Source organism: Bacillus sp. SD088, from assembly GCF_017355205.1.
Lineage (GTDB): Bacteria > Bacillota > Bacilli > Bacillales > Bacillaceae_C > Lederbergia.
In genome coordinates this window covers 1-57,671 of sequence record NZ_JADIJK010000019.1, presented here as the reverse complement: position 1 = coordinate 57,671, position 57,671 = coordinate 1, and the positions used below count along the sequence as shown (strand labels likewise).

Below are 57,671 nucleotides of genomic sequence, written 5' to 3'. Positions count from 1 at the left end.
TTTCATCCAATCATTAAAAGCAACTTTTTTTCTTGTTCCTTACAAATTTCTTAAGTTTATGTACAAAAAAAAGGTTGTTCCTTATGGACGCCTCACCCGAAAATTTCTAATACGTTATTCGCTTAAAAAACACATGTGAATATTGTTTTTTCATACGGTTTGCTTCTTAGTCGAACCTCCCCATTCATCGCTTCAGTTAATTGCTTAAGCCAAGACCACTTCCTTGTCACGCCATGAGCCGCAAAAAAATTATCAAGTTGCTTGATACAAGAACACGCCACCACTATTCTTTTGCCTTATGTTTCAGGTTCTCTACCGATGAATATACCTTGGATAATAACGCTTCACTTATCTGTCCTAATGCTTTAAGCCAAACTGCGGCTTCGATCTTCTTTTCAAAGCTCTCCTAAATCCTCTCCCCCATCCTCATTTATTATGAACTTTTTCGTTAATTTTGTTCATTTATTTCACTTCACTGCTTCTTATCAGTTATTATTCTATTCTAATCAAGTTAGATTTGTGAAAAGCAGGCATTAATACAACAAAACTGTTATTTTCTCGTTCTTATCCATCGTTGCCAGTATTACTTCTGATATGTCCACATGATAGGTTGAGTTGATTTTGTTTCTGAACCACTGTTCATTTTTACCCATCCTTTTTAATTCGTTGATATCAATTGTACCCTCTTTAATGATTGTTCTAGGCAGAGAAAACTTGTCACTCTTAATTTGCAAGTCCGTTTTTGTAACTGTTTGATAATTCTGTTCAAGGAAAAATGAAATGGTACCATCAGGTTCCCATAGAGCAAGGGCAACTTTTTGAATATCGTCAATTTTGTCTTTTCTTGTTTCGGATAATAAATCATCAAGGGAAATCCTAGCCTTACCTAAATTTTTATAAATGATTTTTCCATTTTCTATTAGTGGAAAGGGAGGAGGATCAATCACTTTTCGAAGTTTATTCAATTTTAAATTGATAAATATACTCATTGCATATAAAACAACAAGTACAATCATTGTAATCATTGATCCTTTCATGCCTAATTTTTCATCAGATAAAGGATGAGCAATGATGTTTCCAATTATCAACGCAATAACAAAGTCCAGTAACCTTAGCTGAGAAATGGATCTCTGCCCCATTACTTTACCAATGATAAGCATAAAAAAATATGCAATTACAGCTCTTAAAATCCATTGTATAGTAGTTAAAGATTCCTGGCTGTGAAAAAAGTCCATTTGTTTTCTCTCCGTATCCCGTAATAATCATAATTTTAATTTAATATGTCCGCTTCAGCTATTTTTCATGCAAATGAGGAATTAGTGATACGTTTCCGTAAGTGGGAGGAATGGGAACAGGAAAACTCATCTGAACTTTAATAATAACAAAACGCCCTTTAACAGAATAACTGTATGGCTACTCAAGAGTTCCCGGCTACCCAAAAATATCTATTAAATTCTAAAAAAACTGTGTTCACAGTATTTATATCCTCCCATAATTTTCAGAAGACATTGAAGCGATTCATTTTCTTTTCTCTGCCTTTAATTACTTTAATCGTTCATTTAATAAATAATACTACAGTAAAGTTATCAAAAACCATGATGTTAGTATAGTTGTTGGCTGTCTGAGAGGAATTATCTTAAATAGAAATAATACTGTGTTTACCCGTAAATTGTTCATCTCTAATTAAATTTCATACAGTATTTTCGGAGTGCGAAAATTTTAATTATCGCACTCTGTTTTTTTATACGTTATTAAACAGAGCTGGACTTACGGATGGCGATAGTCACAAAAGCCATGATTCAATAACCTCTCGGTGTTGTAAGTGAGAAATTAGGCTTTAGTTACACATGAAGAGCACCCTATCGTTTAACAATTTTCTTCTTGATCCTCAATTACAATAAATCCTTATTTTGTTTTTCCCACTATACTTCTGAACCAATCTCCTTCAATATTTCATGAAACCAATTTACATTAACTTTATGGTGTGAAAGGGAAATTTCTAACATACGAGCAAAACTCTTCATGAGAGTTGATCTATTTGCTAAAGCTTCCTCTATGAGAGAAATTTTTTTCTCTGTTTGTTTAATCTGAACAAGAATTATTTCCCTCATCTTTTCTTTGTCTATTAGCCCAGTGGCTATCCCTCCATATTTGCCTAGCTTATAACATGTTATTACTTACTAAACAACGTGCTATTCGGCGCAGGGGAGACTTTCAGAGTGTTACCTCCTCATTCGACTCCTCGATATAACCCTTCAGTTTTTTAGAAGCCTAATACTGCTTGACCTTTACCGATTTGTGTAACCACATTTCATTTGAGACGGGAACATTTCGCACCCATTTTCGCGCCCGTTCGTATTACGGAACATCTTTTATGAGTGTATCATCCATAGAAAATATACTCCTTCTAACATACAATATAACAAGTTTTTGTGGAGGAGGGATAATGTTGGAGAACCGATCGAAAGCTCTTATTGGTTCTTGGATACAAGCAATTGGTACAACAATTTCAGCTGTTGGCAATACCCACTCCAAGTTTGCAGGTGACGTCAAAACACTGACAAATCAACGTTTATCGCACCTTCAAGTTATTTTGGCGGGGATTCTGGCGGAACTTATTTTTTTACTGCTTGATTACCATTAAATGATATACCTGATTTTTCTGCTGTTCGTATATTAATGTTACCTGTCATCTCTTCCGCAATCAGTTCATCTACTCCAGACCACATATGAGAATAGTGCTTTAACGTAATTTCTGGACTGGAATGTCCCATACGCTTTGACAAAATCAAAACAGAAACGTTAAATTCATTAATGAGATAAGATGCATGCGAATGTCGAAGCCCTTTAGCTTGAATACGATGAACATCTGCAAGTTTTGCATAACGTTGAATAATTCTAGCAAGCGTCGATTTAATCATTGGCGTTCCATCATAACTAAAAACGAAATCGTCAATCCCTATTTTTGATTGTCGCTGTTTCCATTCTTGCAACACTTGTATCGTATCCTCATCCAAAGAGATGATCCGTTTACCATCCTCTGTTTTTGTATAATCTTTTCGTTTCCAATTGCTTTTATTTATTAAATACAGTGAGTGATGAACGCGAAGCCGTTTGTTTTTAAAATCTATATCATCCCACCACAAGGCCGTTCCTTCACTAACCCGTATCCCCGTCATGAAATACGTCCACAACATCACAAAACATAAATGTTCATAAAAGTCATCCAGACAAATAACTGAGATAACTTTTTCAAATTCTTTCTTTGTCCAATATGGGACAACCGCTTTTCCTTTAGGGATAGCCTTCACCTTTTTAGACACGTTCACTTCTAGATATTGCATATCAACTGCCATATCCAGACTTTTACGAAACATACCAAATACCAAACTTGCATATGCTTGGGAATATCCAGCTCCTTTATCAGAAAGTAACCAGGTTCGATAACGTTGGACATCTTCTACTGCTAAAGAACGAAGCTCAATGTTTGAAAAACGATCTCTCATACTTTCTAACGTTCGTTTGCGAACGTAAAAAGTACTTTCTTCCACCTCGGTTTCATAAGCTGGAATGTACACAGTGTCCATGAATTGACCATATGTCATGTGATAATTTCCATAACCATTTGCCTGATGGTATTCATTTTTCACCCGTACCAATTCTTTATAAGCTTGTAAAGCAGAAGTAAACTTTTTTCCTTGTTGATTTGTACGTCCCTTTTTACGAAGTCGCTTTCCAGTAATGCGATCCGTTCCTAACTCCGTTTCATAAAAGTATTGTTCATTGTTATCAATATAGACCCCTGCATATTTGGTTTTAGCCATGACTGTCTTCCTCCAATTCTAGTTCACACCCTAGAATCGATTCGACTGTCATTTTTGGTACACGCCCTAAGCGTTTATTATTATAAAATGGATACCCTTTTTGTACCATGATTTGTTTGGCTTGTCTAATAATTCGTATCGAAGTATATTTAGGATACCCAAGCTGAATTAAATCATCTTTTGTAATCAGTTCCTTCATTAATATATACCTCCTTTTTCATCAACAGAGGAATACATACTAGAAACAACGGTTCACTAATCTACTTAAAAATCAGACGGCTGTTGGTAACAGCTCCACGGGAATTTCACCCCTGCAAGTATTTCTTCCAGTCCCATTCATTGCCTGCGACGCTTTGAACGCTCGAACAACGACGATAGGAGAGTATCATTATATCTATTGATGTATCTTCGCCAGTCATTCACCACAATGACATTAGATAGCTTTTTTATCGCTCGTTTCTATAGAAAGTCATGGCGCAAATATCAGGTGGCTCAACATCAATAGAACGTATCTGATTTTTTGATATATAACATAGTGTTATTCGCCATGCTGTTTTGTCAAAGTACAATAATCTATAGTGAAAGGGGATTATGATTCATGGTGGAATTATACCTTGAAAGCCAAAACAGATTGCATTAGCTTGGATCGTAAACGAGATTGCATATCTCCATCTATACCCCAGTAAGTATTATCCTGTTCATCTCGCAGCTTTCTCATGGATAAACTGGTAATATAACTGTCATAGTGTTTCACTACAAGCCTTAACGCTTCGGCTTCGCCCGCGTTTGCAGCGATAATTATCGGATACGGCAACAAACCACGTTCATCATTTTGAATGCTTATATTATTCATCCCATTCATTTGCATGTTCCTCCAAAAATCGTTTTAACCGTTTTAAAGCACTGGTTCGTCGATAATGCACAGTTCGACGAGGTACATTCAGTTGTTGACTAATTTCCTCATCAGATAGATGAAGAAAATAGTATAAGAGGACAAGATTACGCTTCTCTTCTGATAATGAGTGCATGGCTTCTGCTAGTAATTTTGTCGTAATTTTCTTATCTACAATTTGAAAACCTTCTTTATTACCCTCACCATAATTATCTACAGAATAAAGTTGATTCGCCTCATAAGGCGTTAAATCAGAGAACGTTTTCTCTTTCGACCGTTGACGCTTTCGTTCTTTGTAGATATCAATGGCGGCATTCTTTAATACACGTTTGCAGAACGCATTAAATGCACAGCGTATTTGCCATTCGGTACGATTAGGTGCTATCATGCATGTCATCTCCCTTCACAATACTGCAAAGGTGGGCGATGATTTCCCCTTTCATAACCTTCAACGGTGAACATTTAAAATTGGCAAAGATTTTAGTGGTTAAAAAAAATAAACCCAACTGAAAATGAACAGTTGGGTTGGATAAATTAAAAATATATTTAAACCATGTTTACTCTTGCAAAATATGGTCTTATTTATTTCTCTTGGATGGCACTTAAAGCATCACTATTATGTTTGAATGCGTCTGTTTAATCTACTAAAGTCTTCTACTATGTGATCTCAATTGGAAGTTTTGCTTATTTCACCTGTTTTGAAGAAGATAGTCAGTAGATAAACTGTCATGCCAAACCAACAATTACTACTCTTTTTTATTCATTAGGAAGCTCATTTCATTTTCTTTAGTACCACATTTGCTAATGTTTCAATAAATTCTGGACGAGCGTTTGGCATTTCCGGACGATAGTAGCTTGCTCCAATCTCATCACAGACTACTTTACATTCATAATCATTATCATATAAAACTTCAAGGTGATCTGCCACAAAGCCGACAGGTGTATAAACAAATGCTTTGTATCCTTCTTTATTATATAATTCGCGAGTTAGATCCTGAACATCCGGTCCAAGCCAAGGGTCTGGAGTGTTTCCCTCACTTTGCCAGCCTACTTCATAATTTTTTACATCTGCAGCTTCTGCTATTAATTGTGCTGTTTCCTCTAATTGCTGTTTATATGGATCTCCATGTTGCAGAATTTTTTCTGGCAGACTATGAGCAGATACGATTAATACAGTATTATTTTTTTCTTCTGCTGACATTTCCGCAAAGGTATTTTGCACGCCTTTTGCCCAGAAATCAATAAATCCTGGTTCTGTATACCAATCTTGAACAGACTCCATTTTTATACCGTATTTTTCAGCTGTACTATTTGCACGTTCATTATACAATTTCACGCTAAATGTAGAGTAGTGTGGCGCTAAAACGATAGAAACTGCTGCTTCTATACCATCTTTCGCCATTTCTTCTACGGCATCCTCAATAAATGGAGCAATATGTTTTAAACCGATGTAAGCTTTAAATTCATATTCATCTTGTAATTCATTCAATTTATTTTCTAATGCATGCGTTTGTTCTTTGGTTATTTTTGCCAAAGGTGAGATGCCGCCAATTGCTTCATACCGATCTTTTAAATCCTGTAGCGCATCTGGCTCCGGCCTTCTGCCATGACGAATATGCGTGTAATAAGGTTCAATATCTTCTTCCTTATACGGCGTACCGTATGCCATTACTAATAATCCTAGTTTCTTCTTTTTCATTTCCAATACACCTCGTTACGTTTTGTTGTTCAAAAGTTAGAAAATAAGTCTGCTTTTCAAGGAAAGACATAATTTTCTAATATGATTATCTTTATCTAGTGTAGTAGCCTAATTAGTGTATCTTGCTTTCATGGTGATTCTGGGAAGATATTATGAGCCACTTAATCCATTGAAATTCATCAAAGAACGATAAGCTAAAAACTAATGATTTTGGCAGCAATCAATACAACCAAGACTAAAGCAATAATAAATTGAGTCCAATAACTTTTTGTAGAAGGACCGTTCTCCTTTCTTACAACTGATTTAGAAAGAATTAGTTCCATCATCCATATAAGCCATAGTGCTAAAATACCTTTGATAACATACAACCATGGGAAGTTGAGCGTAATTAACATTCCAAGCCCAGAAATAATCATAATTACATAAAACAGACGTAATATCATTTGCGTTATTTTTTTACTCTTAGGTTTTCCCATTTTCAATAAGATAAATGAAATGATAAAAAGCAAGATAGTGATTTCCCACAAGCCTGAATGTGATTGAAATAACATATTATACATCTTTATCATCCTCCTCAATAATTTTATAGCTATCCGCTATTAGTTTTTACTGTATATACACCCTGTTTTGATAACCATCATGTTATCACCTAAAATGATAATGATAATCATTATCATTAAAAAAGAGTACACTTAATCTAAGTTTCTTTTTTAATGGTTATTTTAGTTCATGAACTTAGCCATAATAACACTAAAAAATCTTTCTTGGTATGTTAGCCGATATCGAATAGAGACAAGCACTAATGAATAAACAAACATTTTTATAGTTCTGTCCATCATTCAAATCTTTTTTATACATAAATATTTTAATAGTTAAGTTACCGCACTGGATTAATTATGTTGAAAAAAGCCATATTAGTAGGATTGACTCAAATGATACGCTTGCTTCTCCTAATGTTATTGTCATAAAGCAAAGAATGATTTAGGTAGCTTTATGCATTAAGTCTATTTTTAAGGGATTCATCATCTACTCGCATTTTCTGTCTTTTTGTCACTGATTTCTCCAAAGCAAGCACTACCATTGCCAATATCACCGTAATGGCCGCTAGAATGAAAGCATTGCTGTATGAAGGATGAGCAGACTCGTTTAACATATTCCATTGTCCACTATTGAGTTCAAGAAAACGGCTAAACAATGCCGAGCCAATTGCTGCACCTAAAAAAATCATAAAGGTGAATAATCCTGTACCCGTACCAGCTTCATTGGGCTGTAAAATTTCTGATATGCGATTGGTAAGAGCCGATTGATTCGCAGTAAAGCCTAAGCATACAACAATTAACAGTACAGATATCCAAATTGGAGAGCCTCCAACAAATGTGGAAAGAGCCAGAAAAACAATGGTCATACAGATAAAGCTTAATTGATTCATAAACCGATTTCCCCGTTTAGCAATTAATAATCCAATCTGCGAACCTAAAATGATTGTCATCACCCCTCCTGGAAACAAAACAAGACCAATCAAACTAGTTGACAATCCATTTACCTCTGCAAGCATTAAAGGAAGAATGAAAATCCCTGCCATATAAGCAATGGAGTTTAACAAACCCATGAAAAGAACGAGACTAAATGGGACATTTTTCAATATGGCAATTTTAATAAATGGCTCGTTTACACGTTGAGCTTGCCAGACGAACAGAACAAAAAAGACTACAGCAAGGATAAATAGCCAAGCTGTCACATTAATTCCCATCAACAGAGACGTAATCGCTAGCATGAATAAAATGGCTCCCACCTGATCAAAACGCCTGCCTGTCTTGACTTCCTCTTTCGGTGCATATTTAAGATAAAATGGAAGCGTAATTAAACTTAAAAACGATATCAAAAATAAACTGCCCCACCCGAAAGAATCTGTTAAAAATCCACCCAGCATCGGACCAATTGCACTTCCAAGCGACACCATAGCAAACACCATGCCAAGCGCATAACCGCGTTTTTCTTCTGGATAATATCGTGCGGCAGCTACTAGGCTTAACGTAGGAAGAGTCCCCCCTCCTATCCCCTGAAGGATTCGGGCCGCAATGATGAATGAATAGTTCGGGCTCATGAACCCAATCAAAGAACCCGTCATAAAAATAGCTATTCCGATAACAAACAAGTGACGAATCGGATATCTATCAGACATTTTTCCAATAACAACTGCTGCAATACCGTTGAACAAACTGAAAATAGCTGTAATCCAGCTTACTTCAGAAGGCGTTAAAGCAAATACCTTTCTGAATTCCGGAATCGCAACATTCATCATGGTTACGTTCATTGCATTAAACAAAACCATATAACACATGGAAAAAAGTAATAACTTTTGTTTTTTTGTCATTTTTATTCCCTCTTATCTAACTTAAAAAATAATCCTCAGTTTCTGAAAATACAATATTAATCTACCTTTCAAATAGTAGAAACAATTACTTAGGGATTAAAGACATATATATTTTATGAATTTTTATCATCCCTATTTTTTTGTTCAATATAAAATCCCCATTCGTTTTACAATATGACCATATTTTCCCTCAAGGTAATTATTATGCGTTAAGGCAACATAATGATATAGCCATCTAATTTTTAAATGAGGGAAGTCCCGCTACACATGATATTGTAACGGGATTTATTAAAAGTATTATCCAATGGAACCTTCCATTTCGAAGCTGATCAATCTATTCATTTCTACTGCATATTCCATTGGAAGTTCCTTTGTAAATGGTTCAATAAAGCCCATAACAATCATTTCTGTTGCTTCTACTTCTGTTAAACCGCGGCTCATTAGATAGAAAAGCTGTTCCTCAGATACTTTCGAAACTTTTGCTTCGTGTTCTAAGGAAATATTGTCGTTTAGAATTTCATTGTATGGGATCGTATCCGAAGTAGATTCGTTATCCATTATTAGTGTATCGCACTCAATATTGGAACGAGCCCCCTCCGCTTTACGTCCAAAGTGTACTAAACCACGGTAAGATACTTTCCCACCTTGTTTAGAAATAGATTTAGAAACAATAGTAGAAGACGTATTTGGAGCCAAGTGATGCATTTTCGCACCAGCGTCTTGTAATTGTCCTTTTCCTGCTAAAGCGATAGAAAGTGTATTTCCTCGTGCACCTTCTCCTTTTAGAAGGATTGATGGATATTTCATCGTCAGCTTAGAACCAATGTTTCCATCAATCCATTCCATTGTTGCATTCGCATCACAAACAGCACGTTTTGTAACAAGGTTATACACATTGTTCGCCCAGTTTTGAATTGTAGTATAACGGCAGTAGCCACTTTTTTTAACAATTATTTCTACAACAGCACTGTGAAGAGAGTTTGTTGTATAAACTGGTGCTGTACAGCCCTCTACATAGTGTACAGATGCTTCTTCATCAACAATGATAAGCGTACGTTCAAACTGTCCCATATTTTCGGAGTTAATACGGAAGTATGCTTGTAATGGTGTTGTTGCTTTTACGCCTTTTGGTACATAAATAAATGAACCGCCAGACCATACCGCAGAATTTAATGCAGCGAATTTATTATCAGAATAAGGAACAATCGTTCCAAAGTATTCTTTAAATAGTTCTTCGTTTTCTTTCAGTGCAGTGTCTGTATCTTTAAATACAATACCAAGCTCTTGAAGATCTTCTTTTAAGCTGTGGTAAACAACCTCTGATTCATACTGTGCAGATACACCAGCAAGATATTTTTGTTCAGCCTCTGGTATACCCAGCTTATCAAAAGTCTGCTTAATCTCTGCAGGCACTTCCTCCCAGCTTCTTCCTTGCTTTTCAGTGGGTTTGACATAATAAACAATTTCATCAAAGTCTAAACCTGAAAGATCTCCGCCCCATTGCGGCATTGGACGCTTGTAGAAATGCTCTAATGCCTTCAGACGGTAGTCAAGCATCCACTGCGGCTCTTCCTTCATTTTCGAAATTTCCTTAACAATATTTGGCGTTAATCCTTTTTCTGTACGGAAAATAGATACGTCTTTATCATGAAATCCATATTTATACTCTTCTATTTCCGGCATATTTTTTGCCATTGTTAATAACCTCCCTCGGACAGAATAAAAGCTTCTGTCTTATTTGTTGTGTACACCCTTTTCCATAGCTTTCCGAGCGAGTGTCACATATTTGATCCACCAGGAAATTTGGAAACTACCTATATCTCCCAGCTTCTCTTAATCTGCTTTTGCGGAATTGCAGAGGAATGTAAATAAACTAAGGGATGTCCATTTACTTCTTGGTGAAAAGTTGGAAATTGTTCTTTAATGGCTTTTATATCCATTAATAAACTTTCCTTTCAATCACTTGTGTTAATTGTTTACGTACAGACTCAATTGGAAGTTGAGCCACCACTGGAGCTAAGAAACCATGAATTACTAAACGTTCTGCTTCTTCACGTTCTAGCCCTCTGCTCATAAGATAGTACATTTGCAATGGATCCACACGGCCTACAGAAGCAGCGTGACCTGCTGTTACATCATCTTCATCAATCAGAAGAATTGGATTGGCATCTCCACGGGATTTTTCACTTAACATCAATACACGGGACTCTTGCTCAGAATTTGCTTTTGTTGCACCATGTTCAATTTTACCAATAGCATTAAAAATGGTTGATGCAGAACCCTTCATGACGCCACGTTGCAGGATATATCCTTCTGTTGCTTTACCGAACTGGCGAATGCTGGACGTAAAGTTTTGTGTCTGCTTACCTCGTCCAACAGATACTGCTTTTGCGTCCGAAGCAGCATTTTCCCCCGTCAGGTAGGTAATGTTTTCTGAAACCGTATTTCCGTCATTCATTTGTCCAAGCGCCCAATCAATTCTTGCATCATGCTTGGCAACACCACGGCGATTCACATAAGTAGTTGTACCTGCTGCAAAGTTATCTACTGCACCATAAGCAACTTGTGCATTATCATGAGCAAATACTTCTGTTACAAGATTAGCAACAGTTTCTTCCGTATCATTATAAGAAATATAGTTTTCTACATAAGTGACCGAGCTGCCTTCTTCTGCTACAACAAGCACATGATTTAATAGTGCACTGTCGGTATCTTCCTGCCAGAAGACTGCTTGAAGCGGTTCTTTAATCTGTACGTTTCTAGGTACATAAACAAATATGCCGCCATTCATCAGTGCTCCATGCAGTGCTGTTAAACGGTTCTGATCAACAGCAACAGCATCATTCATATAATATTTTTCTACAAGATCACTGTGCTCGTTCATTGCTGTAAAAATATCTGTGAAAATAACACCTTTATTCTGAAGCTCCTGTGATAGACTGTTATATGCAGCTGTTTGATTTCGCTGAATATACAGATTCTCCATACTGGCATCATCATGAAAATATGCTCTTAACTCTTCAGGCAGTTCATCAATAGAAGTAATTTTTACTGCTTCTTTATTGGAATGCTGGAAATCTGTAAAATTCCAGTTTGAAATCTTTGTTTTATCTGGTTTTGGCATTTCTAATGAATCAGCCATTTCCAAAGCTTTTGAACGAAGCGTAGCCATCCAGCCGGGTTCATTGCGATCTTTGGAAAATGCTTGAATATATTCTTGATTGAATGGAAGCTTTGTTTCTACAGACATGATTACCCCTCCTTACATTACGCGTTTTGTTCTGCAGTTTCTTCGTCTTCGATTCCTAATTCTTCTTTGATCCACTCATAACCTTCTGCTTCAAGACGCTTTGCAAGTTCTGGTCCACCGGATTTCACAACACGTCCTTGCATCATTACGTGTACAAAATCAGGCGTAATATAGTTTAATAGACGTTGGTAGTGAGTAATAATCAAGCATCCTAAATTCTCCGAACGCATTTGGTTGATTCCTTTTGATACAACTTTTAAAGCATCAATATCAAGTCCTGAATCAATTTCATCCAGAATTGCGATATCTGGCTGTAATTGTAATAATTGTAAGATTTCATTACGTTTTTTCTCACCGCCAGAGAAACCCTCATTCAGATAACGTGTTGCCATATTTTTATCAATATCAAGGTATTCTAAATCCCGATCTAATTTTTTGATGAAATTCATCAAAGGGATTTCATCGCCTTCTTCACGTTTTGCATTAATTGCAGAACGTAAGAAGTCAGAAGTAGTTACACCGCTGATTTCACTTGGGTACTGCATTGCTAAAAACAGTCCGGCACGAGCACGCTCATCTACTTCCATTTCTAATACATCTTCCCCATCAAGTGTGATAGTTCCCTCTGTCACCTCATAATTGGGATGTCCCATGATTGCAGAAGCCAATGTAGATTTACCTGTACCATTTGGTCCCATGATGGCATGGAACTCCCCACTTTTAACCGTTAGATTCACTCCTTTTAGTATCTCTTTGTCTTCAATGGATACATGAAGATTCTTAATTTCTAATACTGTACTTGACATAAATCATACCTCCAAAACTTTATTTTAAATAAATTGAATAAGATATTTATTCTCATTTCAATCTAAAGATTGAGTGATCAGGTGATTCTCCATGAAGAAGCCTTGGCTCGCTCCCGCCAAAAAGCGGCGTAATCTCCATTGAGCTTGAGTAACTCATCATGACTACCTATCTCCTTCACAGTTCCTTCGCGCAGAAACACGATCTGGTCGGCACCTTGAATCGTGGATAACCGATGGGCGACCATAAGCACCGTTTTGTCAGTGGTCACTTCAGCTAATCCTTCCAGAAATGCTGCTTCATTCTCTGGATCAATTGCGCTCGTCGCCTCATCCAGCAAAATAACTGGTGCATTCTTCAAAATTGCACGTGCTATCGAAATCCGCTGTCGTTCACCTCCAGACAAGCTGTGTCCACCTTCTCCAACGTTGGTATCCCAGCCTTCGGGAAGCCTGCGGATAATCTCCTCAACCTGCGCGATTCGAGATGCCCGTAGCACCTGTTCGTCTGTTGCTTGTTCGTTGCCGATGCGGATATTTTCCCATATGGTATCATCGAACAAATAAACGTCTTGAAACACGAGAGATATATGCTGCATCAGATCTTCTGTAGCAAGCTCTCGGATATCACTATCGGCGAAAACGATACGCCCGGAATCAACGTCGTAAAAGCGTGCAATCAACTTAATCAGCGTGCTCTTGCCAGAGCCAGAAGGACCTACAATCGCAACCGTGGTCTTAGACGGAACCGAAAACGATACATTCTGAATAACGGGAGAATGGCTATCATAGCCGAAACTGACCCCCTCTAACCGCACTTCGTGTTGCGAACTAGGACGTGCTGGTTTATCAGGAACGGGCAAAGGCTTCGCATTTAAAATATCAGCTATCTTGCGCAGTGAGGATCGGGCCATTCGAATGCCGCCTCCCAAATCTGCCACTGTTGAAACAGAAGAGGTAAACTGTGCGACTACGGCAATAAGTGCGATCGCGGTCGCAGGCGAAATCTGAGCACCGAGAGCCAGTGGCACAATCGCTATCACGACAAGTAGCAACACAAGTTGCACCGCGATACGGAAGATGATCGAGCCTGGAATTGTTGACTTCAAATGTCGGTTACTTGCATGACGTTGTTGTAGCAACACTTTCTGTAATGACTGGTTAGCATCACCGACGTATCCGTAAGCACGGAGCACAGGCTGGGCTTGGACATACTCAATTATGCGGGCGTTTGCGGCAGCTGCCGCTCGATCCATACCACCATCTCCTTTACGATAGAACAGCCGACCAAGTCGGTTCATCCCCCAAAGGAACGGAATAGCTACTAAGAAGGCGATTCCGATTCTCCAGTCGATAATTAGCATACCTAACGTGAGCACGGATGGCGTGATAATCCCATTAAGCATTGGTGTCATCAAAAATCCGAATACGAGCACCACATTATCTGTACCACTACTGATTGTTCGAGTGACGGTTCCTGTTCGTTGCTGACTGAACCAGCCGAGTGGAAGAGTCGCTATATGGTCCCCAATCCGATGATACAGTCGAGACGAGATACCTAGTGACAGGTGCACACCGATCACAGAACTAAAATAATTGCAGATGATAGCTATCCCTGCAGAGAAAACAAGACAGACAATCCACATCCACAAATCAGGAGATCCTGGATCAAATATTGCATTCAAAATCGGTAGAAGGAGAAGAAACGACACTCCCTGCGCGATACAAAACAGAATGACGAGAGCAACGAAGCATCGGAACAGTCCGCGCTGGTCTTCGCCGACAATTTGGAATAACTGTTTAATCATTGCTTTCCCCTACCTTCCTTTGTTCGTTCATAAGCTTTCCACAATCGACTGTACAGACCGTCCGACGAGATGAGTTCCTCATGTGTGCCATGCTGCACAATGTTTCCATCGTCAACTACGAGAATCTGATCAGCACCTACAATAGTATGCAGACGATGGGCGATAACTAGCACCGTTCTCCCTTTGATTAGCGATGTCAAGGCATGCTGGATCTCCACTTCAGACTCAGGATCAATCATTGAGGTCGCTTCGTCCATCACTATAATTGGTGCATCCGCCAGCAATGCTCGTGCTATCGAAATTCTCTGCGCCTCTCCTCCAGATAACCGAGCGTCCACACCGACGATAGAATCATAGCCTCGGGGCAACCGCTCAATCCGATCGTGAATACGTGCCGCCCGCGCCACCCTTATGACGTCTTCCTCGCTAGCATCAGGGTTGCCGAGACGAATGTTGTCACGAATCGTCTCTTGCAGTAGACGAACATCCTGAAATACAAATCCCACTTTCCGATACAACTCGGATGTATCTATCTCCCGGATAGGTACACCACCAATCGCAATCGAGCCGCTTTGAGGATCATAAAAGCGGGGCAACAGCTTCGCAATCGTCGACTTCCCCGAACCTGAGGGACCAACCAAAGCAGTTATCGTGCCAGGAAGCATGACAAAACTAACATAATCCACTGCACGATGTCCCTCTTTGTAACTAAATACAACGTTCTTATATTCCACATCGAGTTGACCGGCGTCAGGGGTTTGAGGATTCATTGGCTCCTCAATCTCTGACAAACCACGCGTATTCTCTAGCCGTTTGGCGGCTTCCATCGCCTCCATCAATGAAGACATCCCATTACCGAGACGAAGAACCGGATTACCCATGGTGAGTGCAAGTAGCAAAAACGGCAAAATTGTCAATGGCTCCATCCGACCAGTAGCAATAAAACCTGCTCCGACCATCAGGATAAGCAGTAAGAAGGTAATCGGTTGAAGCAAGACACTGATTGCTGCCTGCAACTTTGACAACGGCAATAGCCAATCAACCGTTCGAGAGATGTACTCATCTACGGTATTGCTATAGCGTCGGTGAGCCTTTCCAGTCTGACCAAAAGCCCGTATGACTTGAATCCCTTCGAGCACCTCGATCACCCTGCCGGATAGCCTTCCTGAAATTTCTCCGATACCCCTTGTCACATCGGAAGAACGCGAGGTGACAACACCAAAGATAATAAAATACGTAAGTGGAGGTGCCAACGCAATAATCGCGAGACGCCAATCAACCGTGAACAAATAAATAAAACTCAAGAGTGGAACGGCAAGTCCTGAGACAAGGTCGAGAACAGAATGAGCGATCACGTAATGGATTGCATGTGTATCGTCCTGTAGCATTTTCTTTACCTGACCGGCATTGTTCACGGAGAACCACCCTAATGGTAATCGACCGAGTTTAGCCACCAATTCCCGTCGCAATCTCCACTGGTGTGTGCCGTCGGTCAAGTGCGTCACTGTAAGGGCCGCCATCGATAGAGCAGCATGTAACACAAGACAGGCCACTGCCGATAGAACCAGTGTCCAAACCAGTCCTGCATTTGGTGCGGGAGACAGCAACTCGTTACCGACCTGCACAATCAGCACGTAAGGTAGAACTGCAAATATCGCTGAAAGCAGTTCAATCAACGTAGCTCCTAGTAGCGGCTTTGCAACTGGAGAGAGCGCTTTTCCTAGAGGAGCTACTTTGGAAAATAAAGCAATTCGCGTCGATGTATTCGATAGCTTCATTTTATTTTCCTCCCGCTAAAGTGCCTTAACAATTGTTTCCTCTTTATTTTTTGAGTCATTAGCTTCATTTTGTGCTCCTTTCTCTCCACAAATATACTATTCATATTGATGGAGTGTTTTTCAGTTATAATTATACTTGTTCAATGACCAAGAGTCAATTTAAATATGGTCACTGACCAATAAAACAGCTCTAATTAGTGATTAATTTATAAGCAATAAGTTTCCAGATGATCGACTATAGACATATATATTTATAGAATGACTCTAGTACAATTTGAAGTAGGAAAAATCTTATTTGTAAATGAATTTTTATTTTAAAATTTTCTTGACCCCTATGTCACTGCACAACAATCCATTTTATGATATAATGACCTCAGATTATTGGCTATTTACGTCAATTTTGGATAGAAAATATCATAGTTCCTAGAGAGGATGACAACTTATGGGTTCTACTCGTACCACTCAATCCGACGTCATTCAGGCTGCACTCCATATTTTGAACGAATCTGGGCTTGAAGCGGTCACACTGCGCGCTGTAGCCAAACGGCTTGGTGTTTATTTAAACACCGTGTCCTGGCAGGTCAAGACGAAATCCCGCCTGATTGAATTGATGGCCGATACGATTTTTTCCGAGCTGTCCCTTGATGAGTTGCCTGAGCAACCAGAAGAACGTACTAAGGAAATTTTACGACGTCTTCGATCCGTTCTTTTGACACACCGTGATGGCGCTAAGCTGGTGACTGGTACAACCGTGTACGAAACAAACACGTTGCGGATTGGAGATGCAATTATATCGGCACTGCTCCAACTTCACCTTCCCCATAGGGAAGCTGTTCGCATATTTTGGACGTTGGCTTACTTCACATTTGGACTCGTACAAGAAGAACAGGGAGACTCAGTCGCTTATTCCGACTCAAAGTTACAGAAAACACTTGCTACAGACGAGTATCCAGCGTTTTCTCGAGTACTAACTTCCATGTACGAAGATAGCTTCGATGATCGTTTCGAATACGGCATTCATTGTGTACTTACTGGTGCTTTCCAATTAGTAGATAACAATGAACCAGGTATACGGAAGGGGAAATAAACAGTGAGTGGTACCCGTCGTAACGTATTGTTGACAGACGGGCGTTATCACAAAACAGTTGTAGCTGAATCTTAATGAGCAAAAATTTAAAAACCCCAAATACTGGATGCTAGTATATATTGAGCGAATACAAAGAAACGGATGAACATCCCATTTATCGTGTAAAAAGTAGCATACAAAATTTGCAAAACTTTGTGTGAAATAGCTACAATTATGTAGATACATATTGGCACGGATAGGAAAGAAGCTTCTCGACATCCATGAACTATGCTTTATCACATTTTTTCTTCTAATATTGATAAAGCTTAGAATTGATGTAACAAATATATAGGAGATACTTTTTTAAAATAAAAAATCCAACTTAATATTAAGTTGGAGAGATAAAACCTTATTATTAAATTTAATATAATCAATATTTTTAAGAGACTGCAATTACTTCGCCAAATCAGAAATTGATTTGCTTTAACCATCTTGCAGAGCAATTTCTTCTATTATAACTCTGCTTCAAAGGTAGTATTTATCTACAGGATGCAACTGCTTATCAAGCATATATACTAGCGGAGCGCCAGTTGGTATATCCAGATCAATGATCTCCCCAGGAGTCAGATTATCCAAAAATTTAAGCAATGCCCGCAGACTATTACCATGTGCAACAATAAGTACATTATTACCTTTTTTTATCTGTGTTTTAATTTCTCGATTCCAGTAATATTTAACACGTATTGCTGTTTCCTTGAGGCTTTCTGTTAAGGGAATAAATTCGTCATCAATATCACGATATTTAGCATCATAGATTGGATACCGTTTATCGTCTTTAGTCAAAGCAGGTGGCAATTCGTTATAACTTCTACGCCATAATTTAACTTGTTCTTCTCCATAACGCTGGGCGACAGTAGTTTTACTCAATCCCTGAAGCGCACCATAATGGCGTTCGTTAAGCTGCCAAGCTTTATATACAGGAATCCATAGCAAGTCCATTTCTTCAAGCACATAATCTAGTGTTTTAATTGCACGTTTTAAATATGAAGTGTAAGCGACATCAAAAGCAAATTGTGCTTCCTTAAGTAATCTACCTGCATTTTGTGCTTCTTCAATCCCTTTATCCGACAAGTCAATATCTGTCCAACCTGTAAAAAAATTTGCTTTGTTCCATTCACTTTCTCCGTGTCTTATTAAAACTAGTTTATACATGTCTTTCACATCCTTTCTATTGATTTTTTCTATTAATCTTTCAGAAATGCCTCTTCAATAATTCAAATAACTATCTTTTTTATATGATAAAGAAATATGGAACATAATAAAAAATGGCTACTTTTGACATGATGATATCATCCAAAAATATAAAAGTTTCACTAAAAAGCAAACCATTATACGATCATATTTTTAACAATCAATTTAAGGTTGTCATAAGCGTTATGATGATTAAAATAAACTGCTGAAAACATCTCCTTGACAAGGGGCTGAGGAACACCTAAACTTTTAATAAAAAGATTGTTTAATAAAATAATTGTTTGATTAAAGGGGTGACGAAGATAAATAATAAAGAAATACTTCATGATCACAGTAAAAATTTGAGCCATATTTTAGAACAAATGCCCGATGTTCAATTTTTTTTGGAGGGAGCTGCTGTTTTTCAACAGCTTTGTGATGGTTCTCGCCTTCGAATACTTTGGTTACTCTGTCATTGTGAAGAGTGTGGACACAATATCTCAGCTACACTTGACATGAGCCCCGCTTCGATTTCTCATCATTTAAAATCATTAAAACTCCATGGTTTAATTAAAAGTAGACGTGTTGGTAAAGAAGTTTACTATTCTCTTGCTGATAGCGAAAAAGCTCGTCTAGTTCATCAAATGATTGATGATTATTTTGAAATGAGTTGTCCCTTGAAAGGCCTTTAGATTAATGATAAAAACGGGAGTATTACCCACAGAATTTTCTTTTAATACTCCCATTACACTATGCTACTATTTCTTTGCGATTTCCTTCCTCTTGATTTTGAGAAAAATGTACTGGCGTGTTGAATTTTTTTATGTTGAGTGCTCTTATTGCGTTTAGAATTGCTAGAACGGATACTCCGACATCAGCAAATACAGCTGCCCACATTGTTGCCAAGCCTATAGCTCCCATAATCAATACAATTCCTTTAACACCCAATGCAAAAACAATGTTTTGTTTGGCGATACGGAGTGTCTTTTTGCTTATCTTCATCACTGTTGCAATTTTGGATGGCTCATCGGTCATAATTACAACATCTGCAGCTTCAATGGCTGCATCTGAACCCAAGCCCCCCATAGCAATACCGATATCTGCACGTGCAAGAACAGGAGCGTCATTGATGCCATCACCTACAAAGGCTAGACTTCTTTTTTCGTTTTTTTGCTTCATTAACTCTTCCACATGTTCAACCTTATCTGCAGGCAACAGCTCCGTATATACTTTATCTAGTTTGAGCTTAGTAGCAACCTTTTTCCCTACCGAATCCGCATCCCCAGTTAGCATGACAGTTTGCGTGATTCCTGCGGATTTCAGAGCTGTTATTGCATGTGGAGCGTCCTGTTTAATTTCGTCTTCAACAAGGATATATCCCATGTATTCACTGTTAACGGCAATATGAACTGCAGTTCCAACAAGGTTTCTATTATTGTAGGAAATGTGTTCTCGTTTCATAAGTTTGGCATTACCCGCAAACACAACTTTTCCATCAATTACTGATTTCACTCCATGACCAGCGACTTCTTCGATATCTTTAATACGGGAGGAATCAATCGTTTTTCCAAATGCCTGTTTGATACTTTGAGCGATGGGGTGGTTAGAATAATCCTCCGCATACGCTGCCAATTCCAATAACTCTTGATTGGACATTTTTTCAGAATATATTTCACTGACAATGAAATTACCTTTTGTTAGTGTACCAGTTTTATCAAATACGACCATTTCTGTGTTGGCCAAAGCCTCAAGATAATTGGATCCCTTCACCAAAACGCCAGATTTGGATGCCCCACCGATTCCGCCAAAAAAGCTGAGCGGTACCGAAATAACTAAGGCACAAGGACAAGAAATGACAAGGAAGATTAGAGCTCTTTCAATCCAGATGTCAAACGGTTGCCCCATGACAAGCGGCGGAATAATTGCTAGAATGAGTGCTGCAAAAAAAACGAACGGGGTATAGTATCGGGCAAATTTTGTAATGAAATTTTCACTTCTGCTCTTTTTATCAGATGAATTTTCAACCAATTCGAGTATTTTTGCTACTGTAGACTGGCCGTATTCCTTGTTTACTTGAATGGTCAATTTACCAGTTTGGTTAATACAACCGCTGATTACTTCTTCCCCTTTTTGCGCATCTCGCGGAGCGGACTCGCCTGTCAGTGCTGAAGTATCTATTGTAGAGAAGCCGCCTGTTATTATTCCATCCAAAGGGATTCGCTCTCCAGGTTTCACTACAATACTCTCATTAATTTGTACCTCTTCCGGGTCAACCTGTATCATTTCTCCATTTCTTAGCACATTAGCATAGTCGGGTCGAATATCCATCAGTTCGGATATTGACCTGCGTGATCTTGAAACCGCATAGGATTGAAATAACTCACCTACCTGGAAAAACAACATAACAGCAATACCCTCGGCATATTCTCCAAGGCAGAAAGCTCCAATCGTAGCTATTGACATTAGGAAGTTTTCGTCAAAGACCTGTCCTCGAATGATATTTCTTGCTGCTTTCCAGAGTATGTCTCCTCCAACGATGAGATAGGGGATAAAAAATACTAGAAATTCGGAAAGACCATCTAAATTAGAGAAAAATGCTGCTACAAAACCTGCAGATGCAATAAGGATACGTAGCAATCTTCTCTTTTCTTTTTTGGACATGTTTGTATCCTCCTTATATTTGAGTCAGCAACCGTTATAACTGTAAAACTGCTACTGACTCAAACATTGTATTTCGTTTTGTATTGAATGGACGTGGAAATTTGTTCAACAACTTAAGTTTCTATCGACACCCCCGAATCAATTTTCTTTATAATCTTCTTCGCCTGTTTAAATACTGCATCGAATTTATCATCTGGCGCCTCAAGAATCATTCTTTGACCCATGAAATTCACCTTTACATCGGTAACGTCGTCTAGCTTGCTAATACCATGTTCAATTTTCGCCGCACAATTGCCACAGTCCACATCTAGTAGTTTATAAGTTTTCTTCATAAAGTAATTGCTCCTTTTTATTATTTTTTATACAATCAAACTATAAAACAATCAAGTAATCATTTGATTGTATCTAAATTCTAGTATAATGACTTTATCTTTCATTCTCTACATATTTGGAAAGGAAAGACCGATAGGGCTAGAATTATGGCTGATTGGAACAAATTTATAAGAACTGTAGAAATGTTTATTTAATGGATAGGTATAAAAATTAAAGCAGTTTTCATTTTGTAATCAACAACGTACATCGTATTCTCATAAGAAAAAAATCAATATTTAAGGAGGTATAAATATCATGAACAGTTCTTTTTTCTCACATATCAATGCTGATATGAATTTAATACAAAATAATCAACATGTTGTTTATCAGTTGAATCCAAGTAAGGGACAAGGAACCGCGTCTGTTCATTCTGTACTCCCTGGAGTTGAGGTAACCATCTTTAATTTTCAGACCAGCGCTTTTGTACCAACAGTTCATCTGAACATGAATATTTTAGAGTTAAATCACTGCCTTGAAGGACGTGCTGAATGTAAAATGAAGGATGGATGTCTGCAATATGTAGGGGAAGGTGATTTGTTTATGAATACGATGAGGAATCACAGTAATTGTATTGAATTCCCCTTAGAATACTATAAAGGTATAAACGTTACGATTGATTTGGATAAGTTTACAGGTCAACTATCGGAGCATCTCCCCGATATGGAAATTGATGTACGGGGTCTTGTTAACCGCTTTTTTGAAAACGATGAATGCTTTTTTATACAAGCAAAAGAGAATATTCAACATATCTTTAAAGGTATGTATTCTATACCGCTTGAGGCTAGAGATACCTATTACAGGCTGAAGGTTCTGGAAATTTTAATTTACCTTTATTATTTTGATACAGCTAAAGAGCAGCAAAACAATTTTTTTGTCCGGCAAGAAGTTGACATTATCAAACAGATTAAAAAGATGATGACGGAACAATTTGAACAGAGATTTACGATTGATGAACTAGCAAGACAATATCACATTAGTCCTACTGCATTAAAGACTACTTTTAAAGGAGTATACGGTGTTTCTATTGGGGAGTATATGAAAGAGTATCGTATCAAAAAAGCGGCTTCTATGTTACTTAAAACTCAAGAAAGTATTGGGGAAATCGCTTCGGCAGTGGGATATAAAAGTCAAAGTAAATTTGGAGCTGCTTTTAAGGATATATACAAAATAACACCTTTAAAATATCGAAGTAAATATAATTAAATCAAATTTTAGTGTGAGGGAAATGGATTAGAGAGAACTGCAATTTTAGTCTGCTACCTGTTTTAAAATGAAGGAGTGGGAGCTATCAGTAGCATCTATAAGAGTGACTTAGCTGAAGGGAAATGCTTTAAAATTTTAAATAATGACATTCAATAACCAGAGGACAGGATCGTATCTTTTGTTATTTTTAATGTACTGACTTATCTCTGATATCAAAAGATTTGACAATTGTTTTGATGGCTTCTACACTAAATGAGGATAATCATATACGAATTCCTCGCTAGGTGAGGCTCCTATGTGGAGAAATGCTGCTGCCCAGAAATGTCGAAAGACTCCAATGGGTCAACAGGAACCATCGACTTAAGGTGGTTTTTAATGTAGCTGGATATATTTCCTACGCCACATAGTGCTAAAGCTCTGCGAAGGAGGTTTATTCATTATAAAATGACTTAGGCTTTATACGCACTTTGTGTGGTGACGCTTGAGTGATCTGCATTATGCAGTCGCAAATGTTAAACATCCTTCTTTGTGGAGAGGGATGTTTTTTTGTTGTTCGGGTAAAAAAACTTGTGAGGATTTCGTTTCTAAGACGAAAGGAGGTGGTGGGGATGACTGACCCCTTTGAGAGTAGGTTATGCACAAAAATTGAAAAGAAAATCCCCTCACCTTGGGGAGAGCATCTTTAAAAGGAGGTTCTCAATATGAATCACAGCATTTATGAACACGAAACAACTGGAACGTTAATGAAACAAGGGTACGTTGCTTTGCAAGAAACTTGTACAGTAGAGCAAGCTATTCTTCATTTAAGAGAACAGGTACAAGGAAAAAGGAATATTCATTATGTCTATATGATTGATGAAGATCAACAGTTAACAGGTGTATTATCGGTGCGTGAATTATTAGCCGCAAGCGATACGGAGAAACTTGCGGATATTATGAAAAAGAATCTTATTTATTTCCCAGCAAATTTGGACCAAGAAGAAGCAGCCAAAGTTTTCAGGGATAAAGACCTTGTTTCGATTCCCGTCGTGAATAAATGGAAACAATTGATGGGGATTGTTCATGTAGAAGATATTATTGATGTCATTCATCAGGAGGCTGATGAAGATATAGGAAAACTTACAGCATCTGGCAAAGAAATTGATTTCCATACCCGTCCGCTCATAGCAGCTGGAAAAAGGCTTCCATGGCTTATCTTATTATTATTTATTGGATTGATTTCTGGAGGAATTATTGACAACTTTGAAGAAACATTAGAAAGTGTCGTTGCCTTGGCATTTTTTATGCCAATGATTGCCGGGATGACAGGAAATACAGGTACACAATCTCTTGCTGTTGTTGTACGCGGTCTTGTTTCTGAGAAACTCAATTTAAAAAATACTGCTAAGCTCTTATGGAGAGAATTAATGGTAGGAATTATTATCGGTATCACGTGTGCCGTTATTATCACCATCATAGCCTATTTATGGAGGGGAAGCTGGGTGCTAGGATTTGTTGTAGGAAGTTCTCTTTTGGCTACATTAATTATCGGAACACTTGCTGGAACAATTATTCCATTAATTCTTCATAAATTTAAAGCAGATCCCGCTGTTGCATCAGGCCCACTGATTACAACAATCAATGATATTTTATCATTGCTTATTTACTTTGGTATTGCCACGATGTTTATCTCAAGGATTATGTGAAAGCTCCATTCGTTTTAGAAGTTTTTCCGTAATTCAAACTTGAAAAGGAAAAGTATGCCCGTATTCTAAGCCATATAGAATACGGGCTTTATAGTTTAATTTATAATCATCCAGTTTGTCTCTTTTTCTAAGGTCAATTCATACTGTGAAAGCTGTGTTGCTTTTGTAGATTCGTCTAAATACTTCACTGTAACCCACACTTTAACCTGATCATCCTGTTCTTGAAAAACTGGATTAATCAATTCTGAAAACGTATAATCCTTCTCAATAACTGGTAAAGCATTGTTCTTCACATAATAGATCAATTCTTTCTCCGTTGCGGTAGGATAGGAAGCAAAAAAGGTTTCTAAAAACTCCGTAACTTCTTTCGCTGTTTCAGCTTTTACCGATTCGTTACTTTCTACTTGTTCTGGTATGAAATCAGATTTATTCGGGCTGTTCCATAATGTAGGATTTTGTGTAATCACCAAATTTCTTTGTTCATCTTGATAGATTACAATGCTATAAGTTGCTTTAGTTAAAGAACTGTCTTCATCTTCTGTGATTTTTTGTGTTACAGTATAGACGACTGAAAAAGTATTTTCGGCCTCTTCTGTTACTGACCAAATATTTATATTTTGAACACTGGAACTTGTCGGGATATCTTCTCGAACCATCTCTGTATTTAAGGTTTGCAGTTCTTCTGTCAGGTAGTCTGTCAATTTTTCCGTTCGTGCTTCTAATGCTTCAGATTCATTTTTCCAAGTGTAATAGTCCTTCACAAAATTTCGTGTAAAACTTTTAATCGCTGTAGTATCTACAATATGACTTTCTATAACTTCTCTTTCATGAACCGTATGCTGATCGATGGCTGTAAAGTTTTTATAGATTCCAAAGGCAAGACTGCTTAGAAGCAGTACCCATAAAAAGATGACTGATTTTTTACACTTTCCCACTGTCTTTACTTTTCTCTTTTTTTCTTTCTTTGGCTTTGCTTGTTTATATTTTTTAATAAAAGGTAATTTCATGTTATCTATCCCTTCATTAGTTTTGGATACGACCTGCACCAATTAAATGTTTTTGCCAGTAAGATGAAGTTAAATCTGCATATCCAATCGGATCGCCAGCTTGATACATTTGATTATCGTCAACGACTATCCCGACATGAGTGACATAGTTTGCGGTGTTATAAGTTGAATGAAAAAACACCAAATCTCCCGGTTCTGCTTCTGATAAAGAAATAGATTCTGTTACGTCATATTGTTCTTGAGCTGTTCGTGGCAACTCAATTCCGGCTTTTTGATAAACCCATCGGGTTAATCCACTACAATCAAATGATGTATCGGGATTGTCACCGTTGAGGTAAGCGCCCAGCGCCTTACTGTATTTCTACAGTAGGTCTCCAAACGCTCCCTCCCGAACCGTACGTACACCTCTCGATGTATACGGCTCTCCACTTATTAATCTAGTTTTCCTGCGTGTAGTTTATGATGACAGGGGACACACAACACCATTGTTTTTCTTCGACGAGCAATCATTACTTTTTCCCATCTCGCCTTGCCTTCAAGGTCTTTTAGTTTTTTAATATGATGTACCTCGACAGGCTTTTTTGTTTCACCACACCATTCACATTCATTAGCTAGTAGACTTTGGGTTAATTCCGTAGGGGCACTATATACATAGGTATTTGGAATCTCGTCTACTGATTTGCTCTTGAAGACGGTTCTATCCATCTTGAAACCTTCATCATAGAGATGAAGTGTTTTTTGCCCTTTATTGGTTTGATAGGCTACAGTAAACTTCCTCTTGTGCTGATATTTTTTTAGTACCTTCGGTACGGAGGAATTGTACTTTGCAGCGAAGGTCATGTACAAACTATACTTCATGAAATACATGAACTTGTTAAGCACACTTACATTTTTCGCGAGTTTATAATAGTTATACAATCCTCTGATTTCAGCATTATAGATATTCAGAATTTCTATATCACTAAGATGGAGTAGGTATGGTCTGTGTGTTGGTCTCCAAGTACCATCTTTCTTAACTAACAAAACGCCAAGTTCTTTTATTTTTTTAATCCAGACATCTTTTGGTAAATACAAATTACATCTATAGCTATGCGCTCGTTTTTTCTGACCATTAGCATATTTTTTGGTTGATTTGTTACGACTAATCGCAATATCATAACCTAAAAATCTAGCAAATTTACTTGAGTGGGTAATTAATGTTTTTTCATCAGATAATCTGATATCAAGCCTTTTACACAAGAAATTACTTATATCTTGTTTAATATTTATTGCGTCCTGTTTGGAGCCAATAATTCCAATGATGAAATCATCTGCATATCTGGTGTAGAAAATTCTCCGATAATTTTCATCAATAGGTAAAGAGTAAGGAATACTAATAACTTCTTCTTTGAGACGCTTAATACTTGAAAGAATTTCATTCCTTGTTTCAGAATGCTTATCTAATGTTTGAAGTTTCTTTTTCAAGCGTTGAATTTTATTGTCTATTTGCTTGTATTTAGGATTCTTTTTCCTAGCAGTTCCTTTATCAAACTTTTGTTTGTACTTTTTCATATATTTATCAAGTTCATTCAGATATATATTAGAAAGAATAGGAGAGATAATTCCTCCCTGTGGTGAACCACTAAAAGTTTTATGATATTTCCACTCTTCTAAATATCCAGATCTAAGAAACTTCCATATTAATCGTATGAATCTCTCATCCTTAATCTTTTTGCAGAGTAGCTTGATTAATATATGATGATTGATATTATCAAAGAATGAAGCAATATCTCCTTCGACAAACCATTTAGCCCCAGTAAATTTGACTTGTATTTCTGCTAAAGCTGTATGACAGCTTTTATTTGGTCTGAAACCATGTGAGCTTTTGCTAAAGGTCTTATCATAGATTGCTTCTAAAATCATTCGAATGACTTCTTGTACTAATTTATCTTCAAACGTTGGAATACCTAATGGTCTTCTTTTGCCATTAGATTTTGGTATATAAACCCTTCTGACAGGGTTAGGTTGATATTTTTCATTCCGCATTTGAGATATCAAATTTTCAATTCTTTTCATACTAAAGCCATCAATCGTGATTTCTGAAGTTCCTTTAGTCATATTTCCCACTTTCGGTGCGAGCCTTGCATACGCCAAGATGTAAAATTCTTTGTTAAAAAGATTTCTGTAAAGTCTTTCAAACTTGTAGTCTCGCTTGATGGTGCTTTGCACTAGATTGTTTAATACAGTTTCGGGATTTCTCATAGAGCCTCACGCTCCTTCCTAAAATTACTATTAAACGTAATAAGCTGACTCCCTTCGCCATGTACTAGGCTTTCCCTAGCTCGGACTACTACGGAGTCTCCGTTACCATGTCAGATATTCAGTGCCATCTCTCTCGAATTAATCTTGAGATTTATCACCAATGAAGGCATTGCACATAGCTTTCATAAGCATTCTGATTTAGGTAATCCCCATTTAGTACTTTAAGAAATAACTTGATAAGATATCGGATGTGACATTCATCTGTATCCCTTTTTTCTACCAAAAGGTTCATTCATGAGGATTTGTATACATAAGGCTTCGGCGGTACCTTATCTATTCATGAATGTACAGCGTGTATAGTTGCTTTCCGCTGCAAGCTACGTTAGACCAATCAGATTGTCATTTAAGCAGTTTAGCTTTCATCCTTATTCTTATCTTTTCAACTCGCCTGTTCAGTAGTAGATTAGCAACTATCTAACTTTCGGCTTTGCCAGCATGCTACACTCCCTGTTCAATTTCTATTCCAGATAAGCTGACTGTTGATAGGTTGATTCATACAAATCCAATTACCTAGCGTATTGTTAGTACGCAATCTCTTAAAGCCCTTATGGGCGCACTCCAAAAACATAGGGGAAACCTTCATATTTTAATGCTTCTTTCATGACAGCTTGAAAAGTTTCATCTTCATAAGAAGGGGACTCGCCGGAATCCGTAAGGTAAGGTTGCAATAAATCCACATAGAACATATTTCCAAACTGATAACGATAACCACCGTTTTTCTCTACAGCGATTGGATTAGAGTACGTCACTTTCTTTCCATTTGCTTGTTTTTTCGCAAAACTTTCCGCTAGTTCAAAGCTATATGCTCTCCCGTTCTTTGCGACGTAATCAATAAAACCGCCACCAAAGTTATAGCTTTGTATGGCGGTTTCTATATCTACTTCTTTTGCTTCCGCTGATTGTAATAGCTCAGCAAAATATTTCGTACCTTGTTCAATCGACATTTCTGTATCTAAGGAATTAGGAGATAAACCTAATGATTCACTGCTCTGCATAACATCGGTGGCTTTTCCCCCACTTTCAACTGCGATAATCGCCAGCAAGATAGGAACATGTTCGCTAATATCGTATTCTTTTGCGTATTTTTCTACGGTTGACTGATGGGCTAATACATCCTCTGATAATCCTGCATTGCTTAGATCATTTGAAGAACTCATATCCATGGACGTATCGAAATCTCCATCTTCATCGGATATAAAAATGGCGACAAAAGCAAGTAAGCCAAGAAAAGCTAAGAAAGCAATCGTTCCAACAATCAACGTGATTTTCGCTTTTAAAAACATCATTGTCTTTTCCTCCTATCCGCTTGTCGTTGAAGGGCAGGCTTTTGATGTTGCTTTATCCGTTTTCGTGGAAGAGAAGGACGTTGAATGATTCGTTTTTCTTTGGATTGTAAGGTTTGTTTTGACAGTCGAGCAGGTTTTGTTTTAAGCTGTTGTTTCTTTCTTTTTCCAGCGTGCTTATTGGGTTGATTTGCTTGTCTCCGTTGATGGTTTAATGTTTGTGTTGCTTGCTTTTGTACAGGTGCTTGTTGTCTAGGCTGTTTGTTAGGCACTGTCTTGTCTTTCGGCTTTATTTGCTGTTTCTCTTTCGTTAAAGGGGCAAGAGGCTTCTGTTGTACAGTTTGTTTTTTGATATAATCTTTTTTCTTTTGTTGTTCCAGTGCCTGTCGTCTTTCCGCAATCGTTTTTCGGTGCTTGCTTGTACGTTCTACATTTTCTCGTTGGCGTTTTTCTTTAGCCTGAGATATTCCTTTCTTAAATTCTTTGCCAGGTCGTTTGAGATTTTCTTTTCCTTGTGCGACAGCGTATTTTGCGGTTGTCGGTAAATCTTGAATTTGTTGTTTTCGGTGTTGAATGTTGGAGCGTACACGATTTTTGGTATCTAACACTTTTCCAGTAGATTGTCCGAGTTTCTGGCTGAATGATTTTCTCTCTCCATTGTTCAATTCCTTTTGATTTTGCTTATTAGATGACAAACGCTGCAAAGGACGTAAGGGAGAAAAAGAACGTCTTGTTTTTCCTGATCGGCTCATCATTTTTCCGACCGCTGCCCCAGCGGTTGCTCCTGTTAAAGTACGACCAATCGACCGCTGCAATCTGCGAGTGCTGCGGCGAGCTATCTGTCTTGGACGACGCATAACGCTCCTTCCAACTTGTTGACTATCGTTGCTCTGTAAGTTGAACATACTCATGATGTCACCGAGTTTCATATAGATTCCTGCAAAAGTCACAATTTGCAAAAAAGCAATTAAGAAAAATGGATAGGAGCTGGTTAAGCTGTACAACATGGACGAAATACTAAAAGCAACGGTCATGACGAGCGTAATGCCAGCTCGTAACATAATGACATTAAACAGTTTCATAATCGCTTGTTTTCCCATATTTTCAAAGCTAGGAATCATCGACAACAAGAAACTGATAGGCAGGAAAATCGCAAACACGATAAATAGAAGTTGAGAAAAAATCATCATCCCAGATAACAAAAACACGAAAATGGAAATCCCAATATTAAACAGAAATAAGAAAAAGACCATCCCTAAGCGAGTAGTGGTCTTAGTAATCGTTAAATTCTTATTATCATGATCTTCAATCTCTGCTTTTACCACGTTCTCACGTGTTTTTCCATTTCTAGCGTCTGGACTGGTGGAAACCAGCGTGTCTACCCGTTCTTCCCCGATGGCTTCTTTATCCGAGTTATCAAATTGTAATAACAGCCATGGTTGTTCTATCTGTATTGAAAAAAGATTATTACGGATCATATCGACGCTATCTTGTCCCTGACTGTTGGAACTAGGTATAAGCATTTTCGCCCCTAAATCAAGAGCTGCTTCACTCACATCCGCAGAAAAATCATTAACTTTCGTGACATAGGTGGGAGCATAAGCAATGAAAGACGCTGATAAAATAAAGACAACCAAGAAGTTAATTACAGCCCGCATGGCTTTGGTCGTTTCTTGTTTTAATAATCCTGTATACGCTACATAGATTCCAATGATTAAAATAAAGAGAAGCAAGAAACCAACATAGAAGCCATCTTCCCCAAAGCCTTGTGAGGTAATGCCAGCTAGGGTTTGCATATTTTGTCCAATGGCATGGGCTGTTTCTGAAATGAAATCGAGTGAATAAGCTTGTTGTACCAAATAGCCAGTGGCGTTGGACAAATAAAGATTGATAATCCAAATAAAGTTAGTAATCGTGTATAACCCATACATGACCTGTTTCCCTATACCATCATCCCAATTCCAAGGCAGCCAGTCCCAACCCGAATCGACGAAAAAATCAAGTTGGTAATGATTGAGTGGATAGAGGGAATACAAGTTATCTTCGGAAACCGTATCATCGACCAAACCAGCAGCATGACTAACTGTCATAAACGATAATAGCAATAAAAAAATGACCGCACTTAGGAGCACCGCCACAATAGCTATCTTTTTTAGTTTTCGTTTATCCATTTCATCACAGCCTTTCTGCGACAGGTGGTCTGGTATCAAAGGCTTCAAATAAATCTTCAAAGACAGGATGTACTTGAATAATCCCCACACGACCATATAAATCTTGCATAAGACATTGTCCGTTTTCTAGTTCTCGTAACCGTCTTTGATTTTCTTCATCTTCCGAATCCACACCAAAGAATTGAAGCGTTTTTTTAATTTCCGTCATATCTCTGGAACGGAAGGCAAACTTCACACCAATATTATTTTTGAGCTTTTCATCGGTTAAATCGCTAGAATTTTGGGTAACAAAGTATACCCCAGCATTCATGGCACGACCAGCCCGTACTAACTTGTTAGAGAGTGTTTTTCCTTGAGCGATTTGAAGGAACGCCCATGCTTCGTCTAAGTCTACAATCTTGAAAATACTTCGGTCAGAGTGAATAAAATCTAAAGCAAATGTAGAGATAATAATCATCATGGCAACACTTAAAAGCTCCATTGTCGTGTATTCTTCAAAACTGGTTTCTGCATCAGGTAAGACTAAATCTGCCACCTGTATAATATTGAGTTGTTTCTCTAAATTAATTGAGTTTTGCACCGTTCCATCAGAAAAGAGAAGGTGGGCAAAATCATAATCGGTAAAGCTTTCGATATGGTCAGCAATTGTGGCAGCTAATGGATTGGGGTCACTTCTTAATTCTTGAATCACAAGTAACAAGCCACGTTCTTCCTGTTGCCCGACCGCACGAATCGCTTTGCGTAAAACAGGAAACTTTTCACCGTCTCGACTGGATATACCCGTTAAAAATGTAAGAATATCAATAGCTAAGCTCTCTGAATCCTTCTTGTTTTTCATAATAATGAAAGGATCAAGCATCCCTTTATTTGTTTCTTCACTGGTCAGATTGACAACGTTAATTTCTTCGGCAATATCAGGCAAGGTTTCCTTCCAATTTCCCCGTTCGGATTTAGGGTCAACGATGAGTGTTTGACCACCAAAGAGTACCGCATAATAAACCAATAAATTATTAGAAAAAGATTTCCCACCGCCTAATGAACCTAAGAAGGCAGAAGCTAACGCATTCGTCACCGAACCTTTCACTCCTTGACTGGCTAAGCTGAGATTCAAATAGACATTACGCCCTGTATTCAAGTTGTAACCAAAATAAATGCCTTCTGTTTCCCCTAACATTTGTGTTGCTCCAAAGCCTAACCCAGCCAAAAAATCCGACGTGACATATTGAATATAGTCGTTCATATATCGTTTGCTGGCAGGAATAAATTCGCCATGTAAGCCCAGCATGTCACCAAATGGACGAACCAATTTAACGTTTAGGTCATCGTAAAAATCTTTCACTTCATTACAACGCTGTTTTAACTCATCTAAGTTAGAAGCAGATACCCGAATAACATAACTTAATTTATACATGGATTCCTTACTTTGATCGAGTACATCTTCTAATTCACTGACTTGTTCTAAGGCTTCTAATACATTACTGCCCGTTTCATTATCGGATTCTGCCGCATGATTATCTAGGTCTTGCAGCTCTTTCTTTTTATTTCTTACCGTTGTCAACGCTTTTTTGTTGGTGACGATTTCTACCTGCATAGAAGTGTCTATAGGAAAATCAAACTGTTGTTGCTGGTAATAGAAGATTTCATCACTAGGAAATTCTAAATCGCCTACAATCGAATTGATGGTAAAGTAAGCAGCATACGTCGTTTGATCTTCCTGTTCCAATTTAAGATAACGCTGGTTTTCTTGAATCAGGCAGCGAGTAGGCTTAATCAGGTCAAACTGTTTGATATAGGTTTCTTTTTCGCCTTTTTCATACGTAAGAGGATAATTATAATCCTCAAAAGCAATCCCTGATTGCCCATGAAGGTGTTCGATTAAATACCCTATATCATCTTTTGTTAAAGGGCGTACCTTAAAACGCTTAGCGATTTTATTTTGTAATAACGATTCCATTTTCAAAAACCGTTCGATTTCAGCATGGGGCATGGAAACAAAGTCACCCATGACGTGATGATTCACATCTCGAATAAAACTGGATAGTGAGGATGTCACCGATTTTCCCATCGACTTGATACTAACTTCTTCTTCATTTAATAACAATTTAAAGCCAATGAAGAATCTGTAATCTACCTGATGTTCGCCAATCATGGAAACAAGGGCTTCGGTCTGATCGTCAATTCTTTCATAAGCGACTTCTTGAAGTCTTCCTGTCACTTGTTCTTTGCTTCGTTCTTGTACGGTACGAATGCTACTTTCTGTACTAATTTGTAAGGCGTGTATTTTACCGTCTTGATTCTGTGCTATGAGTTGGCGAAAGTGGTCATGCACCTGTATTTTTTCATCTTCTGAAAGAAAAGAATAGTTATATGGCAACAACTCATAGTACCCAAAGCATTCTCCATCATGGTTAAAGACCAGATTATTTTCAATATATTTAATTGGATAGCCCATGTACTTCACTCCTTACAACAGTGATTGGTTCATCGAAATTTTGTTTTTGAAGTTTTACCGTTTTGCCTGCATACGTCATTTTTGGGCGAAAGTAATAGGTCACTACGGATTTAAGAAATCCATACGGCTTTTTCCCATCAAAACTCTTTTTACTCATAAACCATGTTAGGAGTACGGGAACGCCAACATATTTTAATAACGCACCATCAATCAAAGAGAGTGGAGGGAGGTTTCCGAGTAACATCACGACTAAAAGAGAAAGTACAAACCATGTCATTTGGTTAAACGTAACGGGAAAGGGCAACCTAAAATCATTGATTGCATAAATGACTTTTTCGACTGACCAAATACGAGTGTAGCTTTTTAATTTCTTCAATTCGATTCATCCTTTCCAAAGAAAGAAACAGCCTGTTAGGAAACAAGCTGCCTTCCAATTTATCCGACATATTCAAATACCCCATGATTCGTCACCAGAAAGTTAGCTCCAATTTCTAAATCACGTCCATAAGCTTGATAATCAATATAATTTTGGAGATAAGCTGGAACTTCTCCCATTGAGCCAGAATCTTCTATTAAATACCTTGCAACATCTTCCATGCTGTCGCAATCCGAATAACAAATAATATCATCTTGGTTTTCTAGTAATTCATCCACACTATTAAACCAGTAACTTTGAATGTCCGAAAGAGCGTCATATAAGGGAGTACCTTCGATTTCTTGTACCATGTCGCATAACCGATTAATTTCTGAAATAGGCGTGTACTCATGGATTTCAAATGGCAGCTCGTAATCATGCACAGCGTATTCTTCATATTCACCATTTAACCCGATTCGTTCTTTTACATCCTCTACATCAATAGGTGGCGTAAACCAAGCACCGACCAGTTCGCCTTCATTATATTTTCCGAGGTTTGCTATATAGACTTGCATGTCCATTGGTTATCACATCCTTCTTGTAAAAATAGACATAAAAAAAGCACCTGCAAGATATTCGCTGGTACATAAAATAGGCTTATTAATCCCTTCCGCACTACCGTTTGGATCAACATTTGTTTGCAGAACATAAGGAAAGTACTTATCTTCCACAAACAAACGTTACGTTTAAGCCCCTATGATTCTGTTAAATAGATTTAATAACACATCTTTAACTCCTGCTGCGTTAAAAACTAATCCGACAGCTACTAAAGCAATAACGAGGAATCCAATTAATTTAGAAAACTCTCGTTTGAATCCTAAATAAATTCCAATGACCACAATTGCCATTAACACTAAGGATTGAGCGTTGTCCAAAAACCAATTATACAAATTCTGTCCAAAATTCATGTGCGTGGCTCCTTTCTATACTTCATCTTTAAAAATCTGAATCACATCTTCGGTCGCCATTACCTGCTGCATAAGCAATTTTTGATGACGTTTTGTTAAGGTTGCTTGTGTCAACATGTCCTTCATCACCGTTGTATTATTGACTTCATCCAGCTTCGTTGCCAGTTTCCAAGTGGGTGCGACTTGTCTTGCTAACCACCGTAATGTTTTATCAAAGTTATACGGTTCAGGTTTTGTGGTTAACGATATTTTTCGGTTTTCTCCTAAATCTAAGAAACGCTGCCATACGGCATTGACTTTCCAACTGCTGCGTCGCTTTTTCTCATCCTTATCTACAAAACGGATATAACGATTGATTATCGAAAAAGCGGTTCGTCCAGCGTCCTCGTAGGTCATTAAATCGACAATCGCATGATAGGCACGATCATTCTTCAATCGGATTTCTAAGCGATTTTTCACCTCTGTATCTTCCAGTGACAACCCGTATTTGATAAATTGTTCATAGTCTTTTTCATAGATACACAGGTATACATCACTTTTTAACGAGCCGATATATAGGCTGTTTCCCATATCAGGTTTATCTTCCCCATGTACCAAGTCACCAGAACGATAACTTTTAAAGCTTCGGAAAACAGAAATACATTCCTCGTTGTGACATTTTTTTGTGAGAAAGGGGATATCTAATATGCCTGTCTTATCATTGATGGCAAGGTCAATACGCTTAAATACACCACCGACACGAAAGACATCAACAAAGAAATCAAACCATGTTCGCTGTTGGGCGAGTAGAAAATTTTCAAACTGCCGACATCCTTTTCCTTTTAATTCAAGCAGACAACCTTTGTCCTCATCAGGCGAAACCATGACCACAATATCGCCAAAAACATATTGTTCAAGGTACGAATAAAAAGCATAATCCTCATGTAACATGTATTCCATTTTCAACTGTAAAATATCTTCAATGACTGGAAGTGGGTCAGTGGTAATAAAACGAACTCGCACATAATCAAATAAAATTTCTAACGGAGCGTCTGGATTAAATTGTTCCAGAACATCAAACAAAGCAGTTTGTAGGGAATCGGAAGGAGTTACTTTTCCTGTCTCGATTTCACTTACGTATTGCCTTGTAATACCAACGTGTACTGCCAGCTTATTTTGTGATACACCGTATTCTAATCGTTTGTCTTTTAATACTTGATACCAAGGAACTTGATTCATTTGCATTCCTCCCAACTAAAAAAAGATGTCAACTAGGAACTCAAAGCCGACATCTTTTTAATGTGTTTCAAATCCTTGTGCTATCAGGCGTTTATGGGTTTTTGAAACAGCTTCCTATTGTTTTTCTACCCCCCTGTTAGAAATGGGGGGTTAAGGCGTGGCTGTCGCCACGCAGGCTTAGCCCAGTGCAGCGACTTTCGCTTCGCACGTCGCTGCACTGGGCAGCCTTTTAGCTAGATAATTTACCAATTTCTTTTAAAAAGTCATGTCCTTTTGGGACTAAGGGTGTGTAAAATTCAGAAATGACATTATCGCCTTTATCGACATATCCACGTCCTTTGATTTGTTTGAGAAAGAACTGTTTTTGTACATCGCTTCCAAACATCATTCCGTACCCCAGCTCACTCATTCGACCAAGAGCTACCCGAAAGTTAAACTGATCCCTTATTCCATCTCCAAGATATTTTGCGTCGGGTCGCTGGCAGGCTAAGACTAGGAAAAAACCTGCTTGTCTACCTAGCATGACAATCTGTTTCAATTTGCTTAAAACGACTGTATTTTCTTTGGATGTAAGTAGTTCCATAAAGGCGACATACTCATCAAAGACTAAAAAGTGTGGGGATAAGCCCAGATAGGCATAATTTTCCCCTGTTTTATAACCTTCCATTTGCTTCATTTCTTCGCTTCGAGCCATCATGGCTTCATGAAATTGGTCAATACATGCCTTTATATCTTCCTTTTTGTGATACACATCAGGCATGACGGTAGCTAAGTCAGCTAAATCAGCATTTTTCGGATCTAATATATATAGTTTTGCGTCTGTTTTGAGTAGAGCTTCAATGAGTGTAAGAATGAAATACGATTTTCCGCCACCTGTTCCGCCAGCAATTAGCATATGAGGGAGCTTATCATATTCCCAATACATAGATTCCATGAGTTTTAAGCTGCCATCTTGTGCTACAACTTCATTAATCGGAATACGGTTTGCGATCATGTCATAGAAAAGCACATACTCCACATAGGAATCATGTAATTCTTTTGAGATCAGTTCACAATACAAACCACTTTCCAATTTTGTTTCCAAGTTTAAAAGCGGTTCTTGAAACTTTCCGAGCGTAATCTCTACCTGAATATGCAATAACCCTTTCTCAAAACGATAATACATCTTAGGAAAATGGCTGATTTTCTCCTTTGCTTTATCAGAAGGGATGTCCTTAAAGAAACTTTCTTTCGTGACTTGTTTCGTTTCATACCAGCCATTCTCTAAGATCATCTTTGCGAGTTTTTGACGATGAATAATTTGTTTGAAATGGTTATAGCCATACCGATAATAGACTAAGGCACAAGTTGCTGTTAAAACAAGACTGATAAGCAGTGTCATCAATCCATAAGAGCTGATAAAATGGGTTTGAAAAACCTCTAACTGCCACTTACTAGTTAGTAAAAATGACAAGTGAAAAGGAATAAAGGTAAGAAGCCATACACCAACTACCGATATAAATACAAATTGAAAAACGAGGGAAGCGTCTTTTGCTTTAATCCGTTTCCCTCGTCTTTTAAAAAACTTCATATTTATTTATCCTTATCAACTGGCTTCTTTACAGATTTATCGCCAACAGGTGCAGCTTTTTCTTTCAACACCAAGTCATCTGCCTTGATAAACCAATCCACATCTGCACCACGAAAAGTGGCGTTTGCAACGGTATCAGCGACAGGATTTATCATTTCCACCTCTGCATTATAATCAAATTCCTTTAACGGAATAGAAGCAGGAATGCTTACTTGAATCATTCGACCTTGCTCTCTTGATTTCAAATCATAGGTACGTTCCTTCACTTCGGTTGATACCGTTCCATCCTCATTTTGAAGAAAGACCTCACGTCGTAATGCCGAAAACTTCAATAATCCAAAGGTTTTTTCTTTATCTAGGATAATGCCTTGTGCTAATCTCATGTGTGAATCCTCCTTATGCTTTGACGATATCGTCAGCATGTAATTTATAGTTTGTAAAACCTCGATCACCAATTTTATAGCCCTCTGCGGTGATTCTTGCATTGACTAATTTTACACTGTCTTCATGTTCAAAGAATTTTTCGCCAGCTTCATTAGGGAGTATGACTTCAATATCATCTGCTCTTTGAACATCTGAATAAAGATTATAACTGCGAGATAGGGTTGTCATCCGTCCGTTAATCCGTTGCTGTTCGACTTTGCCTTCTCCTGCATATTCTAGGTTTCCAAAGGTTTTTTCCATGTTTGGGATTACATATTTTAATTCCACGATACAGACCTCTTTTCTTATTTTAGTTTTTAATTCATGGTTTATAATTAGACGTAAAGGGAGTAGGGGGGGAACGAGAGTTAAACGTCTGCATGATTCATCACTCCTTATGCGTCTTGAAAATGATAATCTACTCGTCCATAAATCACATACCAAAACACAACCATTGTTTCACCTTGTTTATCACGCACCAATTTTCCATGAAGAAAAAATGGATAATCTTCAATTTCAACCTCATTCATAATGGAATGAGCTTCAATCCATTCCAAGACATTATCTTCGTATATTTCCTGTTCATTCATAGACATCATGCGGCGTTCTCCTTTTCATTTAATTTTGGTTACAACAACTGTCTGTTTCTAAATAATTACATAAAAAATAGACACCTCGATTTGAAGTGTCTATCTATTTCATATTTAATGTTCATAAAGGAAGTATCTTTTATTGTTCTTCACTTTCCTAAGTGATTATGGCCACGGAATTGTACCACTTGTGTCATCTTTTTTACCAGTGATTGCCACAGAACTTACCACCTGTTGCCACCATATTTACCAAGGAGATTTTAAATAACGTAGGATAAAAAGGCCTAATTCCAGCCTGTTTTTGGCGAGGAATTAGGCTTTTGATGTTCAAAAATCGCGCCCGATTGAGGCAGAACCAAAGAGTCCATATTTGCAATATCCAACGTTTTTATCAACATTGATTATGGCTAATCAGTCATAACTTCAAATAGGCAACCATCTAAATTGGTCCAAAACAACCCACGGGAAGCAAATGGGTGATCTGTGCGTCGATTTTCTGTTTTAAACGGGCTGTTCCCAAAAGCTACATTCCTTTTACGAAGTTGTTCATGAATCTGGTCAAAAGTATGTCCATCAACACTGAAAGCCAAATGCTGTTGTGGAGTATCATCCTCGATTGTCATAAAGAAAACAGAAAGATCGTCATTAACTTGCACTTCTGCAAACTTATTGTCTATCCCTTCATAACCATTAAGTTTTAGGCCCATATTCTCTGCAAATTCGTGTGCAGCTTTATCATTATTTTTAGCGAATACCACTGTGTGGTTAAGTGTAATTGTCAATTTAAAGTCTCCTTATATATTTTTATAAATTATTGTCCATCTGAGTTTTTCTCTTCGTCATCAACTATTTTCAAAAGCTCTGCCCGTGTTTTTTCGAGCAGGTTTTGTAGTTGTTCCTTCTTTTCGGGCTTTTCTATAGCTTGACGGCCCACCTTGAAAAATTCATGGATTAAACCCTGAATGTCAGATCTTAAAGTCTGAATTTCGTCCAAGTCCACATTTTCAAGCAAATTCATTCTTGAGTTAACAGGATCTTCATCTTGGTTTTTTTTCAAAAAGGCTTGCCCCTCATCTGTAAGATGATAAACTTTTTTCCGACCTTCTTTGATTACATTAACTAAATCTTGATCCTCAAGCATCTGTAGAATAGGATAAACAGAACCGGGACTAGGCGAATAAAGCCCCTTAAACTTTTCCTCAAGCTCTTTGATTAATCCATATCCATGTCTTGATTGTTCTTGTAACAATTTTAATAAGACAATCTTGAGATCACCACGCCCGAAGAAACGTTCACCACTAGTATCCTCACCGGATTCTTTGCCTGCGAAGATATGAGGTCTGCCTTGCCCGTCAAAGTTACCGTTTCCCATCCCAACTTCCGCGTCGAATCTGTTGCCTCTAAAGACACCATGATGATAAAAATGACTCTGTCCTTTTAAAAAAGGATATTGGGCCATATCAGGTCTTTTGTACACATTCAAAACCTCCTGTTAATTTTATTTTAATCTAACGATATATCGTTACGTTAAGAATAAACGATATATCGTTAAATGTCAAGTTGGTGAATATACTTTCTCCAGTTCATTTTACCTATAACACGCTTTACTTAGAATAATGCCCTCTCTTATTCAGGTCCTACAATGAAAAATAAGCGCTTATCCTTATTTAAGGATAGCGCCTGTTTGTTGGAAAACTGAACCGCCAATATTTTAACGAATGTATACTCTACGCCCCGGCCATGTTCGACTTGGCGTTTCTCTATGCTCTAACGACATTCTCGTCCGAGCAAAAAAACTTAAATGGACTCGAAAAAAAGCAGTCATTGACTAGACACACTAACCTAGAAAGTCATGGTATTGAACTAACGTTACCTGTTAGCGTAACACTCCTTTAAAAGACTGAGATCCACCAACTACAAATGATGCAATCTTTTTGGCTACTTCTTCCTTTTTTAAGGTATGTTTACCAAGATACAATTGCAATCCACCTTCATGAATGATTTGTGCTAAGATTGGCACGAACATATCCTTTTCAATATCTGAATACTTATGATCCAAACTTTTTGATAAAAAACACTTTAATTCATTTAGTATTTTTTCCTTCATTTGAGGTAAAGCCCATTTACCATAGCTGCTGCGACATTCAATATTCGGTTGTTGGTAAAAATCGTATACTGCAAAAATGAGTTGATGTATGGTCTCCTCACCGAATTTCATATCATCTAAAGTATGACTTTCGATAGATGCAGAGGCAAAATCCCTCATAATATAGTCAATTAAATCGTATTTATCATTAAAATGTGCATAAAATGTAGCCCGGTTAACCTGCGCTTCCTTTGTTATATTAGCTATTGTAATTTTTTCAAAATCCTTTTGAGAAGCTAGATTGTAAAAAGCATTAATTAAGAACTGTTTTGTTTGTGTAATACGTAGGTTCCTTACTTTCGATGCCATTGTCTCACCTCCCACCCGACAATTTCGTAATGTTGTTGCTATAGCAACATTCGGCAGTAGATTGTTGGTTGTTGTAAAAATGTATTGGCTGTATAGTTTTCATTAAAGCAACACATGTTGTTTTAATATATCACAGATTGGAGTTTATAATAAATGAAAACTATTGCTATCGTTGGTGCAGGCCCTGGATTAGGATTGTCTATAGCAAAAAAATTCGGAGAGAAGGGTTTTAGGGTAGCGACCATTGCAAGGAATCCTGAGAAATTAGCAATTATCGAACGTGAACTCAAGGAACTAAATATTGAAACACAATCTTTTGTAGCCGATGTTACGAACTTAGCTGCCTTAAAACAAGCTATTCAATCAGCTAAAAAAGCATTCGGTTCGATTGATGTACTAGAATTTAGCCCCTATGCTAAGGAGGATATATTCACTTCTGTGCTTGAAACGAAGCCGCAAAGTGTAGTAGATATTATGAACAGCTATTTGTTGGCTGGCATTCTTTCCGTGAATGAGGTGCTACCAGATATGATAAGTAACGGTTCTGGTGCCATATTATTTACAACAGGTGTATCTACTATTTTCCCTTTACCATATGCGGGAAATGCCGGAATCGTTGGGGCTGGTATGCGTAATTATGCCTTAAACCTGCACAATGAGTTGAAAGAAAAAGGGGTGTTTATCGGACATCTTTCAATCGGAGCCATGATACAACATGGAACAGAAGGAGACCCAGATCTTATTGCTGAAGCTTGGTATAACTTATATGAGAATAATGACCATTTTGAAGAAGTATTCCCTCCAGGACTCGATCCAACTATACTTCTTGGCGGAAATTAATATAAAGGAGATAAGACAACTATTGAAATGATAGTTGTCTTATCTCTTTTGCCCGTACTTAGTGCAACATTTAGCTATTTACCTCTCTGTCAAAATTAACATGAGTATCCTGTTTTATTAGGAAGTATTATTCAACTAAATGGCCCGATTGTTGAATACGGTTCTTATTAAAACCAATCAAAATAGTACAACAAGTATAACATAACTGAATATGCGTATGGCATTTTTACTTTTAATCATTTAGAAAATATGAGGTGGTAATCACCTGTCATTTACCGGTGCATTTCATGTCATTCAGTGGTAAAAACTATGTCAGAGGTGGTACATTTCAGTGGCTGTAATCATCCTAAGATATTTCGTCGTATCAAGACTCATCCAAAAGTAGTAATTTAATGGTAAAAAGGATTGTTTTATCCTTGAAAAGTATTTGTAAATCTAGTGTTTATACGGATAATCTGATTTTTACACTTTCTTTATAATAAAAAAAGACACTTCAAAATGAAGTGTCTAGTGTCTTTGGATTTTGCTTTGTATAGATATTAAGAATATTAATTTTAATCAACAATATTTATATCATCATAACCAGAAACATTTCCTATCGAGCCTCGGTTTCCTGGATTACCGTAATTCCCAACATTTCCATAGTTACCGTAAATCCCGTAATTTATATTTTTATATGGAGAATTACGTTGATACATCAATCTATCGTTATAAACAATTTCACCTAAATACTTTCCACTCATATCAATAAAGATTTTATCTTCTTGGATATAGTGGCCAATATTCTTTCCTCTTGGTGAATGCAACTGTCCATTTACATAATTAGCAATATGCTTTCCCTTACTGTTAAAAAGAAATTCCATAAGTAATAATCCTCCTTGATTTTTCATTTGTATTATTTCTATAATTATATTTAACAGGAATAAAACTAGGTTTTGTCAACATATTTACGCCATTTGTTATAGTCCTTGCTTGTAATTAAATAAATATCCCCCTTTGAACGTGTTAAAGCAACATATAAACTATTTTTAGTCTTTGGTGCAGAAATATTTATCCAATTGTCAGGATTATTCGTTGGACCAGTTAAGATAATACAAGATTGAGAGTATGTGTCTCCTTTAGAATATGACCAGTTTACATAGTTTTTCCCTTTAGGATGATTACTGCGCTTATCCCATACTAGTTTTGGGATATTAGGATCTAAAATTATTTTATGAATGTCTTCAACGCTAGTTAAATATATTATAGATGCTTTTTCTTTGGACTGTGATTGTATACTTATTGCTAATTTATCTTGAATCATATCACATACTGGTTTAGGTACTCGTCTGCTTTTTTTTAGGGTTATTTCATCAAAAATCACTTTTTTAGGTACTTTCTTTTTAAGATCGTCCACACCATTTAATTTATAAAAAGGTAACTTAGCTACTGGGTTTCCTGAACTTCTTAAAGGTGTCAAACAACTTTGATGAATATCTCCTACAGCTATTACTCTTAACTTTGATTTTTCTAAAAGATATTTTAAGACTTTAAAGTCAAATCCATTATAATCTTGAAATTCATCAAAATAGATTGCATCACAATATTTTTCTAATCTGTCGATTACTAACCTTTGAATGTCTGTATTACACCTCAAAAATAGCTTTCCGACTCTATTTACGTAATATTCATTACGAGCATTCATGAAATGTGTAATATCATCTACCTTTACGTAATGAGGATTTCGTGTATCTTCTACAGGGTTAGTATTCACATCAATCCCTGTACTTCTTTTGCAAGAAATTAAAGGTTCTATTGGCTTTACCAGATTATTGTAGGCGAAAGAATCAAAAGTCATAATCTGAACATTGTTAGGAACTCTATCATTGAATCGTTTTTGGACTTCTTGACGAATGTTATCGACATTAGAATTAGTAAAGGAAATCAAAATAACTCTTTCGTCTTTTTCAAAATTATTCGCTATAAAATACGTTTTCCCAGCACCGGCAGCAGCAATAACTATTCGCTTATCCATCTTATAGCCTTACTTAGATAGTTAGGGATGTTAAGATCAGTTAGGGCATTTTCAATTTCCAGTGCATTTTCTGTCTTATTTTTTAGCATGTGAGCTTGTGCTTTTGGCATTGGTACTTTGTTATAGCTAGCTTCCGTTTTTCTATTAGAATAAAGATTATCAAAAAAGTCCTTATTACTATTGTAAAATGATACTTCTAATGTCCAATTTTCGGTCGAGTCATCAACGTATATATTAAATTTATCATCTGATTCATACTTAATATCTTTTTTGTCATTGTCTGTAATGACTGCGACTTTTTTATCAAGTATTTTAGATAGTTCACGATATTTCTCAAATGAAATACTGCCCATAGAAATAATATCTACACCATTGTTATCCATTTCAGATTCTTGAATAATATTGAAGAGTTTGGGCAAGATAATATATTCTGCGGCACCTTCAACCAAAATAACTTTCTCAGCTAAGACAAAACGTAGAATATCTAAATTATCAACTTTCTCAAAATATCTGGCTGTCTCTGGTTGAAGACGGGTTAAAGAACGAGAATTTTCATTTGATAAGATAATTGTGTTTTTCAAATTAAGTCTATTTACAATTAAAGAACTATGAGATGCAATCACTACCTGTCCTTGACTAATGTTTTTAATTGCATCAATTAAGCGGCGAGTTCTAGTGTAGCTCAAATGACTTTCTGGTTCATCTATTAGCACTAGGTCAAAAACATCTTTGTTCAGCGCCATTTCAGTTCGAACAACGTTTTCTTTTCCTTTACCCATATCCTGAATAGATATATCCGATTCATAAATATCTAGTAATTTCAAAATGTCAGTCTTAGAGGAATCTAATCCAAATTTTTGATTTTCTTGAAGTGTTAATAAATGATCAAATTCTTCACGAAACTTAGACAAGATTTGCTTAAAATTAGATGATATACTTCTATGATCTTTCTCTTCAATGTTAGCATTGTAGATCTGTCTAGCGTAATTACCGAAAATATCATGTTTTATTGTAGAGTTATCTAAATATATCATTTTAATAGGAGACATACGCCTTTTGTAATTTCTCCCCTGAAAAGTATTCCACGTTGCTTTATAGTATTCGGTTGGAACAATTCTATTATCGGCAATTTCCTCTAAATTTACCTCACTAGCAAAATCCCTATCAAATTCATAGACAAATTTAATACCTGTTTGATGAGTACCATCATGATTATTATAATGAAGGCCTGAAAAATCGAGAGATTTTAAAGAACCTTCTAGGTCAAGAAATAATTCTATGTCTATTCTAGGAAGAGTTTGTATTGTTTTATGAGTATAAAAATCTTCTGTCAATTGTAAGTTAATGAATTTATGTGCAGAATTATCTGCATAAAGGAAGTTAGTTTGGTTTAATACAATGTCAATTGCACGAAGAATAGTTGATTTTCCAACTTCATTCTCTCCAACTAAGACTGATAAATGGTCATTGAAATCAATATCTATTTCTTTAAACTTTTTAAAGCCCTTTATTCTAATTTTATCTATCTTCATAATAGCCCCCATTCCAAAATATTGATATTGTTATTATCTCATGTATTGAAATAAAATAAATACCAATTAATCATTTTAAGTTTAAAAAGGGTAATTAGGAAATTCATTCAAGTAAAAAAGCCGAAATGATTTCTTATTCCAGCTTTCTGATTTATTAAAATCAGTGGCACAGTCGTGGCACACCTTATATCAATTTTCATGTTTTTATAGTTTTTCATATATCCTGAAATCCCTTTATATCAACGATATTGCACTATATTGTATTGGCGAAGTATCGAGTGGGAATAATTTACTTTCTTGCTCCCTACTTTGCCTATCTCGTTATGAAGCTACTCCCATGAATAATATTATTTTTCCTCTTCTCGTTACTCCAACCATTTAATCAAGCATCCTTTTGGCGGAGAAAAGTCTTCGAAGGTTTCATAAGCATGTTAATATATTTATTAATGCTTTACCTCACTTTCTAGTAACCAATATACTAAAAACTGCTTACCAGCGAATTCAAAATTAAAAAGAAATAAAAAAAGAGATATTGCTTTTTACACAATATCCCTCTTCCCCTCCAATCCCTTTGGCGGGATTTTGGCGGGGAACCTATTGATTTTTAATCATTTCACCCATTTTATGTTTCCCTAAAATGACGTCAAATCAACGTTTTCACTTCAAATGCCTCTAGTGAATTACTCCCCATCAGTAGTAAGAAATGAAGCATTCTCCTCCTATCTTGATCTATGGGGAAATGTCTTACAGGCAACAGGAAACGCTTTGGTTGCGGACAGTGAAGAAGAAGTTTCCCTAGACAAATTTGGTAATAAGATTCAAGCGGTAGGAAATCTGGTAGTTGTCGTGGGATTTTTGGCAGATGTTAGTGAAAAAGTGGAAACAGAGCTGAATATTAAAGGAAACCTCATCCAAGCAGCAGGTGGAAGCCTTTCCTTCGCAGATGCACTGAATGAGGAACTTACCGAAGATGCTTTTTATGATATCTATGGAAACTTGCTGCAGGTCATTGGTAATTCCATGCAGGGTATTGGTGGAATAAAGAACCTCAAAAAATCTGATGGTGAACTTATTAATGCAGCTGGCGGATGGATCCAGGCTGTTGGCTCGGTTCTTACCTTGATAGGAACTATCAAAAATGTTTAAAAGTTATAGCAATACACCCTTCCCCTACCTAAAGCTATCAGTTGGAGCAGTTCAAGCGGGTACATGCATGTAATCGACGAATAATCTTTTGACATACGGAAATCATATAAAATAGTCAATATTCTAGGAGGCCTTGTTATGAGATCAACCTTTGTAGGGTCATTATTATTAGGAATCGGAACAATTGGAATGATGGATGGCATTCTTTTTCATCAAATATTACAATGGCACAGTATTTACATGCACACTGACCGTTTCAATCAAATAGTTAGTGATGGATTGTTTCATTTGTTTGTTACAATTGTTATTTTTATAGGTGCGATTATATTATGGAAAAGCGATCCATCAGATTCAAAAAATAATAAGTTCACCTTTTTAAGTGGCATATTTCTTGGAGCTGGATTTTTTAATTTAATTGAAGGTATTTTAAATCACCACATATTACAAATTCATCATGTAAAACCTGGTCCAAACCAATTTTTATACGACATTCTATTCGATGTTGCTGGGATTATAATCATTATCATTGGATTGTTTTTTAGAAATATTGGATCAGCCGCGCCCAAACCTTCACGTCCTTTTCTTGATGATGAGACATGATTGTTTCCTTCTCCTTCTTACTATAAATTTTCATAAGCACCTCCTTTCACTTTTTAATCAGATCATACCTGCTACTTAACATTTGCGTTTATTTTAAGAGCCACATTAGAAAAGGGTGTATGACAAAAAGTGAATTCTCGTTTTTGGTAACGATGTTTTATTTCATCTTTAATTCGTTGCCGTATATTTATTTTCATATAATCGTTATATCTTACGAAAATGGAGTAGTAGGCAGGTGGTAAATCTTTTAATGAGTCTAATTGGATCTCGATCGTTCCTTCGCCATTTTCATTTATTTTCACTGGTAACACAAAGTCATTATGGGCATTTTTCCCATCCCGAATCAATACATCTGTTATAGAATGGATGTCATCACCATACACATGAAAATGAAGAATGTATTGGTTCTCTTGACAATAATGTTCTTTAAAGGTGATGTATATGGGTAAAGGAATGTATTTATATTTTTCCTCAAGAAAAGGAATCACAAAATAAGCCTTCCGATTTTTTATCACCACTTCTTTTACCTTGATGGATCTATCCCACTCCAACAGTTTTATTACTGTACTAAACTTGCCCTCACGTATCAATTCATATATCACTTTGTGAATGGGTTCAAAAAAATTCTCCGAAAAATCATAGGTTAATTTTCTGGTTGTCTTCAAAATTTGCTTGAACTTAAAAAAATACAGCCGTTTAAATTTTGTGTTTTGAAAATGTTGTGTCGTAAAAAGTCGCCTCATTAAATCAAATTCATACATTCGATTCACAATCATTTTCTCAATCTCAAGATCAAATTTCCGGTTTAAAATGTAATGGACGATTTGTACATTATAATTTGTTTTTTGTAAAATATTGGTTTGATTCGTTAAGCGGGTTTTTTTCGTTTCATCCAGGCGATTGGCATAATAAATCGGCTTTGTCGTCGTGGAGATGGTTTTACAACTTGTTAGGACATCAATAAAAAATTGTTTATCTTCCGCGAATTTCATCTCAGGAAACTGTATCTGTCGCTCTTTAAGCAAACTCGCTCGCATCATTCTTGCAGTCGGACCCAGATGGTGAAAAATATGCGGGATGGAAAATGGAGAAACACTTCTCCTTTCTTTACAACATTGGTGTTCACCAACTATTTTCGTTCCTCCATTGTCTACTTTGATGGTTCTTCCTACAACATATGGATCGCCTGTTTCTTCTAAAATCTCATAAAGCACTTGCAAGCCATTTGGATCAAGCCAATCGTCCGCATCTAGAAACGTGATATAGGGTGCACTGGCTAATTCCATCCCAATATTACGTGGACGACCAGGTGAACCAGACTGACAATCTAACGAAACTACCGTAATATTCTCATGCCTTTTTACAAAATCTAATAAAATTTCCTTTGAACGATCTGTCGAACAATCATCAATGAGTATGTACTCGATATTTTTAAAGTCAAGCGTTTGCTTCATAACAGATTCAATCGACTTTTTTAAAAACTTCTCCCCATTATAAACGGGAGTAATAACCGTAACGAAATAATCTCTCTGCCTATTTGTTGACTGCTTATGTATGGTATAGGCTAGTTGTTTTTTGGAGTTATATAACTTTTTTAAAATTGCCGTCATCGATAATTTGTATTTTTGGATCATATCTTCACGCCATTTCTTTCAAAACAGTAATTTTCAGCCACTACGATTATTTTGGTCTAAAAACAAATAAATTATTCAGGCCTGCAGGACGCAAGTCACAAAGGCGTGGCGACAGGATGGCGCGAATTTAGGCAAACAGAACGTTGGTCAAAACGGCGTTGCCACAGGACATGGCGCATTTAGCCGTTTATCCTCTGTTCATCAATTTGATCCTTACCTTTCAGATAGCCCTAGTACAGGTTTATTTTCAATCAAAATGGTTAATGTTGGTAATAACCTTTGAATGAATGGGGCTAAAAGTGCTGTGAATTTTTTAGATTTGACAATTGAACTGATCATTGGCTTTATTATGCTATTTATTCTAGTGAAAATACTAGGCAAAAAAATAATCAATCAAATTACACCCTTTACATTTATAAGCGCCATTGTATTAGGAGAATTATTAGGAAACGCACTATACGATGAAAAAATTGGCATAAAGTATATCGTCTTTTCCATGATTCTATGGGCAGTCATGTTGTTATTTTTTGAAATCCTTAGTCAAAAATTTTTAAAAATACGTCTTATCTCTGAAGGGAAACCATCTGTTTTAATCAAAAATGGGATCATCAATCGGGAACAGTTAAGGAAAAATCGCATGAATCTAAATCAACTTCAAAGTTTATTAAGGCAGTCAGAGACTTTCTCTATTCGTGAAGTTGCATACTGCTATTTGGAATCTAATGGTGCCATCAGTATTTTGAAAAAGTCACAGAAGCATAATTTCCTTAACGACGAGTAACGGGCCTTAAGGAAGCAAAGCATTAGCTTCAAGAGCTTCCTTATACTAGATACATAGGCAAATACACATTTTAATGAGTACAAGTTAATTGGTTAATGGCCTATGAATAGGATGGTGTGAAATAACAAAATAAAGGAGTGCTTATTATGCATCCGAGTCATATGCATCTCAATTATTATTATCCATATATTCATGAAGCCGATTTATATTCAACTCCATACCAGGGAGTGTATGATGACCAATCAACTTATGAAAGGCAATTTGGTGGGTTTCCACCTCTATTTCCACCACCGGGTCAAGGACAAGAAACAGGAGCACCAACTGCACCACCCCCATCAATTGTTCCTACCCAGCAGGTAGAAACCTTTGCAGTTGATCCAGGTAGTATTAGAAGATGTTTATTTAGATTCACGTATGTATGGCTACGGGGCTCTCAACAGTTTTGGTTTTATCCAATCTTTGTTGGCCGACGTTCTATCTCAGGGTACCGTTGGACTGGATTCGGATGGGCTTATTTCGGAATAAGCTTGCGACAAATTCAATCGTTTACTTGTGTTTAATTTTTAAAAAGCCTTCCCACTTTAAAAGTGAGAAGGCTAGGTATCCTTTTTCTACGTAGTGGAGGCCTCCAATGGTAAACATCCAAAATGACCATACACTGCATCCGCTACTATCAATCGTTCCAATTGAAAAAAGTCTTAACCGCTAATTCCCATCCAGCGAATTATTTCTTCTTTTGACGGTACAAATCAATAGATTTATATCCTTGTGATAGGATGTCGATCATTTGCTGCTGGCGTGTTTCCCTTGTCTTTTGTTGCTTAGCAGAAAAGATGTAGCGAGCCCAGCCTTTTTGGTAACCAGGTGTCAAGCTTTCAAAAAAAGCAAACAGATTTGGTTTAGTAGCCAATAGTGCTTTAACATCTTTGACTTTATCCTCATAATCTGCTACTCGCTGACTTGCTGATAATGACTTCTTTGCTTTCTTTTTCTCACGTTTTAACCCAACTACAGTGAAGATATCATCCATACTTACCATACGCGAGAACTTCAAATCGCTTTCCGCAACATAGCCATCCTCATCTACTTTCATAGCTGGAAAAATCTCATCTCTATGAACGAAAGTTTTATAGCGTCTGTTGCCTTTTTTAGGGTAAGCGAAAAATAAATAGCCATTATCAAGTAATAGTTGGTTATCGATGATTTGATGTGTATACTGGACCATCTCATCCACAGTTTCGACAAAAATAAAAATAGCCTCATGCTCTTTGTTAAAGGTTATCGCTTGCTCAGTAAATAGATCATAGTCATTTGGTTGATTGATCACAATCATGTTTTTGTATTGATCAAGTTTTAATTTATCGATAATCGTCATTAGCATACTCCCTTCGTTTTAGATTTAAATATGGTAGCACTTAAAAAGCTCTATCAACGTACATTTTTCACTAAATAGAGCGGCGCAAGGGGTGCTGACAAATCGCGAACATCATACGCTAAGCAAATTTAACGGCTTTGCGTTTTTTGATGGCGGAGAGGGAGAGGTTTTCCTTTTCGCGATGTCGCGGGCGGTCATACCTTTGTAGAAGGTGTCGATGACCCATTATTTTTGTTCGTTGGATAGGCCGATACAGTAGTTTTGTAGGTGTTCTCTTTCCAGCCATTGCTCCTCTTCTTCCATCGCATTTTCTTAGAACATATACGTTTCGTTCATAAGCATTCCATAAAGCAATCAATCCTATTTGAAAAAATCATTATATGATAAATTATAAATCATCGGTCGGTATATAAGCAATAAGCAGATGATCGCCTTAGAACTTGCCAGAGAGCCTATGAAAAGAGCAAGTGAAACAAAGCAAGAACGCTTGAAAATTTTTAAAAGTGCTAGGTACTGGAACTATTCTGATTACTGCACTGTTATTTCTGGTTTTCCTTTGCCGCCAACCGTAAATCTTCAACAAGTAATGGATATAAATTCGGCCGGCGTTTAGCGGCAAGTGGATGATACGCAGCAGTTGTTTGGTAACCATTGACCTCATGCCAATTTCCACGTAAGGCTTTAACATCAATGTCAGGATTTTGAAAGAAGGACTGTACGGCTACATTTCCAAGGCAAACAATCAATGAAGGTTGATGGTATTGTAATTGTTCCTTTAAATGCTGCATACAGGTTTCTCGTACCTGGTCCTTATCATAAGCGCGGACTGGCTTCCTTTTTATTATCATACAAACCATATTTTCCTTTTTGATCTGTTATATGATGGCTCATTGCACTAGGTTTATATCTTCTATTTTTATCAAATGAGAAGACAAAGTGAAGAACGAGTCCAAAAAACCCCCCTTTTCTTTTTTATTTTGATGCCGTACATAATAAAATTTTCTCCGTTCATAATAATTCAGTATGAATGGAGGGATTTTACATGGAAATTCCAGCACGAGCAGGCGGGAAGGGAGATAAAAGGGAAGGGAAAAAATTAGCGTGGTGGCAGCTATCACTTCTTGGGGTTGGATGTATTATTGGGACAGGCTATTTTCTTGGTTCGGGAATTGGCTTAAAAATGACAGGGCCATCCATGCTTATCTCCTTTATACTAGCAGCGATTGGTACTTATATCGTCGCAGAGGCGTTAGCAAAAATGTCTGCTCAAGATCCCCAGCAAGGGTCTTTTCGATCTTATGCTAAAAAGGCTTACGGCCCCTGGGCAGGATTCAGTAGTGGGTGGGTGTATTGGTTTTCCGAAATGTTGATTACTGGTAGTCAACTTACGGCTCTTTCCATCCTCTCACGATTCTGGTTTCCAAATGTTCCTCTATGGTTATTTGCTTCTGGGTTCGCCATTCTTGGTGTAATTGTTGTATTGATCGGTACGAAAGGATTTGAGCATACGCAAAATATTTTTGCCGTTATGAAAGTAGCGGCGATTGTAATGTTTATTGTCATTGCAATAGGCGTTCTTTTTGGTTTTTTTGGTGGCAATCATCATGATATTAGGATCCCAACGAACATGCGCGAGTTCATGCCTCAAGGAATGAAAGGGTTGTGGGCCTCCTTGATCTTCGGTTTTTATGCATTTGGTGGTATCGAAATTATGGGGATTATGGCGGTAAGATTGAAAAAGAAAGAAGAGGCAAAAAAGGCAGTAACCATCATGTTAATGATGTTAACATTCATATATTTACTGTCTCTCATATTGGCGATAGTGTTAGCAACGCACCAATTTAATACAAAAGAAAGCCCATTTGTCATTGCCCTTGAACCATACAATATTACTTTTTTTCCACATGTATTTAATGGCGGAATCATCATCGCCGGCTTTTCTACTATGGCTGCTTCATTATTTGCCGTTACAAGTATGGTCGTCACCTTGGCTGAGGATGGAGATGCACCTAAGTTTTTTTCAAAAAAAGGGAAGCTAAAAGTTCAACCTTTTGCCTTGTGCTTAACAATTTTGGGACTCATTGCCTCCATTGTCCTGTCACGAATTATGCCCGATCGTGTGTATGAATACATTACAACAGCAGCTGGATTAATGCTTTTGTATAATTGGTTTTTTATCCTTATATCTTTTCCAAGGCTTATTAAAGCGACTGGTTTTGGTCATGTCAAACGTTTTGCCGGAATGGCTTTAATCCTACTTGCCGTTAGCGGCACATTAATTGATAAGACAAGCAGATCCGGTTTTTTTGTAAGTATATTGTTTGTGGTCATTGTTGTGATAGTCGTGGTAATTAGGCATTTTACTAAGAAAAAGAAGAAAAATCTATATCCTCAAGGTATCTAATTAAGGTTGGGACGATCCTAGAAGGATGTTCAAAAAGTTCTTTCGGTGTTTCTAATTGGCTTACTTTTCCAAGGGGCAATACAGATTCAGGTTATTTACTGAAATAATAAGCGAACTGCTTGAATTCCAAAATAAAGCCCAAAGCCGATAAGAGATAATCCCGACAAAATGGAGATAAGGAAAAGGATTTTTCCTGTTAAAAACCTCCTAAAACTGCTCGCAACACTCGCCATCGTTACATCCCATACCAACAAGCCAACAATAATCGCAAAGCTATAAATGATGACATCGATTTTATTATTTTCAGCGGCTGTCTTCGCTAGGACAGAGCCATAAATACCCAGCCAAAAAAGAATCGTTAATGGATTAGAAATGGACATTAAAAAGCCGGATAGGAATGATTTTGACCGGGATTCATCGCTTTTCCTTGCACTGGAAGCCATTTTCCCTGCACTTAATAAACTTTCTATGCCTGTGTACACTAAAACAAAAAAACCGAAGGACCATAAAAATGTTTGCATAAAAGGGATTTCTAGAAAATGTACGACCCCCAAAAAAACCGCCAGCATGTAAATGCCATCTGCTGTCATGGCCCCTAATCCAACAAGCCATGCATGAAAAAAACCACTTTTTATGCCTTTATCTAATTGTGCAGCATTAACAGGCCCTATCGGGGCAGCTAATGAAAGGCCGAGAAAAACATAACCAAGAAAGACACTCACGAACACCACTCCTTACTGAATTTGTGCATGTTGAAGAAATTATAAAATTTTAGCTTATGGATAAGTTCTAACAGGAAGTTTGTCATCCAGCTCCAGCGCCTAGCGTATAGCAAATTTACGTCTTCTTCCTACGATAAGTCAACAGGATGTTGGTCAGAACGGCGTTGCGCCAGGACGGCGCGTTCTTAGCCGTTCAACCTTATGATATGATCCAAATTTGTACGTCGCTGAACAGGCACTTGCGCTTTTGTTCAGTCTAAACGGAAAAAAGGGTCGTACAATAACGGATAGGAATAAACAAAAGGTTCAAGAGAATAATAAAAATTAAAGTTATACGACGATGGAGGTAAAAAAATGCCTGTTTTTGTATACCAAACATTTGATATTCATCAGGGCAAATTTAAAGAAGGAATTGAGAATTTAAAAGAAATTAAAAAATACCGAAATGAGCATTATGAACACAAGGTAGATCTATTAACGCCCATTACTGGACCAGACCATACATATGTACTCCTTTCCACCTATGAAGGACTGGCTGAAATGGAATTACAAAACAAAAAAATGTTTGATGATGAAGAATATTTGAAACTAATTGGAGAATTCTTCCTAGAAAACATCGTCCAGAGTAGTATGCACACTCAGATATTTCGGTCAGTGAATGATCAATAGTAAGACTTGAATCTTCCTGTACCAAGCTTCACAAGCATTCTGAATTGCTTAATAACTATTAATGGTTGGTCAAATATTAGGTTTTGATTCTATTTACAATTACTCATAACTTGTACATCCTATGTAATAATCTTTTATCTTATGTACTCTTGTCCCAAAATTTTTCCTTCTAATGACAGGGGGCGGAAGATTCCAAATTCTTTGAGAACCTGGTATCTTTTTCTTCAAAACAATGTAGATTTTGTCAAAGTTTTTTGTAATAATAAAGTCATCATCCTTAACAGCGTACGAATGGTGGCTTTCAATGCTTTTATTCCATTAAATGATTTATTTTGCCTTTTTCAACAAAATAACACCCGCTTTGGTTGATATCATTTCATCTGCTAAGATCGATATTTTAGCATCCACTTTATCGATCTTTTCACCTAAATTCATTTCTGCCGATTCCAAACGACTTTCTCTCGATCAACCTTACACCTGAAGAGATGGCATTACTAGAAGAGCCGTATGTTCCCTATCCCATAAGTGGCTTTAATTGAATATAGTGTAAAAACTTTGTAGGAAGAAAAACAGCCTGTTTGATGCTGGAACATAACTAAAATACTAAGATCCAAAGACGAACAATGCATTACCTCATGCATGGCTTTCGAGTGTCTAAACATATGGGGCCTTACTTTCGGAGGCACAAGGGATGATGTTTTTCCGACCGAAGCAACATATTTTGAAATAATGTAAGCAGTTCAAATTACACCCATGCCGGGCACACCAAAAAGGGCAGATCCATAATAGATCAGCCCTTTTTCTAACCTAGTTTTTCTACAAACGTTTTTCCAATTCTTCTTTTTTCTCTTCAAATCCAGGTTTTCCAAGTAAAGCAAACATATTTACTTTATAGGCTTCTACTCCTGGTTGGTCGAATGGATTCACTCCAAGAAGATAGCCGCTAACGGCACAAGCTTTTTCAAAGAAGTAGGCAAGATACCCGAATGTATAGGCGTCCATTTCAGGGATCTCGACAACTAGATTTGGTACATCGCCATCTGTATGAGCGAGCAATGTTCCTTCAAAGGCTTTATCATTTACAAAGTCAATGGTTTTTCCTTCTAAATAATTCAATCCGTCTAGATTGTTTTCTTCCCCTTCAATCACAAGTTCGTGGCGGGCATTTTTTACTTTAATGACGGTTTCGAATAGATCGCGACGACCTTCTTGCACATATTGGCCAAGCGAGTGAAGATCTGTTGAAAAATTAGCAGAAGAAGGGTAGATGCCTTTTTGATCTTTTCCTTCACTTTCGCCGAATAATTGCTTCCACCATTCTGCGAAATATTGCAGGCCTGGTTCATAATTGATCAACATTTCAATCGTTTTTCCTTTGTTGTATAAAACATTACGGATAGCTGCATATTGATAAGCCGGATTTTCCTTTAGATCAGGTGAACTGAATGCCTCACGAGCGTCAGCCGCCCCCTTCATCATTGCTTCAATATCGACACCACTAACCGCAATCGGTAATAACCCAACAGCCGTTAACACTGAATAACGTCCACCAACATCATCAGGAATGACAAATGTTTCATAGCCTTCTTCATTCGCTAATGTTTTCAGTGCCCCTTTTTCACGATCGGTTGTGGCGAAAATTCGCTTCTTCGCTTCTTCCGCCCCATATTTATTTTCTAATAATTTACGGAAAATTCGGAATGCAATGGCAGGCTCAGTCGTTGTCCCTGATTTTGAAATGACATTGACAGAAAAATCCTTCCCTTCCAATAAATCCATTAGATCACGCATATATGTAGAGCTAATACTATTTCCTACAAATAATACTTGTGGTGTTTGTCTTTTTTCTTTAGGTAGTTCGTTGTAAAAACTATGGTTGAGCATTTCAATCGCAGCACGAGCCCCAAGATAGGAACCGCCAATTCCAATTACAAGCAAAACATCACTGTCTGCTTTTATTTTTGCGGCTGCTTTTTGAATCCGCGCGAATTCTTCACGATCATACTCCACAGGCAAATCAATCCATCCTAAGAAATCACTGCCTGCACCTGTTTTATCCTGTAGTTGCGTATGGGCTGTTTCCACTGCTGCTTGCAAATAATCGACTTCATGCTGTCCAAAAAAAGCAAGCGCCTTGGAATAGTCAAAACGAATATGTCCCATGCCTAAAACCTCCCTATGATACATTCTTCCTTAACTTTAGCTGATTAAAGCTTAACTTTCAAGTTCTAGATACCAAACGACTACATAATCATCAGGACACCCATTCTATCAATGTAATACTCTTTCTATTTGTAAAATCGCTATGAACAAGGAAGGAGCCCTTTCGCTTTTTCGCTGGAATCGGGTAGAACGGGACGATCAAAGCACAGTTTCCTCCTGTTTTCCATTAAACTTTGGAGTTAAATGCTCAAACAAAAAACAAACTCAATGAAAGTTTCCTCCACTAAGTTTGTTTTTTATGATCATGCATTGTAAGGCCGTTCTTCTTTCTATAGGCGCTTCCGCTTTTCTTT

The 57,671-nt window shown here is 37.2% G+C and carries 51 protein-coding genes, 3 pseudogenes and 1 riboswitch; of the genes and pseudogenes, 12 read left to right on the top strand and 42 right to left on the bottom strand.

Annotated features, from left to right (window positions below):
* Nucleotides 1-533: 533 nt before the first annotated feature.
* Entirely contained in the window at nt 534-1,235 is a 702-nt protein-coding gene (locus tag IPU53_RS16560) for a DUF421 domain-containing protein (protein WP_207452131.1), read from the bottom strand.
* A 1,211-nt stretch (nt 1,236-2,446) separates the two neighbouring features.
* Here IPU53_RS16560 and IPU53_RS16555 point away from each other — a divergent pair.
* A complete protein-coding gene (locus IPU53_RS16555; protein ID WP_207452130.1) occupies nt 2,447-2,644 on the top strand; it encodes a hypothetical protein in 198 nt (65 codons plus the stop codon).
* Here the strand turns inward: IPU53_RS16555 and IPU53_RS16550 are convergent.
* The 13 genes and pseudogenes from IPU53_RS16550 to IPU53_RS16495 form a co-directional block, all read right to left on the bottom strand.
* Nucleotides 2,616-3,824, bottom strand: coding sequence for a tyrosine-type recombinase/integrase (locus IPU53_RS16550; protein ID WP_207452129.1), 1,209 nt, complete (start codon nt 3,822-3,824; stop codon nt 2,616-2,618). The two genes, IPU53_RS16555 and IPU53_RS16550, sit on opposite strands and share 29 nt — an antisense overlap.
* Entirely contained in the window at nt 3,817-4,023 is a 207-nt protein-coding gene (locus tag IPU53_RS16545) for a DUF3173 domain-containing protein (RefSeq protein WP_077604216.1), read from the bottom strand. Before IPU53_RS16545 ends, IPU53_RS16550 begins: the two co-directional genes overlap by 8 nt.
* Nucleotides 4,024-4,431: 408 nt before the next feature.
* Nucleotides 4,432-4,686 (bottom strand): helix-turn-helix domain-containing protein, encoded by a 255-nt coding sequence (locus tag IPU53_RS16540; protein ID WP_207452128.1) that lies wholly within the window; start codon nt 4,684-4,686, stop codon nt 4,432-4,434.
* A complete protein-coding gene (locus tag IPU53_RS16535; protein WP_207452127.1) occupies nt 4,670-5,104 on the bottom strand; it encodes an RNA polymerase sigma factor in 435 nt (144 codons plus the stop codon). Before IPU53_RS16535 ends, IPU53_RS16540 begins: the two co-directional genes overlap by 17 nt.
* 384 nt (nt 5,105-5,488) lie before the next feature.
* Nucleotides 5,489-6,415, bottom strand: a complete 927-nt coding sequence (gene hemH, locus IPU53_RS16530; RefSeq protein ID WP_207452126.1) for a ferrochelatase — start codon at nt 6,413-6,415, stop codon at nt 5,489-5,491.
* 194 nt (nt 6,416-6,609) lie between these two features.
* A complete protein-coding gene (locus IPU53_RS16525) occupies nt 6,610-6,975 on the bottom strand; it encodes a DUF1516 family protein (RefSeq protein WP_077604179.1) in 366 nt (121 codons plus the stop codon).
* A 431-nt stretch (nt 6,976-7,406) separates the two neighbouring features.
* Nucleotides 7,407-8,789: an MFS transporter gene (locus tag IPU53_RS16520; protein WP_207452125.1), complete on the bottom strand. Its 1,383-nt coding sequence runs from the start codon at nt 8,787-8,789 to the stop codon at nt 7,407-7,409.
* A gap of 297 nt (nt 8,790-9,086) precedes the next feature.
* Nucleotides 9,087-10,484 (bottom strand): Fe-S cluster assembly protein SufB, encoded by a 1,398-nt coding sequence (gene sufB, locus IPU53_RS16515; RefSeq protein WP_207452124.1) that lies wholly within the window; start codon nt 10,482-10,484, stop codon nt 9,087-9,089.
* A 140-nt stretch (nt 10,485-10,624) separates the two neighbouring features.
* A pseudogene (locus IPU53_RS25660) lies at nt 10,625-10,729 on the bottom strand (hypothetical protein); the annotation flags it as partial.
* Nucleotides 10,729-12,039, bottom strand: coding sequence for a Fe-S cluster assembly protein SufD (gene sufD / locus IPU53_RS16510; protein WP_207452123.1), 1,311 nt, complete (start codon nt 12,037-12,039; stop codon nt 10,729-10,731). The gene sufD and the pseudogene IPU53_RS25660, both read right to left, overlap by 1 nt.
* A gap of 17 nt (nt 12,040-12,056) precedes the next feature.
* Nucleotides 12,057-12,845: a Fe-S cluster assembly ATPase SufC gene (gene sufC, locus IPU53_RS16505; protein WP_207452122.1), complete on the bottom strand. Its 789-nt coding sequence runs from the start codon at nt 12,843-12,845 to the stop codon at nt 12,057-12,059.
* Nucleotides 12,846-12,922: 77 nt separating this feature from the next.
* Nucleotides 12,923-14,650 carry an ABC transporter ATP-binding protein gene (locus IPU53_RS16500; protein ID WP_207452121.1) on the bottom strand — a complete coding sequence of 576 codons (1,728 nt, stop codon included), beginning with the start codon at nt 14,648-14,650 and terminating at the stop codon, nt 12,923-12,925.
* Nucleotides 14,647-16,428 carry an ABC transporter ATP-binding protein gene (locus IPU53_RS16495; RefSeq protein WP_207452120.1) on the bottom strand — a complete coding sequence of 594 codons (1,782 nt, stop codon included), beginning with the start codon at nt 16,426-16,428 and terminating at the stop codon, nt 14,647-14,649. Before IPU53_RS16495 ends, IPU53_RS16500 begins: the two co-directional genes overlap by 4 nt.
* A gap of 442 nt (nt 16,429-16,870) precedes the next feature.
* On the opposite strand from IPU53_RS16495, the gene IPU53_RS16490 reads away from it, so the two are divergent.
* Nucleotides 16,871-17,515, top strand: a complete 645-nt coding sequence (locus tag IPU53_RS16490) for a TetR/AcrR family transcriptional regulator C-terminal domain-containing protein (RefSeq protein WP_207452119.1) — start codon at nt 16,871-16,873, stop codon at nt 17,513-17,515.
* A gap of 504 nt (nt 17,516-18,019) precedes the next feature.
* On the opposite strand, the gene gpmA is transcribed toward IPU53_RS16490, so the two are convergent.
* Nucleotides 18,020-18,706 carry a 2,3-diphosphoglycerate-dependent phosphoglycerate mutase gene (gene gpmA / locus IPU53_RS16485; protein WP_207452118.1) on the bottom strand — a complete coding sequence of 229 codons (687 nt, stop codon included), beginning with the start codon at nt 18,704-18,706 and terminating at the stop codon, nt 18,020-18,022.
* A gap of 332 nt (nt 18,707-19,038) precedes the next feature.
* On the opposite strand from gpmA, the gene IPU53_RS16480 reads away from it, so the two are divergent.
* Nucleotides 19,039-19,416, top strand: a complete 378-nt coding sequence (locus IPU53_RS16480) for an ArsR/SmtB family transcription factor (RefSeq protein WP_282862248.1) — start codon at nt 19,039-19,041, stop codon at nt 19,414-19,416.
* A 121-nt stretch (nt 19,417-19,537) separates the two neighbouring features.
* Here IPU53_RS16480 and IPU53_RS16475 read toward each other — a convergent pair.
* Nucleotides 19,538-21,717, bottom strand: a pseudogene (locus IPU53_RS16475) (heavy metal translocating P-type ATPase); the annotation flags it as partial.
* A gap of 295 nt (nt 21,718-22,012) precedes the next feature.
* On the opposite strand from IPU53_RS16475, the gene IPU53_RS16465 reads away from it, so the two are divergent.
* The gene (locus IPU53_RS16465; protein ID WP_207452116.1) at nt 22,013-22,960 is read left to right on the top strand and encodes a helix-turn-helix domain-containing protein; all 948 of its coding nucleotides are present in this window, start codon (nt 22,013-22,015) and stop codon (nt 22,958-22,960) included.
* Between the two features lie 269 nt (nt 22,961-23,229).
* Nucleotides 23,230-23,395, top strand: a riboswitch (M-box (ykoK) riboswitch).
* A gap of 266 nt (nt 23,396-23,661) precedes the next feature.
* Entirely contained in the window at nt 23,662-24,645 is a 984-nt protein-coding gene (gene mgtE, locus IPU53_RS16460) for a magnesium transporter (RefSeq protein WP_207452115.1), read from the top strand.
* A 95-nt stretch (nt 24,646-24,740) separates the two neighbouring features.
* Here the strand turns inward: mgtE and IPU53_RS16455 are convergent, their stop codons facing one another.
* The 17 genes and pseudogenes from IPU53_RS16455 to IPU53_RS16375 form a co-directional block, all read right to left on the bottom strand.
* Entirely contained in the window at nt 24,741-25,652 is a 912-nt protein-coding gene (locus IPU53_RS16455) for a conjugal transfer protein (protein WP_207452114.1), read from the bottom strand.
* A 16-nt stretch (nt 25,653-25,668) separates the two neighbouring features.
* A pseudogene (locus IPU53_RS16450) lies at nt 25,669-25,980 on the bottom strand (C40 family peptidase); the annotation flags it as partial.
* Nucleotides 25,981-26,084: 104 nt separating this feature from the next.
* Nucleotides 26,085-27,893, bottom strand: coding sequence for a reverse transcriptase/maturase family protein (locus IPU53_RS16445; protein WP_207452113.1), 1,809 nt, complete (start codon nt 27,891-27,893; stop codon nt 26,085-26,087).
* 605 nt (nt 27,894-28,498) lie between these two features.
* Complete coding sequence (locus tag IPU53_RS16440; protein ID WP_207452112.1) at nt 28,499-29,239, bottom strand: lysozyme family protein; 741 nt, start codon at nt 29,237-29,239, stop codon at nt 28,499-28,501.
* Entirely contained in the window at nt 29,236-31,455 is a 2,220-nt protein-coding gene (locus IPU53_RS16435) for a CD3337/EF1877 family mobilome membrane protein (protein ID WP_441297448.1), read from the bottom strand. Before IPU53_RS16435 ends, IPU53_RS16440 begins: the two co-directional genes overlap by 4 nt.
* Nucleotides 31,412-33,859, bottom strand: a complete 2,448-nt coding sequence (locus IPU53_RS16430; RefSeq protein WP_207452110.1) for an ATP-binding protein — start codon at nt 33,857-33,859, stop codon at nt 31,412-31,414. The genes IPU53_RS16435 and IPU53_RS16430 overlap by 44 nt, the downstream gene beginning before the upstream one ends.
* Complete coding sequence (locus IPU53_RS16425) at nt 33,843-34,235, bottom strand: conjugal transfer protein (RefSeq protein WP_207452109.1); 393 nt, start codon at nt 34,233-34,235, stop codon at nt 33,843-33,845. Before IPU53_RS16425 ends, IPU53_RS16430 begins: the two co-directional genes overlap by 17 nt.
* A 59-nt stretch (nt 34,236-34,294) precedes the next feature.
* Nucleotides 34,295-34,795 (bottom strand): antirestriction protein ArdA, encoded by a 501-nt coding sequence (locus IPU53_RS16420; RefSeq protein ID WP_207452108.1) that lies wholly within the window; start codon nt 34,793-34,795, stop codon nt 34,295-34,297.
* Between the two features lie 165 nt (nt 34,796-34,960).
* A complete protein-coding gene (locus IPU53_RS16415) occupies nt 34,961-35,182 on the bottom strand; it encodes a hypothetical protein (RefSeq protein ID WP_077604243.1) in 222 nt (73 codons plus the stop codon).
* A gap of 15 nt (nt 35,183-35,197) precedes the next feature.
* Nucleotides 35,198-36,415, bottom strand: coding sequence for a MobT family relaxase (gene mobT, locus IPU53_RS16410; protein WP_207452107.1), 1,218 nt, complete (start codon nt 36,413-36,415; stop codon nt 35,198-35,200).
* A gap of 214 nt (nt 36,416-36,629) precedes the next feature.
* A complete protein-coding gene (locus IPU53_RS16405) occupies nt 36,630-37,970 on the bottom strand; it encodes an FtsK/SpoIIIE domain-containing protein (protein ID WP_207452106.1) in 1,341 nt (446 codons plus the stop codon).
* Nucleotides 37,971-37,972: 2 nt separating this feature from the next.
* Nucleotides 37,973-38,353: a YdcP family protein gene (locus tag IPU53_RS16400; protein WP_207452105.1), complete on the bottom strand. Its 381-nt coding sequence runs from the start codon at nt 38,351-38,353 to the stop codon at nt 37,973-37,975.
* A gap of 13 nt (nt 38,354-38,366) precedes the next feature.
* A complete protein-coding gene (locus IPU53_RS16395) occupies nt 38,367-38,681 on the bottom strand; it encodes a YdcP family protein (RefSeq protein ID WP_207452104.1) in 315 nt (104 codons plus the stop codon).
* A gap of 107 nt (nt 38,682-38,788) precedes the next feature.
* On the bottom strand, nt 38,789-38,992 hold the full coding sequence (locus IPU53_RS16390; protein WP_207452103.1) for a hypothetical protein: 204 nt from the start codon (nt 38,990-38,992) through the stop codon (nt 38,789-38,791).
* A 398-nt stretch (nt 38,993-39,390) separates the two neighbouring features.
* A complete protein-coding gene (locus IPU53_RS16385) occupies nt 39,391-39,765 on the bottom strand; it encodes a hypothetical protein (RefSeq protein WP_207452102.1) in 375 nt (124 codons plus the stop codon).
* Between the two features lie 29 nt (nt 39,766-39,794).
* On the bottom strand, nt 39,795-40,460 hold the full coding sequence (locus IPU53_RS16380; protein WP_313886509.1) for a PadR family transcriptional regulator: 666 nt from the start codon (nt 40,458-40,460) through the stop codon (nt 39,795-39,797).
* Between the two features lie 399 nt (nt 40,461-40,859).
* Entirely contained in the window at nt 40,860-41,438 is a 579-nt protein-coding gene (locus IPU53_RS16375; protein WP_207452101.1) for a TetR/AcrR family transcriptional regulator, read from the bottom strand.
* A 153-nt stretch (nt 41,439-41,591) separates the two neighbouring features.
* On the opposite strand from IPU53_RS16375, the gene IPU53_RS16370 reads away from it, so the two are divergent.
* Nucleotides 41,592-42,278 carry an SDR family NAD(P)-dependent oxidoreductase gene (locus IPU53_RS16370; RefSeq protein WP_207452100.1) on the top strand — a complete coding sequence of 229 codons (687 nt, stop codon included), beginning with the start codon at nt 41,592-41,594 and terminating at the stop codon, nt 42,276-42,278.
* Between the two features lie 554 nt (nt 42,279-42,832).
* Here IPU53_RS16370 and IPU53_RS16365 read toward each other — a convergent pair.
* The 3 genes from IPU53_RS16365 to IPU53_RS16355 all read right to left on the bottom strand — a co-directional run bounded on the left by IPU53_RS16365 (nt 42,833) and on the right by IPU53_RS16355 (nt 45,824).
* On the bottom strand, nt 42,833-43,141 hold the full coding sequence (locus IPU53_RS16365) for a hypothetical protein (RefSeq protein WP_207452099.1): 309 nt from the start codon (nt 43,139-43,141) through the stop codon (nt 42,833-42,835).
* Nucleotides 43,142-43,206: 65 nt separating this feature from the next.
* Nucleotides 43,207-44,292, bottom strand: a complete 1,086-nt coding sequence (locus IPU53_RS16360; protein ID WP_207452098.1) for a UvrD-helicase domain-containing protein — start codon at nt 44,290-44,292, stop codon at nt 43,207-43,209.
* Nucleotides 44,277-45,824, bottom strand: coding sequence for an ATP-dependent nuclease (locus tag IPU53_RS16355; protein ID WP_207452097.1), 1,548 nt, complete (start codon nt 45,822-45,824; stop codon nt 44,277-44,279). Before IPU53_RS16355 ends, IPU53_RS16360 begins: the two co-directional genes overlap by 16 nt.
* Before the next feature lie 666 nt (nt 45,825-46,490).
* Here IPU53_RS16355 and IPU53_RS16350 point away from each other — a divergent pair.
* Both IPU53_RS16350 and IPU53_RS16345 read left to right on the top strand, forming a co-directional pair.
* Entirely contained in the window at nt 46,491-46,970 is a 480-nt protein-coding gene (locus IPU53_RS16350; RefSeq protein WP_396019957.1) for a DUF6944 family repetitive protein, read from the top strand.
* A 138-nt stretch (nt 46,971-47,108) separates the two neighbouring features.
* Entirely contained in the window at nt 47,109-47,570 is a 462-nt protein-coding gene (locus IPU53_RS16345; protein ID WP_207452095.1) for a DUF2243 domain-containing protein, read from the top strand.
* Between the two features lie 71 nt (nt 47,571-47,641).
* On the opposite strand, the gene IPU53_RS16340 is transcribed toward IPU53_RS16345, so the two are convergent.
* Nucleotides 47,642-49,204 (bottom strand): glycosyltransferase family 2 protein, encoded by a 1,563-nt coding sequence (locus IPU53_RS16340; protein ID WP_207452094.1) that lies wholly within the window; start codon nt 49,202-49,204, stop codon nt 47,642-47,644.
* A 304-nt stretch (nt 49,205-49,508) separates the two neighbouring features.
* Between IPU53_RS16340 and IPU53_RS16335 the strand changes: the two genes are divergently transcribed.
* Together IPU53_RS16335 and IPU53_RS16330 are read left to right on the top strand one after the other, a co-directional pair.
* Nucleotides 49,509-49,985, top strand: coding sequence for a DUF421 domain-containing protein (locus IPU53_RS16335; RefSeq protein WP_207452093.1), 477 nt, complete (start codon nt 49,509-49,511; stop codon nt 49,983-49,985).
* Between the two features lie 146 nt (nt 49,986-50,131).
* Complete coding sequence (locus tag IPU53_RS16330; RefSeq protein ID WP_207452092.1) at nt 50,132-50,545, top strand: hypothetical protein; 414 nt, start codon at nt 50,132-50,134, stop codon at nt 50,543-50,545.
* 164 nt (nt 50,546-50,709) lie between these two features.
* On the opposite strand, the gene IPU53_RS16325 is transcribed toward IPU53_RS16330, so the two are convergent.
* Nucleotides 50,710-51,360 (bottom strand): YdeI/OmpD-associated family protein, encoded by a 651-nt coding sequence (locus IPU53_RS16325; protein ID WP_207452091.1) that lies wholly within the window; start codon nt 51,358-51,360, stop codon nt 50,710-50,712.
* A 539-nt stretch (nt 51,361-51,899) separates the two neighbouring features.
* Entirely contained in the window at nt 51,900-52,208 is a 309-nt protein-coding gene (locus IPU53_RS16320; protein ID WP_242698355.1) for a uracil-DNA glycosylase family protein, read from the bottom strand.
* A gap of 194 nt (nt 52,209-52,402) precedes the next feature.
* On the opposite strand from IPU53_RS16320, the gene IPU53_RS16315 reads away from it, so the two are divergent.
* Complete coding sequence (locus IPU53_RS16315) at nt 52,403-53,764, top strand: amino acid permease (protein ID WP_207452089.1); 1,362 nt, start codon at nt 52,403-52,405, stop codon at nt 53,762-53,764.
* A 95-nt stretch (nt 53,765-53,859) separates the two neighbouring features.
* Here IPU53_RS16315 and IPU53_RS16310 read toward each other — a convergent pair whose 3' ends face one another.
* The gene (locus IPU53_RS16310; protein ID WP_207452088.1) at nt 53,860-54,486 is read right to left on the bottom strand and encodes a LysE family transporter; all 627 of its coding nucleotides are present in this window, start codon (nt 54,484-54,486) and stop codon (nt 53,860-53,862) included.
* Between the two features lie 354 nt (nt 54,487-54,840).
* On the opposite strand from IPU53_RS16310, the gene IPU53_RS16305 reads away from it, so the two are divergent.
* Nucleotides 54,841-55,155: a hypothetical protein gene (locus IPU53_RS16305; protein WP_207452087.1), complete on the top strand. Its 315-nt coding sequence runs from the start codon at nt 54,841-54,843 to the stop codon at nt 55,153-55,155.
* 327 nt (nt 55,156-55,482) lie between these two features.
* On the opposite strand, the gene IPU53_RS25310 is transcribed toward IPU53_RS16305, so the two are convergent.
* Together IPU53_RS25310 and IPU53_RS16300 are read right to left on the bottom strand one after the other, a co-directional pair.
* Complete coding sequence (locus tag IPU53_RS25310) at nt 55,483-55,605, bottom strand: hypothetical protein (RefSeq protein ID WP_278253302.1); 123 nt, start codon at nt 55,603-55,605, stop codon at nt 55,483-55,485.
* A 366-nt stretch (nt 55,606-55,971) separates the two neighbouring features.
* Complete coding sequence (locus IPU53_RS16300; RefSeq protein ID WP_207452086.1) at nt 55,972-57,318, bottom strand: glucose-6-phosphate isomerase; 1,347 nt, start codon at nt 57,316-57,318, stop codon at nt 55,972-55,974.
* Nucleotides 57,319-57,671: the final 353 nt, after the last annotated feature.

Excerpts from the sequence above, each read along its gene's own strand:
- sufD (WP_207452123.1), bottom strand. The coding sequence starts at position 12,039 with ATGTCTGTAGAAACAAAGCTTCCATTCAATCAAGAATATATTCAAGCA.
- IPU53_RS16350 (WP_396019957.1), top strand. The coding sequence starts at position 46,491 with ATGCCTCTAGTGAATTACTCCCCATCAGTAGTAAGAAATGAAGCATTC.
- IPU53_RS16555 (WP_207452130.1), top strand. The coding sequence starts at position 2,447 with ATGTTGGAGAACCGATCGAAAGCTCTTATTGGTTCTTGGATACAAGCA.
- IPU53_RS16550 (WP_207452129.1), bottom strand. The coding sequence starts at position 3,824 with ATGGCTAAAACCAAATATGCAGGGGTCTATATTGATAACAATGAACAA.
- hemH (WP_207452126.1), bottom strand. The coding sequence starts at position 6,415 with ATGAAAAAGAAGAAACTAGGATTATTAGTAATGGCATACGGTACGCCG.
- IPU53_RS16495 (WP_207452120.1), bottom strand. The coding sequence starts at position 16,428 with ATGAAGCTATCGAATACATCGACGCGAATTGCTTTATTTTCCAAAGTA.
- IPU53_RS16315 (WP_207452089.1), top strand. The coding sequence starts at position 52,403 with ATGGAAATTCCAGCACGAGCAGGCGGGAAGGGAGATAAAAGGGAAGGG.
- IPU53_RS16360 (WP_207452098.1), bottom strand. The coding sequence starts at position 44,292 with ATGGATAAGCGAATAGTTATTGCTGCTGCCGGTGCTGGGAAAACGTAT.
- IPU53_RS16365 (WP_207452099.1), bottom strand. The coding sequence starts at position 43,141 with ATGGAATTTCTTTTTAACAGTAAGGGAAAGCATATTGCTAATTATGTA.
- IPU53_RS16370 (WP_207452100.1), top strand. The coding sequence starts at position 41,592 with ATGAAAACTATTGCTATCGTTGGTGCAGGCCCTGGATTAGGATTGTCT.
- IPU53_RS16440 (WP_207452112.1), bottom strand. The coding sequence starts at position 29,239 with ATGATGTTTTTAAAAGCGAAAATCACGTTGATTGTTGGAACGATTGCT.
- IPU53_RS16535 (WP_207452127.1), bottom strand. The coding sequence starts at position 5,104 with ATGATAGCACCTAATCGTACCGAATGGCAAATACGCTGTGCATTTAAT.
- IPU53_RS16520 (WP_207452125.1), bottom strand. The coding sequence starts at position 8,789 with ATGACAAAAAAACAAAAGTTATTACTTTTTTCCATGTGTTATATGGTT.
- IPU53_RS16465 (WP_207452116.1), top strand. The coding sequence starts at position 22,013 with ATGAACAGTTCTTTTTTCTCACATATCAATGCTGATATGAATTTAATA.
- IPU53_RS16375 (WP_207452101.1), bottom strand. The coding sequence starts at position 41,438 with ATGGCATCGAAAGTAAGGAACCTACGTATTACACAAACAAAACAGTTC.
- IPU53_RS16525 (WP_077604179.1), bottom strand. The coding sequence starts at position 6,975 with ATGTATAATATGTTATTTCAATCACATTCAGGCTTGTGGGAAATCACT.
- mgtE (WP_207452115.1), top strand. The coding sequence starts at position 23,662 with ATGAATCACAGCATTTATGAACACGAAACAACTGGAACGTTAATGAAA.
- sufC (WP_207452122.1), bottom strand. The coding sequence starts at position 12,845 with ATGTCAAGTACAGTATTAGAAATTAAGAATCTTCATGTATCCATTGAA.
- IPU53_RS16330 (WP_207452092.1), top strand. The coding sequence starts at position 50,132 with ATGCATCCGAGTCATATGCATCTCAATTATTATTATCCATATATTCAT.
- IPU53_RS16415 (WP_077604243.1), bottom strand. The coding sequence starts at position 35,182 with ATGAATTTTGGACAGAATTTGTATAATTGGTTTTTGGACAACGCTCAA.
- IPU53_RS16340 (WP_207452094.1), bottom strand. The coding sequence starts at position 49,204 with ATGATCCAAAAATACAAATTATCGATGACGGCAATTTTAAAAAAGTTA.
- IPU53_RS16300 (WP_207452086.1), bottom strand. The coding sequence starts at position 57,318 with ATGGGACATATTCGTTTTGACTATTCCAAGGCGCTTGCTTTTTTTGGA.
- IPU53_RS16420 (WP_207452108.1), bottom strand. The coding sequence starts at position 34,795 with ATGGACATGCAAGTCTATATAGCAAACCTCGGAAAATATAATGAAGGC.
- IPU53_RS16325 (WP_207452091.1), bottom strand. The coding sequence starts at position 51,360 with ATGACGATTATCGATAAATTAAAACTTGATCAATACAAAAACATGATT.
- IPU53_RS16390 (WP_207452103.1), bottom strand. The coding sequence starts at position 38,992 with ATGATGTCTATGAATGAACAGGAAATATACGAAGATAATGTCTTGGAA.
- IPU53_RS16405 (WP_207452106.1), bottom strand. The coding sequence starts at position 37,970 with ATGAAGTTTTTTAAAAGACGAGGGAAACGGATTAAAGCAAAAGACGCT.
- IPU53_RS16540 (WP_207452128.1), bottom strand. The coding sequence starts at position 4,686 with ATGAATGGGATGAATAATATAAGCATTCAAAATGATGAACGTGGTTTG.
- IPU53_RS16500 (WP_207452121.1), bottom strand. The coding sequence starts at position 14,650 with ATGATTAAACAGTTATTCCAAATTGTCGGCGAAGACCAGCGCGGACTG.
- IPU53_RS16490 (WP_207452119.1), top strand. The coding sequence starts at position 16,871 with ATGGGTTCTACTCGTACCACTCAATCCGACGTCATTCAGGCTGCACTC.
- IPU53_RS16305 (WP_207452087.1), top strand. The coding sequence starts at position 54,841 with ATGCCTGTTTTTGTATACCAAACATTTGATATTCATCAGGGCAAATTT.
- IPU53_RS16400 (WP_207452105.1), bottom strand. The coding sequence starts at position 38,353 with ATGAGATTAGCACAAGGCATTATCCTAGATAAAGAAAAAACCTTTGGA.
- IPU53_RS16560 (WP_207452131.1), bottom strand. The coding sequence starts at position 1,235 with ATGGACTTTTTTCACAGCCAGGAATCTTTAACTACTATACAATGGATT.
- IPU53_RS16345 (WP_207452095.1), top strand. The coding sequence starts at position 47,109 with ATGAGATCAACCTTTGTAGGGTCATTATTATTAGGAATCGGAACAATT.
- IPU53_RS16445 (WP_207452113.1), bottom strand. The coding sequence starts at position 27,893 with ATGAGAAATCCCGAAACTGTATTAAACAATCTAGTGCAAAGCACCATC.
- IPU53_RS16320 (WP_242698355.1), bottom strand. The coding sequence starts at position 52,208 with ATGATAATAAAAAGGAAGCCAGTCCGCGCTTATGATAAGGACCAGGTA.
- IPU53_RS16545 (WP_077604216.1), bottom strand. The coding sequence starts at position 4,023 with ATGAAGGAACTGATTACAAAAGATGATTTAATTCAGCTTGGGTATCCT.
- gpmA (WP_207452118.1), bottom strand. The coding sequence starts at position 18,706 with ATGTATAAACTAGTTTTAATAAGACACGGAGAAAGTGAATGGAACAAA.
- sufB (WP_207452124.1), bottom strand. The coding sequence starts at position 10,484 with ATGGCAAAAAATATGCCGGAAATAGAAGAGTATAAATATGGATTTCAT.
- IPU53_RS16455 (WP_207452114.1), bottom strand. The coding sequence starts at position 25,652 with ATGAAATTACCTTTTATTAAAAAATATAAACAAGCAAAGCCAAAGAAA.
- IPU53_RS16430 (WP_207452110.1), bottom strand. The coding sequence starts at position 33,859 with ATGGGCTATCCAATTAAATATATTGAAAATAATCTGGTCTTTAACCAT.
- IPU53_RS16355 (WP_207452097.1), bottom strand. The coding sequence starts at position 45,824 with ATGAAGATAGATAAAATTAGAATAAAGGGCTTTAAAAAGTTTAAAGAA.